The 57,671-nt window shown below is 57.1% G+C and carries 32 protein-coding genes, 1 tRNA gene and 1 pseudogene (2 of these 34 only partly in view); 21 read left to right on the top strand and 13 right to left on the bottom strand.

The window, feature by feature from the left end; translation table 11 throughout:
• The 14 genes and pseudogenes from ACR42C_RS00280 to ACR42C_RS00345 all read left to right on the top strand — a co-directional run.
• Positions 1 to 64, top strand: partial view of an MBL fold metallo-hydrolase gene (locus tag ACR42C_RS00280; RefSeq protein WP_316380378.1) — the end only. 716 nt of this gene lie to the left of the window's left edge; the window shows 64 of its 780 coding nt (coding positions 717–780); its start codon lies beyond the left edge, outside the window; it ends in the stop codon at positions 62 to 64.
• 26 nt (positions 65 to 90) lie between these two features.
• Positions 91 to 1,044 (top strand): GlxA family transcriptional regulator, encoded by a 954-nt coding sequence (locus ACR42C_RS00285; protein WP_479984614.1) that lies wholly within the window; start codon positions 91 to 93, stop codon positions 1,042 to 1,044.
• Between the two features lie 237 nt (positions 1,045 to 1,281).
• A complete protein-coding gene (locus ACR42C_RS00290; RefSeq protein ID WP_166709615.1) occupies positions 1,282 to 2,922 on the top strand; it encodes a ShlB/FhaC/HecB family hemolysin secretion/activation protein in 1,641 nt (546 codons plus the stop codon).
• A 14-nt stretch (positions 2,923 to 2,936) separates the two neighbouring features.
• Positions 2,937 to 15,311, top strand: a complete 12,375-nt coding sequence (locus tag ACR42C_RS00295) for a hemagglutinin repeat-containing protein (RefSeq protein WP_479984615.1) — start codon at positions 2,937 to 2,939, stop codon at positions 15,309 to 15,311.
• Positions 15,312 to 15,324: 13 nt separating this feature from the next.
• A complete protein-coding gene (locus ACR42C_RS00300) occupies positions 15,325 to 15,696 on the top strand; it encodes a DUF6911 family protein (protein WP_395313491.1) in 372 nt (123 codons plus the stop codon).
• 634 nt (positions 15,697 to 16,330) lie between these two features.
• Positions 16,331 to 17,491, top strand: a pseudogene (locus ACR42C_RS00305) (VENN motif pre-toxin domain-containing protein); the annotation flags it as partial.
• A complete protein-coding gene (locus ACR42C_RS00310) occupies positions 17,488 to 17,742 on the top strand; it encodes a hypothetical protein (protein ID WP_479984616.1) in 255 nt (84 codons plus the stop codon). The pseudogene ACR42C_RS00305 and the gene ACR42C_RS00310, both read left to right, overlap by 4 nt.
• 56 nt (positions 17,743 to 17,798) lie before the next feature.
• The gene (locus ACR42C_RS00315; protein WP_479984617.1) at positions 17,799 to 18,116 is read left to right on the top strand and encodes a hypothetical protein; all 318 of its coding nucleotides are present in this window, start codon (positions 17,799 to 17,801) and stop codon (positions 18,114 to 18,116) included.
• A gap of 979 nt (positions 18,117 to 19,095) precedes the next feature.
• Positions 19,096 to 19,587: a hypothetical protein gene (locus tag ACR42C_RS00320; RefSeq protein WP_479984618.1), complete on the top strand. Its 492-nt coding sequence runs from the start codon at positions 19,096 to 19,098 to the stop codon at positions 19,585 to 19,587.
• A gap of 150 nt (positions 19,588 to 19,737) precedes the next feature.
• Positions 19,738 to 19,908 (top strand): hypothetical protein, encoded by a 171-nt coding sequence (locus tag ACR42C_RS00325; protein ID WP_479985222.1) that lies wholly within the window; start codon positions 19,738 to 19,740, stop codon positions 19,906 to 19,908.
• Positions 19,905 to 20,033 carry a colicin immunity domain-containing protein gene (locus tag ACR42C_RS00330; protein ID WP_479984619.1) on the top strand — a complete coding sequence of 43 codons (129 nt, stop codon included), beginning with the start codon at positions 19,905 to 19,907 and terminating at the stop codon, positions 20,031 to 20,033. The genes ACR42C_RS00325 and ACR42C_RS00330 overlap by 4 nt, the downstream gene beginning before the upstream one ends.
• Positions 20,017 to 20,178: a colicin immunity domain-containing protein gene (locus ACR42C_RS00335; RefSeq protein WP_479985223.1), complete on the top strand. Its 162-nt coding sequence runs from the start codon at positions 20,017 to 20,019 to the stop codon at positions 20,176 to 20,178. Before ACR42C_RS00330 ends, ACR42C_RS00335 begins: the two co-directional genes overlap by 17 nt.
• A 669-nt stretch (positions 20,179 to 20,847) precedes the next feature.
• Positions 20,848 to 35,934, top strand: coding sequence for a polymorphic toxin type 25 domain-containing protein (locus ACR42C_RS00340; protein WP_479984620.1), 15,087 nt, complete (start codon positions 20,848 to 20,850; stop codon positions 35,932 to 35,934).
• Between the two features lie 4 nt (positions 35,935 to 35,938).
• Positions 35,939 to 36,394 (top strand): hypothetical protein, encoded by a 456-nt coding sequence (locus tag ACR42C_RS00345; protein ID WP_479984621.1) that lies wholly within the window; start codon positions 35,939 to 35,941, stop codon positions 36,392 to 36,394.
• 38 nt (positions 36,395 to 36,432) lie between these two features.
• Here ACR42C_RS00345 and ACR42C_RS00350 read toward each other — a convergent pair whose 3' ends face one another.
• From ACR42C_RS00350 to ACR42C_RS00365, 4 genes are all read right to left on the bottom strand, one after another.
• A complete protein-coding gene (locus ACR42C_RS00350) occupies positions 36,433 to 37,521 on the bottom strand; it encodes an AAA family ATPase (RefSeq protein ID WP_320720660.1) in 1,089 nt (362 codons plus the stop codon).
• 146 nt (positions 37,522 to 37,667) lie between these two features.
• The gene (locus ACR42C_RS00355; protein ID WP_163330001.1) at positions 37,668 to 38,627 is read right to left on the bottom strand and encodes a YbgA family protein; all 960 of its coding nucleotides are present in this window, start codon (positions 38,625 to 38,627) and stop codon (positions 37,668 to 37,670) included.
• A 102-nt stretch (positions 38,628 to 38,729) separates the two neighbouring features.
• Positions 38,730 to 39,140: a hydroxyisourate hydrolase gene (gene uraH / locus ACR42C_RS00360; protein WP_479984622.1), complete on the bottom strand. Its 411-nt coding sequence runs from the start codon at positions 39,138 to 39,140 to the stop codon at positions 38,730 to 38,732.
• A gap of 99 nt (positions 39,141 to 39,239) precedes the next feature.
• Positions 39,240 to 39,965 (bottom strand): MerR family transcriptional regulator, encoded by a 726-nt coding sequence (locus tag ACR42C_RS00365; RefSeq protein WP_032661978.1) that lies wholly within the window; start codon positions 39,963 to 39,965, stop codon positions 39,240 to 39,242.
• Between the two features lie 117 nt (positions 39,966 to 40,082).
• Here ACR42C_RS00365 and ACR42C_RS00370 point away from each other — a divergent pair, with 117 nt between their 5' ends.
• The 3 genes from ACR42C_RS00370 to ACR42C_RS00380 all read left to right on the top strand — a co-directional run bounded on the left by ACR42C_RS00370 (position 40,083) and on the right by ACR42C_RS00380 (position 42,227).
• Positions 40,083 to 40,607 carry a lipocalin family protein gene (locus ACR42C_RS00370; RefSeq protein WP_008500115.1) on the top strand — a complete coding sequence of 175 codons (525 nt, stop codon included), beginning with the start codon at positions 40,083 to 40,085 and terminating at the stop codon, positions 40,605 to 40,607.
• A 78-nt stretch (positions 40,608 to 40,685) separates the two neighbouring features.
• Positions 40,686 to 41,684, top strand: coding sequence for a class I SAM-dependent methyltransferase (locus ACR42C_RS00375; RefSeq protein WP_116342939.1), 999 nt, complete (start codon positions 40,686 to 40,688; stop codon positions 41,682 to 41,684).
• A gap of 102 nt (positions 41,685 to 41,786) precedes the next feature.
• Positions 41,787 to 42,227 carry an acetyltransferase gene (locus tag ACR42C_RS00380; protein ID WP_479984623.1) on the top strand — a complete coding sequence of 147 codons (441 nt, stop codon included), beginning with the start codon at positions 41,787 to 41,789 and terminating at the stop codon, positions 42,225 to 42,227.
• A gap of 22 nt (positions 42,228 to 42,249) precedes the next feature.
• On the opposite strand, the gene ACR42C_RS00385 is transcribed toward ACR42C_RS00380, so the two are convergent.
• Complete coding sequence (locus tag ACR42C_RS00385; RefSeq protein WP_032661956.1) at positions 42,250 to 42,549, bottom strand: helix-turn-helix domain-containing protein; 300 nt, start codon at positions 42,547 to 42,549, stop codon at positions 42,250 to 42,252.
• Positions 42,546 to 42,896 (bottom strand): type II toxin-antitoxin system RelE/ParE family toxin, encoded by a 351-nt coding sequence (locus ACR42C_RS00390; protein WP_032662102.1) that lies wholly within the window; start codon positions 42,894 to 42,896, stop codon positions 42,546 to 42,548. The genes ACR42C_RS00385 and ACR42C_RS00390 overlap by 4 nt, the downstream gene beginning before the upstream one ends.
• 296 nt (positions 42,897 to 43,192) lie before the next feature.
• Here ACR42C_RS00390 and ACR42C_RS00395 point away from each other — a divergent pair, with 296 nt between their 5' ends.
• Positions 43,193 to 43,375 carry a YlcI/YnfO family protein gene (locus ACR42C_RS00395; protein WP_316380391.1) on the top strand — a complete coding sequence of 61 codons (183 nt, stop codon included), beginning with the start codon at positions 43,193 to 43,195 and terminating at the stop codon, positions 43,373 to 43,375.
• 477 nt (positions 43,376 to 43,852) lie between these two features.
• On the opposite strand, the gene ACR42C_RS00400 is transcribed toward ACR42C_RS00395, so the two are convergent.
• A tRNA-Sec gene (locus ACR42C_RS00400) sits at positions 43,853 to 43,947 on the bottom strand.
• Between the two features lie 288 nt (positions 43,948 to 44,235).
• Between ACR42C_RS00400 and ACR42C_RS00405 the strand changes: the two genes are divergently transcribed.
• The gene (locus ACR42C_RS00405) at positions 44,236 to 45,627 is read left to right on the top strand and encodes a glycoside-pentoside-hexuronide family transporter (protein ID WP_479984624.1); all 1,392 of its coding nucleotides are present in this window, start codon (positions 44,236 to 44,238) and stop codon (positions 45,625 to 45,627) included.
• A 12-nt stretch (positions 45,628 to 45,639) separates the two neighbouring features.
• Positions 45,640 to 47,958 carry an alpha-xylosidase gene (gene yicI / locus ACR42C_RS00410; protein ID WP_479984625.1) on the top strand — a complete coding sequence of 773 codons (2,319 nt, stop codon included), beginning with the start codon at positions 45,640 to 45,642 and terminating at the stop codon, positions 47,956 to 47,958.
• Between the two features lie 59 nt (positions 47,959 to 48,017).
• Here the strand turns inward: yicI and ACR42C_RS00415 are convergent, their stop codons facing one another.
• The gene (locus ACR42C_RS00415; RefSeq protein ID WP_479984626.1) at positions 48,018 to 49,721 is read right to left on the bottom strand and encodes an AsmA family protein; all 1,704 of its coding nucleotides are present in this window, start codon (positions 49,719 to 49,721) and stop codon (positions 48,018 to 48,020) included.
• Positions 49,722 to 49,840: 119 nt separating this feature from the next.
• Positions 49,841 to 51,232: a xanthine/proton symporter XanP gene (xanP, locus tag ACR42C_RS00420; RefSeq protein ID WP_302219412.1), complete on the bottom strand. Its 1,392-nt coding sequence runs from the start codon at positions 51,230 to 51,232 to the stop codon at positions 49,841 to 49,843.
• Between the two features lie 225 nt (positions 51,233 to 51,457).
• Between xanP and gltS the strand changes: the two genes are divergently transcribed.
• Positions 51,458 to 52,660, top strand: a complete 1,203-nt coding sequence (gene gltS, locus ACR42C_RS00425; protein WP_116342955.1) for a sodium/glutamate symporter — start codon at positions 51,458 to 51,460, stop codon at positions 52,658 to 52,660.
• 2 nt (positions 52,661 to 52,662) lie between these two features.
• Here gltS and recG read toward each other — a convergent pair whose 3' ends face one another.
• The 4 genes in view from recG to rpoZ are tightly spaced (at most 19 nt apart) and all read right to left on the bottom strand, a layout consistent with a single transcriptional unit that may run on beyond the window.
• A complete protein-coding gene (recG, locus tag ACR42C_RS00430) occupies positions 52,663 to 54,744 on the bottom strand; it encodes an ATP-dependent DNA helicase RecG (RefSeq protein WP_116342957.1) in 2,082 nt (693 codons plus the stop codon).
• Between the two features lie 3 nt (positions 54,745 to 54,747).
• Positions 54,748 to 55,437: a tRNA (guanosine(18)-2'-O)-methyltransferase TrmH gene (gene trmH, locus ACR42C_RS00435; RefSeq protein WP_116342959.1), complete on the bottom strand. Its 690-nt coding sequence runs from the start codon at positions 55,435 to 55,437 to the stop codon at positions 54,748 to 54,750.
• A gap of 4 nt (positions 55,438 to 55,441) precedes the next feature.
• Positions 55,442 to 57,556, bottom strand: a complete 2,115-nt coding sequence (spoT, locus tag ACR42C_RS00440) for a bifunctional GTP diphosphokinase/guanosine-3',5'-bis pyrophosphate 3'-pyrophosphohydrolase (RefSeq protein ID WP_028015011.1) — start codon at positions 57,554 to 57,556, stop codon at positions 55,442 to 55,444.
• Between the two features lie 19 nt (positions 57,557 to 57,575).
• Positions 57,576 to 57,671, bottom strand: the final stretch of a protein-coding gene (gene rpoZ, locus ACR42C_RS00445) for a DNA-directed RNA polymerase subunit omega (protein WP_000135058.1). Its footprint extends 180 nt past the window's final position; 96 of the gene's 276 nt are visible here — the last part of the coding sequence; its start codon lies beyond the right edge, outside the window; its stop codon occupies positions 57,576 to 57,578.

The following is a 57,671-nucleotide window of genomic DNA, read 5'->3' on the forward strand; positions in this document are numbered from 1 at the left end:
TGAAGCCAACCAGGTGAGCGATGCGGTGAGCATTCCCCAGGATGGCGAAACCGTTATATTCTGAGTGCGTTAACGGGAAAGGAGAGACAGATGTCGCTAGTCAACGTCGCGATTGTCGCGGTAGACGGGTTCAGCCCGTTCCACTACTCCGTTCCCTGCATTCTGTTTGGCGATTCGGTCTCCGGCGAAAAGCGCTTTAATGTGACGATCTGCGCCGAAACGCCGGGGTTTCTTAGCTCAAAAGACGGGTTCGCCCTCAATGCCACGCATGATTACACCGCCATCGGGCAGGCCGATATTGTTGTCGTTCCCTACTGGCAGCACGTTCTTGAACGTCCGCCTCAGACGCTGCTAGACAGCCTGGTACAGGCGAGAGACCGCGGCGCAGAAATCGTCGGGCTATGTCTGGGGTCTTTTGTGCTGGCCTGGGCGGGGATCCTCGACGGTAAACGGGCCGCCACCCACTGGGAATTTGAACGCCAGTTCCAGTCGCTCTTCCCGAACGTCGAGCTGGATATCAATGCCCTCTACGTGGATGACGGCAATATCATCACCTCTGCCGGTACCGCGGCCGCGCTGGACTGCTGCCTGTATATTATTCGCCAGCGCTTTGGCAGCGTGGTCGCCAACCAGATTGCCCGCCGGATGATTGTACCGCCGCACCGCGAGGGCGGGCAGGCGCAGTTCATCGCCCAGCCGGTACCGAAAGATACCCGTGACGCACGCATTAACTGCCTGATCGACTACCTGCAGCAGCACATTACCGAACCGCATAGCCTGGACTCGCTGGCGGAGGTGGTTTCGATGAGCCGCCGCACGCTGACCCGCCATTTTATTAAAGCCACGGGCATGAGCGTCGCCGACTGGCTTACCGCCGAACGCCTGCGGCGCAGCCAGATTTTGCTTGAAGCCGGAAATATGCCCGTTGAGAGCGTGGCGGAGCTGGTGGGATTTAATTCCGCCGTCACCTGGCGGCAGCAGTTTAAGGCACGCTTTGGGGTGAGCCCTGCTGAGTGGCGGAAAACGTTCCGTCTGCATATTTAATGCATTGCAGCTAACTTAAGATTTAAGGGTTAGTTAAACATTTCTTATTTTTTGTTAAGTGACTTCTTACGCTTCTAAAATAATCTTTTTTAAGATGCCATAACTTAAATTAGATATACTCGCCTTAAGAATGCTCTTATATTGTACAAATTATAATTGCGTCTTAATTTTGTGGCATGGATGAACACGTCTAAAATAAAAAATAAAATAATTTCATTTAGAAATTATGCTATTGCTATGTTCCTGGCTGCGCTATTTTCAGCGAGCGCTAACGCTGCACCGCTGTCTCCAGCGGATCGCGATGCTATTCAACAGCAACAGCAGCAGCTTTTACTTCAAAACCAGCAGCAGCGTGACGAGCTGGAGCGGAGTATTCCCCTCCCCGAGCCCGCCAGACCAGGGCCTGTTACCGGCTCCGGGCCCTGTTTCACCATTAACAGCATTACGCTTTCCGGCGCGACCTTAATCTCTCCAAAAAACCAGCATAACCTTGTTGCGCCGTGGCAAGGACAGTGTCTGGATATGGCGAAAATAACGGAGCTTCTGGCCCATATTTCTGACTGGTATATCAGCCGGGGATATATCACCAGCCGCGCCTTTCTTACCGAGCAGGATCTCTCCGGGGGCCAGCTGAATATTGTTGTGCTGGAAGGCCGGCTGGAAGCGATTCGCCTGGAAGGTGAAACGCCGCGGATGCTGAAAATGGCGTTTCCGGGACGGGTGGGGCGCATCCTTAATTTACGCGACATCGAACAGGGCATGGAGCAAATAAACCGTTTGCGCGCCGAGCCGGTTCAGATTGAAATTCTTCCGGGAACCCAGCAAGGATATTCGATTGTTAATCTCACGGCAAAACCGGAATTTCCGTTAAGTGCATCGGTAAGCCTGGATAATAGCGGGCAGAAGAGCACCGGTGAAGAGCAGCTTAATGGCGTGCTCACCGCCAATAATATGCTGGGGCTGGCGGATAAATGGTTCGTCAGCGGCGGGCGCAGCAGCGATTTTGCCAGCGCGTACGATGCGCAGAATTTCCAGGCGGGCGTCAGCGTGCCGTTTGGCTACGGCCTGCTGGACTACAGCTATGCCTGGAGCAACTACCGAACCACCATCAATAACCAGGGGTTCAACTGGCTCTCTACGGGCGATACCAAAACCCACCGCGTCAACGCGTCGTGGGTGGTTTTCCGCAACGGGGATGTGAAAACCGGCATCGCGGCAGGCGTGGTTCAGCGTTCAAGCCGCAACTGGCTCAACGACGCGCCGCTTCAGAGCAGCACGCGCAATCTCTCCAGCCTGATCCTGGGCGTTACCCACACGCAAAAAATGCTGGGCGGCGTCGCGACCTTCAACCCGACCTGGAGCCACGGCATGCCGTGGTTCAATGCCGAAACCGACGAAGATAAATCCGGCGATATGCCGCGGGCTGAATTCCGCAAATGGAGCCTGAACGCCAGCTTCCAGCGTCCGATAGCCCGTAACGCCTGGTGGCTGACCAGCGCCTACGGCCAGTGGTCGCCTGACCGGCTGTACGGCTCCGAGCGTCTGACGCTCGGCGGCGAAAGCTCCGTGCGCGGTTTTAAAGAGCAGTATCTGTCCGGGGATAACGGCGGCTACTGGCGTAACGAGCTGGGATATTCCCTCTTCACCCTCCCGGTGATTGGCGCGGTGAGCGCCACGGTCGCCGTTGACGGCGGCTGGCTGGAGAAAGACAGTCAGGACCGCTTTGCCTCCGGCACGTTGTGGGGTGCCTCTGTGGGCCTGAGCAGCGCCGGGCGCTGGTACAGCAGCCAGGTTTCAGTTGGCACGCCGCTGCACTATCCCGACTGGCTCGGCCCGGATCATGTGAGCGTTAACTGGCGCATTGCCTTTATGCTTTAAGAGACTCTACGACTATGGATACCCGTCACCCTCCCGTTCGCTTCTCGCAGCGTCTGATTAGCTGGATTGTCTGCGGCCTGATGGTCTGGCAACCGATGGCACCTGCCGTCGCGGCGGCGCTCACGCCGACCGGGCAGACCACGGTGGATCGGGCGGGGAACGGGGTTCCGGTCATCAATATCGCCACGCCGAACGGGGCGGGTATTTCGCATAACCAGTTCCAGGATTACAACGTCGGCAAAGAGGGGCTTATCCTCAATAACGGCACGGACCGCTTAACCCAGACCCAGCTGGGCGGGCTTATCCAGAACAACCCCAACCTGCAGGCCGGGCGGGAAGCGAAAGGCATCATCAACGAAGTCACGGGAGCCAGCCGCTCGCAATTGCAGGGCTATACGGAAGTCGCCGGCAAGGCGGCAAACGTCATGGTGGCTAACCCGTACGGTATCACCTGTAACGGATGCGGGTTTATCAACACCCCCAATGCCACGCTGACTACGGGTAAACCGCAGTTTGACGCTAACGGTAACCTGCTGGCGCTGGACGTGACGAAAGGGGCCATCACGGTTGAAGGCCAGGGGCTGGACGCCAGCAGGAGCGACGCGCTGTCGATTATTGCGCGAGCAACGGAAGTGAACGCCGCGATTCACGCGAACGACCTGAAGGTGACGGCGGGGGCGAACCGCGTTGGCGAAGATGGAAGCGTTAAGCCGATTGCCGGTGAGGGGGCCGCACCCGTCGTGGCTGTGGATACCGGCGCGCTCGGCGGGATGTATGCCAACCGTATCCGCCTGGTCTCCAGCGAGGCGGGCGTGGGGGTGAACCTCGGCAACCTCACCGCGCGCCAGGGGGATATTCAGCTTGATGCGGGCGGCAAACTGACGGTCTCGAACAGCCTTGCCAGCGGATCGATCGCCGCCAGCGGCGCGGGGGTGGCCCTCAACGGCAGCCATCAGGCCGGTGGCGCGCTGAACGTGACCAGCTCGCAGGATGTGGAACTCAATAACAGCATGCTCGCCAGCAGCGGCGATATGCGCCTTTCCGGTGAGGGAAAAGTGCAGATGACGGGCGGCGGGACGAACAGCGCGGGCGCGCTGGCGGTCGTGGGCAGGCAGGGGATTGCGCTTTCGGATGCGACGCTGACAGGCCAGGCCGACACCATGCTGTCTACCGACGGCAGCCTGACGCAGCGCGGCGGCAGCATCACCAGTAAAGGCGCGCTCAGCGTGGCGGCCGGAAAGGATATCGCGCTGACCAGTACCCGCGTCGGCAGCGATACCCGCACCACGCTGACCAGCGGCGGCACGCTGTCAGCCACGGGCAGTGCAATCTCGGCAGGGGAGAACCTTGCGCTGAGCGGCGGACAGCTGGTGCTGGACGGCCAGAGCCGGGCCGACGCCTCGGGCGATATCCGCCTGACGGGCAGCACCGTCAGTAACCAGGGTCAGGTGAATGCGGGGCGCGACGCTGCGCTCTCCGGCGACAGGGTGTCAAACGGCGGCCAGCTGGCGGCGAAAGGCCATCTGGATGTGAACGCCGGAGACCTGACGAACGGTGGTGCGGTTCAGGGTAGCGACATCACTTTACGGGGGCAGACGGTTACCAATAGCGGTACTTTGCAGAGCGCGGGAACGCTGGCGTTGAACGCCGGTATCCTGGAGCAGCAGGGCACGCTGAGCGCGAAAGGGGATGCGAACGTCATGGCGCAGCAAACCCTGCGTAACGGCGGCAGCCTGCTGGCTGACGGCGCGATGAACGTGACCGCAGGCACCCTTGAACAGAATGGCACCCTGTCCGGCGCGACGGCGCTGACGGCGCAGGCCGATACCCTGACCAGCGGTCAGGCGTCCCGTACCACCAGCCAGGGCAACGTCCAGCTTACCGCCAACCGTAGCGCCAGCCTGAACGGGCAGACGGACGCGGCGGGGGCATTAACCGTTTCCACCAGCGATCTGATCACCGATCGGGATGCCCGCCTGCAAAGCGGGCAGGCGCTTACCCTTCAGGCGCAGAATGCGACGCTGAACGGCACCCAGGCGGCGAAAGGAGCGTTGTTGGCGACCGCAGGCACGCTGGCGCACGCCGGGAAATCCACCGGTAACACCCTGAATTTTAACGCGACCAACGACCTGACCAGCAGCGGGGAACTTACCGCCGGTACGATCGGCCTCAGCGGACAGAACATCTTCCAGTCCGGCGTCGCAAAAGCGGACCGCATGACCCTGACGGCAGGCGACCGCATCACCACCCGCGGTTCGCTGGTGGCCGATACCCTGTCGCTGGACGGTGCGTCGGTGGAGAACGGCGGCCTGCTGCAGGGAACCAGCCTGCTCAGCCTGAAGACCGGATCGCTCGCGAACCTGACCGGGGGATCGGTCTACAGCGCGCAGGATTTAACGCTGAACATACCCGTGCTGGCTAACAGCGGTCTTATCACCACCGACGGCATGCTGCGCGTCAAAGGCGACACGCTGACAAACCAGGGTGAAATCAACGGCGTCAGTCTGAGCAGCGACTATCTCAACCTGAGCAACAGCGGACGCCTGCTGGCGGACGAGCGGATCACGCTGAACGGCACCACGCTGGTTAACGCGGGCAATATTGCGGCCAGCGACCTGCACGTGACGGCGAACAGCCTGCAAAACCAGGGCACCGTTCAGGGGGAAGATACCCTGACGCTCGGTGTGGCAGACATCAGTAACCGTGGCGCGCTGCGCAGCAGCGGAACGCTGACGCTCAACGGCGACACGCTTGCTAACAGCGGCGAGCTCAGCGCCACTGCGCTGCTGCTGAACCTGACCCGCCAGGCCGCCAACGATGCCGACGGGCGGGTGATTGCCCGGGACGGCCTGACCCTGACTACCGCCAGCCTGACGAACGGCGGGCTGATGGCAGGTACCGACGCACAGTTCAACAGCGCGGCAGTCACTAACGGCGGCACGTTGCAGGGAACCCATTCCCTGACGGCGACGGGGGCGCAGCTCAGCAATCAACAGTCGGGCATGCTGCTCTCCGTTGGCGCGCTCGATCTGCAACACACCACCTTAAACAACGCCGGGCTTTTGCAGGGCAAAACGCTAAACCTGGCCACCGGCGAGTGGATCAACACCGGTAACGCGCTGGGGGAAGCGGGCGTGACGGCGGAGGTGACCGGCGCGCTGACCAACAGCGGCAAGGTTCTCAGCCAGCAGGCGCTGGACGTTCAGGCCGGCAGCACCGATAACCGGGGCCAGCTGCTGGCGAAAGTGCTGACCCTGCGCGGCGATCTGCAGAACAGCGGCCTGCTTCAGGGCAGCAGCACGCTGGCCTGGTCCGGCGATACTTTCGCGAACCAGACCCAGGGGCAGGTGACGGGCGGCGAGACCCTGACCCTGAGCGGAAAAACCCTCAGCAACGCGGGCAGCCTTCAGGGGCGCAGCGCGACGCTTGGCGCAGAGAGCCTGAGCAACCGGGGCAGCGTTCAGGCGCTGGACGCCCTGACGCTTTCCGCCACCGGCAGGCTGGACAACAAGGGGGCTCTGCTCAGCCAGAACCTGTTTACGCTGACGGCGGCGCAGCTGTTTAACGACGGCCAGTTGGCCGGGAAGTCGCTGGCGGTGAACGCCGCGCAGCTGACCAACACCGGCATTCTGCAGGGTAACGACGCGCTGGCGCTGACCACCCACGCGCTGAGTAACAGGAATACCGGACAGCTGGTGAGCGGCATCAACCTGGATTTACACCTCGACACGCTTGATAACGCCGGTCTGCTGCTGGTGGACGGCGGGTTCACCCTCCGGGGAAGTGACCTGACGAACCAGGGGGATATTCAGGCGCAGAGTCTGGATCTTGGCCTGAGCAACACCCTGACAAATACGGGGAACCTCGTTGCCACTGAAAATGCCATCCTTAACGCGACGACGCTGACCAGCAGCGGCACGGTGGCGGGCAAAACGCTGACCGCAGGCGCAGCGGAACTGCGCAACAGCGGCCTGATGCAGGGCAGCAACGCCGTTAACGCCACCGCCGATCGCTTTATCAACGAGCTGAACGGCAAATGGCTCTCCGGCGGCGGCTTCACGCTGAAGGGCGGACAGCTGACGAACGCCGGTACGCTGCAGGGCGCGACGCTGGGCATGACGGGCAGCACCCTAACCAACAGCGGCACGGTGAACGGGCTGACGGGACTCAGCGGCACGCTCAGCGGGGCGTTAACAAATACCGGGCTGCTGCAGAGCGGCGGCGCAACCACCTTCACCGCGGACACCCTGGAGAACCCGGGGCGCATCATGGGCGGCACGCTGTCCCTCAACGCTCGCGATCTCAACAACGGTGGGCTGATGCAGGGAACGAACGGCCTGGCGCTCACCGGCGCCACGCTGACCACGAGCACGAATTCGCGCACGCTTTCCGGCGGCATGCTGACGCTGGATGCCGGCCAGTTGACCACCCAGGGCACGCTGCAGGGGAACGGCGCAGACGTCCGCGCCACCGACTGGTCGCACGGCGGGTCACTGCTCAGCCAGGGAACGCTGACGGCAAATGCAGGCGGCACGCTGACCTCAACCGGCTCGCTGATGAGCCAGGGCGGAGCGGACATCACCGCCCGGACGCTGGATAACCGCGGGCAGCTTCTCAGCGAGGATAACGTCACGCTCGGCGGCAGCACGCTCAAAAACAGCGGCACCGTGCAGGGGAAAAGCCTCACGCTGAGTCAGAGCAGCATTAACAACCAGGGCACCTTAACCGGCCTGCAGAGCCTGACCCTGCAGGGGCAGCAGCGGCTGATGGCGCGCATGGCGATGGCCGCGCCGCAGCAGGAACTCATTAACGGCGCAGGCGGCAAGCTGCTTACTCAGGGCACCCTGACGATGACGTCCGGCGCGGTGACCAACGCCGGAAGCTGGCAGGCACAAAATATCCTGCTCAACGCCCAGTCGCTCACCAACAGCGGCGCGGTGCAGAGCGCAGACGCGCTGCAGATGACGCTGGCCGACACGCTCACTGGCACCGCAGGCAGCAAGATTACCGCGCTGGGCAGCGCGACGCTGCAGGCTGCCACGCTGGCGAACCAGGGGCAATGGGCGGCGAAAAACCTGACGCTGAAAAGTGGCACGCTCAGCAACAGCGGCGCCATCAGCGGCGTGAACGGCCTGACCCTCAGCCAGACCGGCGCGGTGAGCCAGCAGTCATCTGGCACCCTGCTCTCCGGCGGGGCGCTGAACGTCACGGCGGCCAGTGTCACCAGTGACGGGAAGATTCAGGGGAGCACGCTCGGCATCACCACCGGGGCGCTCACCAACGGCGGACGTTTGCAGGGCGATAACGGCGCGACGCTGGCCCTCAGCGGCACGCTGACCAACAACGGCGGGGGCGAAATCGTCAGCCGCGATGGCCTGACGCTGACCACACCCGCGTTGTTTAACTACGGCCTGATCCAGGGCGGCGGCGAGACGCGCGTGACCGCCTCCTCGCAGGCGCGTAATGACGGCAGGCTGCTTTCCGGCGCGCGCCTGACGCTCGGCACGCCGCAGTTCACCGGCACCGGCTGGCTGCAGGCCACTGACCTGATCCTCAATGCGGCGAACGCCACTAACGGCGGCACGTGGGTGGCCGACCGGGCCACCCTGACCGGCACCACGCTTGCCAGCCAGGGCACCACCCAGGCGGGACAGCTGACGGTTAACTACGGCCATCTGAACAACAGCGGCACGCTGCTCGGCAACGCGCAGCTGAATATTAATGCCGACCAGGTGACCCAGAGCGCGGGCGGCAAGCTGCTGAGCGGCGGCAACCTGTGGCTGCAGAGCCGGGGGCTGGACCTCACCGGCCAGCTGGTTTCCCTGGGCGATTTAACGCTGCAGCTGACGAACGCGTTTACCAGCCGGACCGCCGTGGCGGCAGGCCGAACCCTGACCATCAGCAGCGGCGGCGACATCGATAACCGCAGCGTGCTGCAGGGGCAGGCGGTTAACCTCAGCGCGGGCGGGCAGCTCAGCAACAACGGACAAATCACTACCGGCGGCGGTGCCAGTATGCTCTCTGGCAGCAATGTGGCGCTGAACGCCGCGGGCTCGGTGCAGGGCGGGGGCGATATCACCGTGGCCAGCCGGAGCAATATTACCGTCGACGGCTTCACCGGCACGCGCGGCTCGCTGACTCTCAGCGCGCCGGGCGCCATCGTCAACACCGCGCTGCTGTATGCGGCCAATAATCTGGCGCTGTTGGCCGACAGCATCACCAACCAGCGCGGCGACATCATGGCGGGGAACAACCTGTGGATGCAGCGGGATGCAGCGGGGAATGCCAATAGCCAGGTGGTGAATACGTCGGGGAATATTGAGACGCAGGGTGGTGATATTACGATCAAAACAGCATATCTGCGCAATGAAGCAGAGGGGCTGGTCGTTAATCAGCGTGAGCAGCAATATCCGGATGCCATTCCGAAGCAGTCACCTTATTTGCATGGTTCCTATTACGGTAAGCAGAAACCCGATATTGAAATCAGTCTGGAAGAGTGGAAGCACAACGGCACTAACGTGGTGTTTGATGAATATGAAGAATGTCGGGCAGGTGGGGGCAATAACAGCGGGCAGTGTACACGTGGGATTGTATATCGTCTTCTCGGAGAAGATATCAGGCAGTTTATCCTCAGCGAGTCAGTCGTAGAGGCTTCAGCTACAGGAGGTGCGGCTCGTATCACCGCTGGACGTGATATCACTGTTAATGCCGGAACCCTGGATAACCGCGCGAGTAATATTCTGGCGGGGCGTAATATCTCCCTTTCTGGTGGGACATTAAACAATTTCTCAGCCGAAGCCGGTCGGCGTATTACCTACGTGCAGGCAGAGTATCATTGCGAGTGGTTTTTCTCAGATTGTGCTGACCCTAAATGGACACCGTTGTCGTCATACGGTGAAGGTAAATGGTACTGGTGGGATGATGACCAGCGAAAATATCGTAGCTGGGTACCCTATAAACTAGGCGAACAAAAAACGGAATATACTGGTGAAAGTAGTACGTATCGCGCCGTCATTCAGGCAGGCGGTAACGTCACCGCGAACTTCACCAGCAATATCAGCAACACCAATACCACCGCCAACGCGGGCGGCGTCAGCAACGTTATCTCCGCGCCGTCCCTGAACACCCTCAGCAACCAGACCATCGGCAGCGGGGTGCAAAAACAGGGGCTGAGCAATACCGGTACCGTGGCGGTAAACTCGCCGCAGTGGAACGATCAGCTCCAGGGTGCGCTGCAGCAGCTTAACGGCGGCGGGGCGCTGGAAAATGGCGGTGCGTCCGGCACGTCTCTCAGCAACATTGCCACCACGCAGAAAGGCAACGCCAATCTCGGCCAGCTGGGCGCGCTGGCGAACGCCGGGGCCACCACCGCCGATCTCAAAACCGCTCAGGGCGGTGCAGTAGGGCATTATCAGGGCCAGCGCGTCGATACCAGCGCTTACCCGCTGCCGTCGGGCAACAACGGCTATTTTGTCTTCTCCGACAACCCGAAAAGCCAGTACCTGATCAACATTAACCCGAAACTGAACGGTCTCGGGCAGCTTGATCCCGCCCTGTTTGCCGACCTGAACGCGATGCTCGGGATCAAACCGACGTCCACTGCGCCGCAGGAGACGCGGCCGGCGTTTACCGACGAGAAGCAGTTTCTCGGCTCGTCTTATATGCTGGGCCGCCTCAACCTGAATCCGGATTACGACTACCGCTTCCTCGGCGATGCGGCGTTCGATACCCGCTATGTCTCCAACGTGGTGCTCAACCAGACCGGCAACCGCTACCTGAACGGCATCGGCTCCGATCTGGATCAGATGCGCTATCTGATGGACAACGCCGCGGCGGCGCAGCAGTCTCTGGGCCTGCAGTTTGGCGTCTCGCTGACTGCGGATCAGATTGCCGCGCTCGACCACAGCCTTCTGTGGTGGGAGAAAGCCACCGTCAACGGCGAAACGGTGATGGTGCCGAAACTCTACCTGTCGCCGAAGGACGTCACCGTCAATAACGGCAGCGTGATCGCGGGCAACAACGTCACCCTGAAGGGCGGCAGCATCACCAACAGCGGCAGCTCGCTGCTGGCGAATAACAGCCTGACGCTCGACAGCCAGAACAGCATCAGCAACCTCAACAGCGGCCTAATGAAAGCGGGCGGCGACCTGAACCTGAGCGCCATCGGCGACATCAATAACATTAGCTCCACCATCAGCGGTAAAACGGTCGCGCTGGAGAGCCTGGACGGCAGCATCAACAACCTGACCCAGGTTGAACAGATTGATATCAATGCCAAAGGAAAATACAGCAACATCAGCCTGAAAGACACGCTGCTGGGCAACACGGCGTCCATTACCGCGCAGGATGGCCTGTCGCTTGAGGCGGGGAAAAACATCACCGTGACCGGGGCGAACCTGGCCTCCGGCGGCGACATGCTGCTGAACGCGTGGGGCGATATTGCCGTCAACGCGAATCAGATCAACGACGCATACAGCTCCAGCCGGGAGAAAACCAGCCGCTCGTCCGTCACGTATCAGGGCAGCAACGTCACCGCGGGCGGCAACCTGCTGGTGAATGCCGGGCACGACCTTGACGTGACCGCCAGCGACCTGAAGGCGGGCGGCAGCGCGGGGCTGAGCGCGGGCAACGATCTCAACCTGAACGCGGCACAGACCAGCAAAAGCAGCCAGAAAGGGAAAAGCGAATCCCACAGCACCGGGATCGACCGCACCACAATTTCCGCAGGCGATAACCTGGTGCTGAAGGCCGGGCAGGATATCAACGCTCAGGCCGCCGCGCTGGCGGCGGAGAAAAATGTCGGGCTGCAGGCGGGTCGCGACGTGAATCTGGCTGCGGAAAAGACCACGCAGGGCGACAGCTACAGGTCAGGCAAGAAAACCGTTATTAACGAGTCGGTGCGTCAGCAGGGAACGGAGATCGCCAGCGGGGCGAATACGCAGATCCTTGCCGGACGCGATGTCACCACCGAAGCCGCGCAGGTGACGGCGAAGGGCGATATTGGCGTGGCGGCAGGCCGCGACGTCAGCCTCGATACCGCAACTGAAAGCGATTATCACTACAAAGAGCAGACCAAAACTAAGAAAGGTTTCCTCAGCAAGAAAACCACCCACACCATCGAGGAGAACAGCGCGACGCGTGAATCCGGCTCATTGCTGAGCGGCGATAACGTGCAGGTGGTGGCGGGCAATAACCTGCAGGTGTCAGGCTCCGCCGTGGCGGGCGATGGCGACGTGCGGCTTAAGGCAGGTAACAACGTTGATATCGTGGCGGCCACCAACACCGACACCTCCTGGCGCTTTAAGGAAGAGAAAAAATCCGGCCTGATGGGCTCAGGCGGGATTGGCTTCACCATCGGCAGCAGCAAAAGCACGCACGATCTCCGTGAGAAGGGCACCACCCAGAGCCAGAGCTTCAGTACGGTGGGTTCGACGGGCGGCGTCGTTACGATTTCTGCCGGAAACCAGGCCCATGTCGGCGGCGCGGATCTTATCGCCGGGAAGGATTTAAGCCTCAGCGGCGACAGCGTCATCATTGAGCCGGGGCATGACAAGCGCACCCGGGATGAGACCTTCGAGCAGAAGAAAAGCGGGCTTACCGTGGCGCTCTCCGGCACCGTCGGCAGCGCTATTAACAATGCCGTGAGCGCGGCGCAGGAGACCAAAGAGCAGAGTGACGGCCGTCTGAAAGCCCTTCAGGCCACCAAAACGGTGCTGTCCGGCGTGCAGGCCGGGCAGGCAGCGGATATGGCGGCAACCACCGGCGACCCGAACGCAATGGGGGTGAGCCTCTCGCTGACGACCCAGAAGTCGAAATCACAGCAGCATGCTGAGAGTGATGCGGTGGCAGGCAGCACGCTGAACGCAGGCAATAATCTCACCATCACCGCGAACGGCAAAAACAACGGCGTGAACAGCGGTGACATCGTGATTGCGGGCAGCCAGCTGAAAGCCGGGGGCGACACCACGCTGGATGCACAGAACGACATTCTGCTGTCCGGCGCTGCGAACACCCAAAAAACCAGCGGCAAGAACAGCAGCAGCGGTGGCGGTATCGGCGTGAGCATCGGTGCCGGAGGTAGCGGCGCGGGTATCAGCGTGTTTGCCAACGTTAACGCCGCGCACGGCAAGGATAAAGGCAACGGTACCGACTGGACCGAAACCACCATCGACAGCGGCAAAACCGTCACCCTTAAAAGCGGGCACGACACCGTGCTCAACGGGGCCCAGGTTAACGGCGATAAAATCGTGGCAGATGTTGGCCACGATCTGCTGATGCGCAGCCAGCAGGACAACAGCGACTACGACAGCAAGCAGACCAGCGTTGCGGCGGGGGGCAGCTTCACCTTCGGCACCATGTCCGGTTCAGGCTATATCAACGCCAGCCAGGACAAGATGAAGAGCCGCTTTGATTCGGTGGCCGAACAGACCGGGCTGTATGCCGGGGACGGCGGCTTCGACATCACCGTCGGGCATCACACCCAGCTTGATGGCGCGGTTATCGCCTCCACCGCCACGCCGGATAAAAACAGCCTCGACACCGGGACGCTGGGCTTCAGCGATATCCACAACGAGGCGGACTTTAAAACCTCGCACTCCGGTATCAGCCTGAGCGGCGGCGGCAGCTTCGGGGATAAATTCCAGGGCAACCTGCCGGGCGGCATGATCTCCGCTGCGGGTAATAAAGGCCATAAGGAGGGCACTACGCAGGCCGCTGTGGCGGAGGGCTCCCTCACCATCCGCGACAAGGCAAACCAGAAGCAGGACGTGGCCGATCTGAGCCGCGATACCGAACATGCTAACGACAGCATCAGCCCGATCTTCGACAAGGAGAAAGAGCAGAACCGTCTGAACGCAGTTGGGATGATCAGCGATATTGGCAGTCAGGTGGCGGATATTGCCAAAACGCAGGGTGAGTTGAACGCGCTTAAGGCGGCACAGAAAGCATCCGGCGAGACTCTCCCCGCAAATGCGACAGAGGAACAGCGCCAGAACTATCTTGCGAAACTGCGTGATACACCGGAATACAAAGAGACGCAGGAAAAGTATGGTACGGGCAGCAATATGCAGCGCGGCATCCAGGCGGCCACAGCAGCGCTGCAGGGACTGGCGGGCGGCAATATTGCGGGTGCGCTGGCGGGGGCATCAGCGCCGGAGCTGGCGAACATCATCGGCCATCATGCAGGCATTGATGACAACACGGCGGCAAAAGCGATTGCCCATGCCATCCTCGGCGGCGTAACCGCCGCCCTTCAGGGCAACAGTGCGGCTGCGGGCGCAGCAGGGGCGGCATCCGGCGAACTGGTTGCGACAGCGATTGCCAGACAACTCTATCCGGACATAGATCCGTCGAAGCTGACGGAAGACCAGAAGCAAACCGTGAGTACGCTGGCGTCTGTTTCAGCGGGCATAGCTGGCGGGATTGCCGGGGGAAATACGGCTGGTGCGGCGGCTGGAGCCAGTGCAGGGAAGAATACTGTGGAGAATAACTATCTTAGCGTGTCTGAAAAGACAGAGCTTGAGCTGGCGAAACAGACTCTCCAGAACAGCAAAGACCCAAAAGAGCGTGAGTTAGCGAAACAGAAATATGACGCTCTGCGCGAGAAAGACATTACCAGTGATAAAGACGTTATTGATGCCTGCGGAAATGGTAATGCGGGTAGCTCAGCGTGTGCAGGTGCAAGACTAAAAGTCATTGCGACAAAAGAGGGGTATGAAGATGGCCCGTATAACTCGAAATATAGCCAACAGTACTCTGATGCGTATGGGCAGATAGTCAATCTCCTTGATATCACTAGTGTTGATGCACAGAATCAGCAGCAGGTGAAAGATGCCATGATTAACTATTTCATGGTCACCAAAGGGGTTGATCGTCAGACCGCAGAAAGCTACACCGAAACGAAGCAGGGTCTGGAGATCATTGCGACTTCAGTAACACCAATTTTGGGTTATGCTGCAGCAAAACAATTAAGTAAAATCGTTGATGCTAGTCTTAAGGTCGTGGCAAAAGGTAATGTTGATGGAGCTAAGTTCACTGATACTAATCAGGGGGCAAGACCTTCTAACTTAGCAGATGTGAATAAGCCAACACTCATTGATGGACGAATCCAAGCTAAAATAGATAAGCAAAACAAGCCTCTTCCTAACGGCAATATGGCTACAGCTCATGCAGAAGTAGGTGTTATACAGCAAGCTTTTGAAAAAGGGATGTCTCAAGGGCGTGAGATGACAATGAGTGTATCTAAAGAGCCTGTATGTGGTTATTGCCGCGGTGATATAGCAGCTATGGCTGATAAAGCGGGGCTAAAATCTTTAACAATTTATGAAGAGGCTACAGGATCAGTCCTCTTCTGGCAGCCTGGCATGAAATCTCTCAAGGTTAGGGATTAAAATGAATTTTAAAATGAGTTGGACACTGGACGAAATTGGTGGCAATAAACAGATCCAAAATTTGGATATGGTATTAAATCAGTTTGCACAAATTCAGGGAAAAAAAGGAACCCTTACTCTTGATATACTGAATAGTAGCGATGATAGCGCTGAAATGCTTCAGATTAGAACGGAGAATGGTTATTATTTGATAACATTAGGTGAAATTGTTGAGGATGAATACCAAGTAAGAACGTACTGGGATTCATCTAAACCTGATACAGGAATAGTGATTCTTGGAGATTACTGGCCAGAGTCTCAGCTTACAAAAGACTCTGAATTTATTGTAAAGATCTTAAAAGAGTTTTTTGATACTGGCAACGTATCAAAGGAACTTCTTAGTTGAAATATAAATCCAAGATTTCAGCATCCTAATTGATGCTGAAGTTTGCTTATATGATGGTGCCGCGATAGACCTTGTGTCACGGCTGGGCGGTAGCGTCTCCGGGCCAGGAAAGCGCGTCGGGATAAAAAGTTGGCAGGGTCAAAATGTTTAAGCAACATGGTCTGTAACCATCTGACTTAAAAAAAGGAAAAAGACTTTCATTCTCAATAAGTGCATCGGAGCGAGTTATTGTCGAGAATAATGCGTTGGGAGATAAGGACAAAAACTTCCTGTATATAGCTCTCCGTCCGGGCTGGCTGAAACCGGGAGTTGTGGATGCTGATGGTGACATTCAAGGGAATGGAATGTTGAAAGCTTCAATTGTTAAAGTACCCCCAAAAACTACAGACTTTTACAAACCCTGCTCAGGGATCTGTTATCACGCTGAGTTGAGTTAGTAAGCTTGGTAGAACACCTGGAAGTACAATTTACTATCCATCAAATACTGACCCAAGCAGTCAAGGAAGCTCATATATCAGAGTGGTGCCGCCAGGATCGACTCTTTTCCTGGATTAGAAAATGGCTTCTGGATATCGGTTAAAAAAATGGCCAGCCAACAAAGCCTGCTACAGATGGCATTGATACTCGTGTGAAACTTGCGAAACTGCGTGATACACCGGAATACAAAGAGACGCAGGAAAAGTATGGTACGGGCAGCAATATGCAGCGCGGCATCCAGGCGGCCACAGCAGCGCTGCAGGGACTGGCGGGCGGCAATATTGCGGGTGCGCTGGCGGGGGCATCAGCGCCGGAGCTGGCGAACATCATCGGCCATCATGCAGGCATTGATGACAACACGGCGGCAAAAGCGATTGCCCATGCCATCCTCGGCGGCGTAACCGCCGCCCTTCAGGGCAACAGTGCGGCTGCGGGCGCAGCAGGGGCGGCATCCGGCGAACTGGTTGCGACAGCGATTGCCAGACAACTCTATCCGGACATAGATCCGTCGAAGCTGACGGAAGACCAGAAGCAAACCGTGAGTACGTTGGCGTCTGTTTCAGCGGGTATGGCTGGCGGGATTGCCGGGGGGAATACGGCTGGTGCGGCGGCTGGAGCCAGTGCAGGGAAGAATAGTGCTGAGAATAATCTGCTCGGAACTGAAATCGATCAGGTTAAAGCTGCGCAGGCACATGGTGCCGATGTGCTGTCTTGTGCCGATAATCCTTCCGGCGAAGCCTGTAAGCGAGGCGAAGCAGTTAATAAAGCTTATGCCGGGGCATTAGCGACAGGTACTGTTGCTTTGCTGCCTGGTGGCGCTCAGGCCATGTGGGGACTCGGTGCTAGTGCGAATGCGGGGATCAATTATCTGGCAGATGGTACCATTGATCCGACAAATGCCGTGGTTGCTGGCTGGACTAATGTTATTACGATGGGAAGCGGATTCTGGTCATCTGTTGGCTGGAATGCTGCAGGTGGAGCGACTGCAAACTGGATAAATGGTGACAATCCTGTTTCTGGCGCAATTACAAATGGTATTGGTGCTGGGTTTGGTTATGTCGTTGGTTCAGGGATTTCTTTGGCTACAGGCAAGGTCACAAATGCTGTCGGTAAATGGGTCACAGATGGATGGGATCCCAAATATGATCCAACATGGATAAAATATACAGAAGTAAACCGAAATAGTATTATTCGAGAAGAGTTAAAACCAAGTAATATTCCTAGCTCTGCCGGTGACGTTGGAGGTTCTATTGGTTCAGAAATTGGGGGCAAAGTGACGGAGAAAGGACTTGATTTACTAGAGGATCAGAAGAAATGAAATATTCATCAAGAGTCTTAATTGGTCACATTGCTATATCTACGTGTGTTTTTTTATTCAGCATTATTGGGTTTGCTATTGCATCTTTTGCAATGAAATTCATATTTTCATTTTTAGTGTGGTTGTCAGATGGTAAATTTCAGTTACCTTTGTATGAGATTTTACGTAGCATTAAAATTGGTTCTGTCGGCGGAGGAGTGTTAGGTATCGGTATAGTCTTGTTCCGTTTATTTAAAGTAAAAGGATTTTAGTAATCTCTGTCTTTATTGAGGATGTTATCAACTCTCAAGGATTGCCGTGAGGGTCAATGATTCAGGCTGGAGCTTCTTCTGATGAAATTACGGCGGCCTTAGTGAAAAATGCCCAAGAACAGACGCCGGAAGGACAAAATCCTGTTGTAGGCTTACTTTCTGCATGGAGGGACTTTTTCGGGGTTCCGTTAGATGTTGTTCTCTCAAATGAGCAAATGACGCCTCAAAAAGCTGCTGAGATAATATACAATGGAGTTCCAACCAGCGAAGCAAAATTAATGCAAACAGAATATAACTTTTTAAAGGATGCAAAAATTAGCAGCCAAAAGAATTTGCAAAAGATCCAAAGAATGCTAAAGGGATGGAAGTGTTAAAAAAATCCATAATGTTTAGCGTTCTCAAGATATGGTTCGTATATTATATTAAGCAGGTATAGTGAATAGTGCCAGTAATAACAGCATGATAATGGATAAGTTATTGGACTCAGCACAAGGTGCTACGTCTACAAATAGACAGACATCTGTTGTATCAGGGTCTATGATAAATATGAATAATGCAGAAAATGATATTGAAGGTTTAAATAGTTACCTGGGCAATAGTCTTACTACACTTCATTGGATACACTCATAAACGGAAATTACAGTCGAACAAGTATATTCCAGAACCTGCAGGTATCACCGCATCCTGAATTCGGATATCGGCCGCAAATGGGGGTTTATGAGGTACTCAATGATATTACAATTTCATCAGGTATTGTGAAAGAAAACCCATTACTTGGCCCGGGAGGCGCAACGCAATATTTTATCAAGGATTACCGAGATAATTTACAATTGATCGATAAGATAGATCTGGAGCATTAAGAATGATTATGTCCCCTTACATCGAACATGCCGTAGCGCTGGCTTTATCAGTTGGGCATCACGTTGAGAACGTGTCTACTGGATGGTCAAAGATGAATCAGGTAATTGAGATGTCTGGAAGATTGACCCCTGAATTACGTCAATCAATTGAAGACAACATACCGAATCTTCGCTATTGGTCAACAAAGGGTACGCCTCATGATAAGCCACAAGAGGGATTTACGTGTGATGAGGACCAAGTGTCAATGTTTTTTAGGTGTTTATAACTAAATGAAAAATAATATATCTCCTCGAGTTTGTTAAAATGTAGCGTCAGGCTCATCCAATGTGCGAATCAAGGCTGAAGACCAGTAGCAAATCGTGATTACGCTGGCGTCTGTTTCAGTGGGCATTCCTGAAGACGCAGCCCGGATATCAGAATACCGAATACGGTCTGGGGAGTGACTTCTGGACGAAGGACAGCGCAGCGGCGGGATTACTGGCGGGCGCTGCGGTGACGGATGGCAGTGTCTCCATGGCGGCGATGGCGTCGGAAACGGCGAAGGTGGAGGTTGAGAATAACTCGCTGGCCGGGGATGAAGGCCGGAAGTCAGTTAAAGAGAGCGCTGAGTGGTGGAAAGCACAGGTTAGAGACAAGGTAGGTGAAGGCCCATTATCTGCAACGACCAATGCCGTCATCAACGCCCTTGCTGATACCGGAGATATTGCAATAGGTTCTGCAGGTTATGCTGCTGATGGCGCAATGGCTCTGACAGCCTGTGCGATAGGTGACAGTTACTGCGATAAAGCTCTTAGCGACCTGGAAGGTAAGCATCAGGGTGTTGCAAATACCATAAAAAACCTGATGAAAACTGAAACATGGTCAGCTATTGGTGAGATGGCAACTCAAGCCTGGGAGGGGAATCAACTTGCAGCGGAAAGGTTTGGAGCGCTGGCTGCATCGGTACTTCTGCCAGGCAAGAAAATACCTAATGCAAGTAGTTGAATTATATCTGAAAGTATCGCTTTTAGTGCAAAGCAGTTGGATAAGAAATTTAAACATGCTGCAGATTTTGGTGTAACAACAACTAAGAAAAATGGCGATACTATTGCAGAATATTAAACTGCTATAAAATCTCATCTGGATAACAAAGTAATATATGAACATGGAACTTATTTATTAGTTCCTGAATCAAAAGTATTTTTTAATCCTAAGACGAATAATGTTGTAGTAGTAGATAAATCAGGAAATTATGTGAGCGGATGGAAGCTTGATCCAAACACAAAACAATATGAAAACTTCATGAGCAACGGGGTGTTAAGATGAGTCTTTATCTTAAAAATTACATTGATAGTTTTCTTGTAAAAGAAATAACAGCGGATGAATTTGCTGATAATTATATATCCAAATGGAGACAGGAACGAGATAATTCCCATCCTTGGAAAGGATGAAGACAAATTAAGCGAACTATTATCGAGTACATTTTGTGCAGTTGATATGTATAACCCGGATGATGATCGTGAACAATATGAGTTTGATGAAAATAAATTACGAGATGAAGTCAATAAACTTATGTGCGCTTATTTAGCTAAATAATTAATAGTCTCAGCCAGAACGATCCCGACTCTTACGCCGGGATCGGTCTGCCAGCCGTCAGCCTTACCCAAAATGCCCGTTCCCGCGCTTGTACACCGGCAGATCGCCGATGTCATTCAGCGCCCCCGGAAACCCTTCCAGCCACAGCTTCATCTTCTACCGGTTGACGTAAGCGACGTTCAGCCCTTCGGCGCAGCCGTACAGCTCGCGGGTGTTCTGGGCGATGATAACGATGCATATCAAAAATTAGAGCAGACACCCCCCCATCTCTATTTAAATAGCGAAGTAAGACGAGCTGAATAATGCCAGTTCCAGCGCTGATGCTCATCGATATCACATATTTTTAATTATTTTTACCCCTAACCTAAATATCACTACCAATTATGGTAGTGCTCCCTTTGGGACTATTCCTATTTATGGTAGGGGTGGCATACTGAAGAAAACTAAAAAAATTCTCTCTGCTTATGCGTAATTACAGTCCGGCTATCTTTTGTTGTTCGTTATTGTATTGCTGCCTCGGCAATACCGCATCTCTTTCTCCTGACTGAACCTGATATTCGCCGCCTGCTTAATATCGGGCAGGGCGCCTGGCTTTATTATTCGGGCGATTTGGCACCTGAGCACCTCGACATTTATTACCGTATTGGGTTGATGATTTAAGGTAAAGGCATGGATAAGCATCCCGTTGGATTAGCGAAGCGTCTGATTAGTTATCTGGTCATGTTTCTTGTGGCAGGGCAGCCAGTCTTTCCCGCAGTTGCTGCATCCATCAACCCGGTGACGCCAGGTACCCGGATGGACCAGGCTGGGAACGGAGTGCCGGTCATCAACATCGCCACGCCAAATCAGGCAGGGATCTCTCATAACCAGTTCCAGGATTACAACGTCGGCAAAGAGGGGCTTATCCTCAACAACGGCACGGACCGTTTAACCCAGACCCAGCTGGGCGGGCTTATCCAGAACAACCCCAACCTGCAGGCCGGGCGGGAAGCGAAAGGCATCATCAACGAAGTCACGGGAGCCAGCCGCTCGCAATTGCAGGGCTATACGGAAGTCGCCGGTAAGGCGGCAAACGTCATGGTGGCCAACCCGTACGGTATCACCTGTAACGGATGCGGGTTTATCAACACCCCCAACGCCACGCTGACCACGGGTAAACCGCAGTTTGACGCTAACGGTAACCTGCTGGCGCTGGACGTGACGAAAGGCGCCATCACGGTTGAAGGCCAGGGGCTGGACGCCAGCAGGAGCGACGCGCTGTCGATTATTGCGCGCGCAACGGAAGTGAACGCCGCGATTCACGCGAAAGATCTCACTGTGACCGTGGGCGCCAACCGGGTTGCCACCGACGGCAGCGTCACGCCTGTCGCAGGGGAAGGTGCGGCTCCTCAGGTTTCTGTGGACACTGGCGCGCTCGGCGGGATGTACGCCAACCGTATCCATCTTGTTTCCAGTGAAAAAGGCGTCGGGGTTAACCTCGGGGATCTTAACGCTCGACAGGGCGATATTACGCTGGATACCAACGGTAAGCTGATGGTGAATAACAGCCTTGCAAGCGGTAGCCTGACGGCGAAGGCGGATAGCGTTGTCCTCAGCGGCGAACATAAAAGTACGGGAGCAATGCTGATCAACAGCCGTTCAGACGTGGCGGTAACGAACGGCAAACTGGTTAGCGACGGGGATATTACGCTTGCCGGGAATGGAAAGCTGAGCGTCGCTAACGGTACGTTAACGGCGGGTAAAGACATTAACCTGAGCTCTGGTTCGCTTACCGCAGATACCACGAGTGAGGTTAATGCGGCTGGCGCAATTCAGGCTAACGTCGCCGGTGCTGCAAACCATGCGGGTAAGATGACAGCAGGCAGCGGTATCTCTCTTTCCGCAGGCCAGCTCGCTAACAGCGGAAAAATGACCGCGAACGGCGATCTAAACGTGAAGGCGGGAGGTTTTACCAATAGCGGTGCGGTACAGGCGCAGAAAAATACCCGGCTTGATCTGGGCACGTTGAACCACACTGGTCAGCTGCTGACCGGTGGTGTGCTGGGGATTTCAACGGGGGATGCCAGGATTGACGGCATGCTCAGCAGCGATAGCGATCTGAGCGTTAGCGGTACCGGCGCGCTGAATATCGGGCAAAACGGGCAATTGTTATCCGCCGGCAGGCTCGGACTGCAGTCTGACAGCGTCATAAACAACGGGCTGGTCAGTGGGAAACAGAATCTCGCGCTCACCAGCCGTCAATTCAGCGCTGTTCAGGGGAGCACGCTGACCAGCGGGGGCAGCCTGCAGCTCAATGCGGGTGATGCGCAGATCGCCGGGGAGGTTCTGGCCCAGGGCGGCCTGTCCTTCAGCGGCGACCGGATCACGACGCTTTCGAGCGGACAGCTTCAGTCGCAGGGCGATATGCTGTTGCAGGCGAATAACGCCGCCGGGCTGAACGGTGTCCAGGCTGCAAAAGGCAACCTGACGCTCGCTACCGGCAGCTTAACGCATCGCGGTACGAGCCGCGGCAGCAACGTTTCTCTGCAGGCTAACCAGATTGACACCAGCGGCACCCTGCAGGCGGATAATGCCATGGCGTTGAGCGCCGAAACCATTGTTCAGCAGGCCGGAGGGGCGCTGCTGGCGCAGAAAGCGCTGCAGATTAATGCCAGCCAGTTGACCAACGGTGGCTCTCTGGATAGCGATGCCTTAACGATTGCCATTAACGGGCATACCGATAACCACGCCAGCGGCAAAATGACGGCCCGCAACGGACTCACGCTGACGGGAAATACCTTCACCAACGACGGTCAGTTGGCTGCCAGCACGCTGGCGCTGACGCTAAATAACGCCTTTACCAACACGGCCTCCGGCAGCGTGCTCGCAGAAAATACTCTCGACCTGACCGCTCCGGTGTTCAATAACGCCGGAAGAGTGGCCTCATCCGCTCTGAACCTGAGCGCGAATACCCTCGACAATAGCGGCCTGCTGCAGGGCGGGCAAACGTTGCGGCTCGCTTCCGAAAGGCTGGCTAACCAGAGCGGCGGGAAAATCATCAGCGGTAGCGGGCTGACGCTGAACATCCCACAGCTGGTAAATGCCGGGCTGATTTCGGTGAAGCAGGGGCTCACCATTGAAAGCCTGATGCTGACGAACAGCGGCAATCTTGAAGCCCAGTCGATGGCGCTGAAAGCGGGTCAGAAATTAAGTAATCAGCAAGGCGGCGTACTGCTGGCGGAAGCGTCGCTGGCGCTGACCACCCCGGCGTTTGATAACGCGGGCAGCGTTCAGGGCAAAACGCTGACGATTGACGCCGGGGAGTGGAGCAACGGGGGTCAGGCTTCGGGGCTGGACGATCTGTCGGTCAATGTCCGCGATACGTTTACTAACCTCGCCGACGGGCGGCTTGTCAGCCAGCAGAGCGGCAGCGTAAACGCCGGGCAGTTTGCTAATTTCGGCGGCGTCACGGCAGACAATCTGCGCATTAGCGGCAACAGCCTGACTAACGACGGCTGGTTGCAAAGCGGCGGGGCGCTGGATCTGAATGTCGGCGCGCTGGCTAACCGGCTTTCCGGCACTCTTCAGGCAGGCAGCGGCCTGACCGTTACCGTACAGCAGCTGGTTAATGCTGGCGCGATCTCCGCTCAGCAAGGCGCTGCCATTGATGCGTTAACGCTGGATAACAACGGGCGGATTGAAGCTCAGGATCTGCAGCTGACGCTGCGCGAAAAGCTGAATAACCTGGCTGAGGGGATCGTTCTGGCCCAGCGCAGCCTGAAGCTCGTGACGCCGCTGTTCAATAACGACGGACGACTGATGTCGGAAAGCGCGACGCTGAACGCGAAGACGCTCGTCAATAAGGGTTTGCTGCAGGGGAGCGCGGTACTTGTCGCTGACGGTGAACAGTTTAACAATGCCTCCGAAGGTGAAGTCGTCAGCGGCGGTACGCTGACGTTCAATGAGTCCCAAAGGTTCAGCAACGCCGGTAAGGTGCAGGGCGAGACTATTGGTCTGAATACCAGAAAGGCGGATAACAGTGGCCAGATGCTGGGATTATCTGCGCTTAGCCTGAGCGGAACCGAAAGCCTCACCAATAGCGGTAATTTGCTCAGCAAAGGCAAACTGGGCCTTACGAGCGAGCAGCTGGATAACCAGGGGCAGATCGCGGCGTCCGAGCTGAACATCAACACCCGGCAGATGACCAATAACGGTTTGCTTCAGGGTGACCAGCTGTTTGGTTTTACCGCCTCCTCACTCCATAACCAGAAGCAGGGCAGCATTATCAGCGGCAGCGGGCTAAGACTTGCCATTCCCGATCTGGTTAACGCCGGTTTGATTTCGGTCACCCAGGGGCTGGCTATCGAGGCCGCGACGCTGGACAACGCCGGGAACATCGAGGCGAAGGATTTACAGCTGACGCTGCGCCAGCAGCTGAATAACCAGGCGAAAGGTGTACTGCTGGCAGATGATACGCTTCATCTGTCGACGCCTGTGTTCACCAACCAGGGGCAACTGATTAGCCGCTCAGGCACGATAATCGCCGATACCCTGTCAAATGCAGGATTACTGCAGGGAAACCAGGGGCTTTCGGTCAGCAGCCAGACGCTGGATAACCTTTCAGGAGGTCAACTCCTGAGCGGCGGCGCGCTTACCCTGAATTCCGTGCTGGGAAAAAACGCCGGTCGCCTGCAGGGGGATACGGTTCAGGTCAGTGTGGGGAGGCTGGATAACAGCGGCCAGGTGCTTGCTGTCAACGGCCTGTCGCTCACCGCCGGGGAATTGAATAATACTGCTGGCGCAGAAATGAGCGGCAGCGGGGGCAGTTTACATGTTGATCAGCTGGTCAACGCCGGACTGATTTCGGTCAGCCAGGGGCTGGCTATCGACGCGCTGACGCTAACAAATGGCGGCAATATTGAAGCGGGCAATCTGGCGTTAACGTCGGTACAGACGCTGAATAACCTGACCAGTGGCGTACTGCTGGCAGACGATACCCTCTCGATTGACGCCGCCAGCGGTGATAACGCCGGGAAGCTTATCAGCAGCAACGCGCGTCTTGCGGTTAGCAGCTTAACAAACAGCGGGCTGATTCAGGGCAACCAGTCCCTCAGCCTGCAGGGCAGCCAGTTGAACAACATGGCCAGCGGCCAATTGCTGAGCGATGGTGATGTGGGACTTAACGTTGCCCGCCTGGATAACGCTGGCCGGGTGCAGGGGAAAAGCCTGACGCTCGCGGGTGGACAGTCTGGCGGCGTTAACCGCGGACAAATGCTGGGCCGCGAGGCGCTGAATATTCTGTTCGCCGGGGCCTTCAACAACGACGGGCGCCTTATCAGCCAGAATTCCCTCAGCCTGAAAAGCGGGGCGCTTTCTAATACCGGGGTAATTGCTGCTGCAACCGTTAACATCGACAGCGCAGTGGGGCAGGCAAATAACAGCGGATTAATTCAGGCCGACGGCAAGCTCAGCTTCTCCGCCGCCTCATTGTCCAATCAAAAGAGCGGTTCGCTGGTAGCAGGCGATGATATAGCGCTGACGGTACCTGCGCTGGTCAATGACGGGCTGATGTCGACGGGGAAAAACCTGCGCCTGGACGGGACTTCTCTTGATAACCGCGGTGGTCTGGAAGCACTGAATGTGCAGCTGAATTTGTCCGGTCAGGTAAACAACCAGCCTGAGGGGCATCTGTTTGCAGACGATCTGCTGACGCTTAACGCCGGAAGCTGGCGTAACGACGGGCAGCTTATCGGCAACAACGTCATTATTTCGTCCGGCCATGGGCAAAATAGCGGCCTGCTGCAGGGGGATACCGGCCTTAAACTTGCCGTTACCGGCCTCGATAACGATCGAGCAGGCAAGATAGTAAGCGGCGGGCTGCTGGATATCACCGGCCAGCAGCTGAATAACAATGGCCTGATGCAGGGGCAGAACGCCCTTCTACACGGCGTGGATTTCACTAATGCGGGTTCGCTGACAGGTAAAGGCGATCTGACGCTGAATGTGGATAATACCGCGACCATCAGCGGGCAAATGCTGAGCCAGGGCAAGCTGCAGCTTGACGCCAGTCAGCTCGTGAATAGCGGTATTCTGGCAGCAAATACGGTTAGCGTGAGCACCGGAGAGCTGAACAATACCGGGACGCTGCAAAGCAATGGTGCTTTGAATCTCGTTGCAGACGCGTTCAGCAACGTTGGTACGCTTCTGGCCAAACAGGCGTTAAATTTCACGAGCGCAATGCTGACTAACAGCGGTGTGATTCAGGCCGACACGCTGACCCTCGCGGTAAAAAACGCGCTGACCAACCTGGACACGGGCAAAGTGCTTGCCACCCAGGCGCTGGCTTTTGACGGCAATACGTTAACCAACAGCGGCACGCTGGCGGCAGATAATGCGCGCCTGGCTCTCGGGATCCTGAACAATAGCGGCCTGGTGCAGGGTAACAGTGGGCTGGCGATCCAGGGGCAAGCGGCACAGACCTCGGGCCTGAGAAGTGTTGACGCCGCGCAGACGCCTGCTGCCAAAGTGATTAATAACCTGATCGGCGGACAGCTGTTAAGCGGCGGCGATTTGACGATTGCCGGGGATAAGGGCGATAACGCCGGCACGCTACAGGGCCGGACGCTGAACGTTAAGGCCGGAAGCTGGAATAACGAGGGGACGCTGCTTGGCCAGCAAGGCGCGAGCCTGAACGTCAGCAGCACGCTGACAAACAGCGGAACGTTACTCAGCGAGGCCGGGTTTGATATTCGCGCAGGCGCTGTAGATAACCGCGGGCAGTTGGCGGCGGGTACGCTTAACCTGCAATCGGACAGCATCAGCAACAGGGGTTTATTGCAGGGTAGCGCTGCGTTGACGTTCGATACCCGGGCCCTGGATAACCTTACCGGTGGACAAATTCTGTCCGGCGGCTCGCTTAATCTCGATCTGCCGCAGTTTACCAACGGCGGGCTCGTTCAGGCGAGTCAGGATATGACGCTGACGACCGGCAGCTTTGACAACCTGGGCACATTGTCTGCCGGAGCGTTAAATCTTAACGTCGCGCAACAGCTGAATAACCAGAGCGGGGGCAAGCTGCTGGCGACCCGTCAACTTAGCAGCCAGAGCGCCAGCCTGACGAATAACGGTGTGCTTGCCGCAATGAGTGTCGAGCTTACCAGCGGTCAGATCGACAACAACGGCATCCTGCAGGGAGACAGCGCGCTGGCGCTGCACACGCCGCGGCTCAACAATCTGACGAACGGGCAAATTGTTAGCGGCAGCTCGCTGAATCTCTCTATCCCGCAGATGGTCAACCTGGGACTGATGTCAGTAAAAGAGGCGCTGGTCCTTTCCGGAGCCACCCTGGATAACCAGGGAACGTTACAAGGGAGCCGCGTGGGGCTAAGCTTCACCGGCGACGTCGTGAACCGCGACAATGCACGCCTGGTGGCACAAAAAGATCTGACCCTGAGCGCCGCCAGCCTTAACAACCAGGGCACGTTAGCGGGAGATTCGGTGAATATCATCACCAATCTGCTGACCAACGTCGGCTTGCTGCAGGGCAACAGCGCGCTGGCGCTGAACTCCCTGACGCCATCAACTCTGGTACTTAACAATAAGACCGGCGGGCAAATTATCACCGGCGGGGCGCTGACGCTTTCCCTGCCGCAGCTGACCAACCAGGGGCTGCTGCTTTCGCAGCAGGGGCTCACGCTTAATCTCGATAATCTCGACAACCAGGGCATCGTGCAGGCGCGCGATCTGGGCCTGAATATCGGCAACCAGCTGACGAACCAACAAAGTGGACGGCTGCTTGCTCAGCAGGGGCTGCACCTGACGGCCGCAAGGCTGGATAACGCAGGTCAGCTGGCGGCGAGTAATGCCACGCTGGCGGTCAATATACTGAATAACCGCGGCGTGCTTCAGGGCGACGGCGGGCTGTCGATTACCGGCCCGACGCTGAACAACCTGACGGGCGGTAAACTGCTTACCGGCGGACAGCTGACGTTTAAGGCCGGTCAGCTTGTGAATGCCGGGATAATGCAGGGGCAACGGCTGGGCGTGAACGCGAGTGGCTGGAACAACAGCGGCAGCGCGCTCGGTACCGACGGACTGACCGCTCAGGTTGATAACCAGTTGACCAACACGGGTCGCCTGCTTGGCCAGGGGAGTACGCGCGTCGCTGCGGGGGCGCTGAATAACCAGGGCTCTCTGCTGGTTGACGGTGACCTGATAGTGGACGGCGGCAGCCTGTCAAACGGGGGCAGCCTTCAGGGCAGTACCCTGACGGTAAATAGTGGTACGGTCGATAACGCCGGTTCCGTGATTGGTCTGAACGCCCTGACGCTTCAACCTCTTCAGGGGCTGACCAACCGGGCCGGTGCATCAATGAAAACGCAGGGAACGCTGCTGGCGGGTGGGCAGAGCATCACGAATGATGGTCTGTGGCAGTCGCAGTACCTGAAGGTTAACGCCCGGCAGTTACAGAACAACGGCACGCTGCAAAGCGCGGGAAATATGGATCTCGCGCTGACCTCCTCCATGGTCAATACGGGCTCAATGGTGGCGAACGGGACGGCCACGCTCGGGGCGCCAACGCTGAAGAATCAGGGGCAAATGCTGGCGAAGAAGATGTCGCTGTCGGGCGGTTCGCTCAGTAACAGCGGCAGCATCAGCGGTGCCGATGGCCTTGGCGTCACGCTCAGCGGCGATCTTGACCAGCAGGCGGGTGCGAAGCTGTTAAGCAACGGCCTGCTCAGCATGGGCGCCAATATCCTGACCAACCTCGGTCATATCCAGGGGAGCACCCTGACGCTGAATGCCGGTAGCCTGAATAACCAGGGCCGCATGGAGGCGAATACCGCGCTCAACGCCACGCTGCGCGGTAACGTCGATAACGGACGCAATGCCGTGATGCTGAGCCAGGGCACTTTCCAGCTGGGCGCACAGACGCTGAATAATGACGGTACGCTACAGGGGAACGGTAATACACAGCTTGACCTGCGCGATCGCGGCAGTAATCAGGGGCAGTTACTCAGTGGTGCAACGCTAACGCTGAATACGCCGGGGCTGACCAACAGCGGCTGGGTGCAGGGCTTTGCGCTGTGGCTCAACGCCGGTTCGCTGAACAACAGCGGTACGGTGCTGGCACAGCAGCAGGGAACGCTCGGTGGTAATTATATTGTAAACAACGGCATGCTGCAGGGCGCGAACCTGACGGTTAATCCGGGCCAGCTCGATAATAACGGTACGGTATACGCCACCCAAAATCTGGGGATTGCCGCCTCGCAGGTCAATAACGCTGCTGCTGCCCGGATGCTTAGCCAGGGTAACCTGGCGATTAACGCCACTAATACCGGCCTTCAGGGGCAGGTTGTGGCGCTGGGGGACCTCTCCCTCGCGAGTAAGGCTTCTTATAATCAGCTGACTACGCTGGCTGCGGGGAATACGCTGTCCGTCACCAGCCAGGGCGATATCACGACCAATGGCCTGATGCAGGGCAAGGGGATACAGCTTTCCGCTGCGGGTACGCTGAATAATAACGGCCAGCTGCGGGCGGGCTATGGCGAAAGCCAGCTTAGCGCAGGACAGCTAAACCTGAATGGTACAGGCAGCGTCGAGGCGGGCGGTACGCTGCGCCTGAGCAGCCTGAATGGTATTAATAACGCAGGGTTTGTCGGAACTGCAGGCGATTTGATCGCCAGCGCCGGAAGCACGCTGCTGAATAGCGCTCTGCTGTACGCGGGCAATAATATGAGCCTGCTGGCGAACAGTATCCGTAACGCGCGCGGCGATATTCTGGCCGGCAACAGCCTGTGGATGCAGCGCGACAGCGCAGGTAACGCTAGCGCGGAGGTCGTGAATACCTCAGGCAGTATTGAAACCCAGCGTGGCGACATTTCAATCCTGACCGGGCATTTAGTAAACGAGCGGGATGGGCTCAATGCAGTCCAGAGCGAAACGAATATTGCACCGTCCTGGGTTAAGGGTGGAACGGCGGATATTCCTGTGGACTGGATTTCCTCTTCCGGTACCGGTAAATACGGTATTTATGTGACGGAAGGACAGCGTTATCACGGCCACGGTGACGACTGGAGCGAAATGCTTGGCAACTATGCGCCTTATGAAGACGCGGATGTTCAAAAAGTTGCCGTTAAAACCGTTTCGGTTTCCGTGAGCGCGAAGGGGCAGCAGTCCCGCATTGCGTCCGGCCGAGACATCATCGCCCGGTCTGATAACGTTGAAAATATGGCGTCGTCGATTCTGGCGAACAGAAATATTCAGCTTTCAGGAAGTACCTTAAATAACCAGTCATGGCTAAACGGCACGTCGACGGTTTATAACGTTTATCGCTATGGGGTAGGCGATAAATATGCTCGCAGACCTGATGAGACCACGCGAAGCTATGACAAGCTGGTATCGAAGTCGATTAGCTATGTTCTTGACAGTGTGACCACTGAAGGGGCCAGCGGAGACGTTTATCGCGCCGTTATCCAGGCTGGCGGCGCGGTAGTCGCCAGCTTCAGCAACAATATCAGCAATACCTCCACCACGGCGAACGCCCCGGGCTATAAGCCTGGCCTCAGTGCCCCCGGGCTGAACCTGTCTGGCGGTCCGACCGTTGCGTCTGGCGCTAAGGCCACCGGGCTCGGCGCGGCAAGCAGCCAAAGCGTTGCCGCACCGCAGGCGACCATTAACCTGCCCGGCGGTGGGAGTGGCATAGGCAATGCGGAAGCGCTCACCAGCCGCAATGCCGGTAATAACGGTCTGGCATCGATTGATAACCGTCCCCAGAGCATCGGCGATTTTGGCCAGGCTGGCGGCAAGCTGGCTGACGTTCACCTGCAGGCTGCAGGCTTAACCTCCCAGAACGGTGCGAACGGTACGCCGGTTGATTTGACCGGGACCGGTGCAGCCCTGGTGGTTCCCGGCAGCACGGGTGGCAAGCATACGACTATTGCCAGCGATGCCGTAGCGCTGGCGGGGCAGAAGCAGTCGGGAACAAGCGGAACGTCCGCGCTGGCTTCCCGCGATAAGATCGGTGAAATCGCTGCGGTAACGGCTCAGATCATTTCGCTTTCCAGCGGCGGGAAAACGCCTCCGCCACCGGGTTATAACTACCGTCCTGTTTCGCTTACCGATATCTCGTCGGTTGCCCCAGCGCTGACCAGCAATGGTTCGCCGATTAAGCTGAGCGACTATCCGCTACCGGCCAACAATAACGGCTATTTTGTGGCAAACCGCGATCCGAAAAGCCCGTATCTCATTGTTACCAACCCGAAACTGGCGGGTTTAGGGCAACTGGATAGCAGCCTGTTTAATGATTTGTACAAGCTGGCCGGGACAACGCCGCCTTCGGCGCCGCAGGAAAACCGTACAACCTATACCGATACCACGCAGTTCCTGGGGTCGGATTATTTCCTGGCGCGTCTGAATCTGCGTCCGGAATATGATTACCGTTTCCTGGGCGATGCGGCCTTCGACACCCGCTACGTCAGCAATCAGATCCTGAACGAGACCGGTAGCCGCTACGTTAACGGCGTGGGCTCCGACCTTGAGCAGATGCAGTATCTGATCGATCGCGCCGCTCAGGCCCGTGACAAGCTGGGGTTACAGCTCGGCGTCAGCCTGTCGGAAGAGCAGGTTGCCTCGCTGGATTCCAGTATCCTGTGGTGGGAAAACACGGTGATTGAGGGACAAAATGTCCTCGTGCCAAGGCTGTACCTGTCGGCGAAGGACGTGGCGTTTAACAAAGGGAGCATTATCGCCGGGAACCAGGTGATCCTTAATGCTGGCAGCATCACGAATGACGGCAGTACGCTGCAGGGTAAAAGCCTGCTGGCTGCCAGCAGCCAGAGCACAATCAACAACATCAATGGCGGCCTGATCGGTTCCAGCGGAAGCCTGCAGCTTAGCGCCCTGGGCAATATCAATAACGTGGGGTCCACCATCAGCGGGCAGACGGTTAGCCTTGAGAGCGTGGGGGGGAGCATTATTAACCAGACGCTGACCAACCAGTGGAATATCTCGGGCGCTACGAACGGATGGAACAGCCAGGCCGTCTCGCTGACGCAAACCGACCTGGGCGCACTTGCTTCCATCAAAGCGACGGACAGCCTGACCCTGAGCGCCGGGAAAGATATCATCAATACTGGCGCTAACCTCAGTGCTGGCGGCGATATGTTGCTAAAAGCGCTGGATGATATCTCTGTTACAGGGAATCAACTGGTGACGCGCGACCGTTATGGCCGCAATCTCAATGAGACCGTCACCAACCAGGGCAGTACGGTCACCAGCGGAGGCAATCTTGGCCTGCAGGCAGGTCACGATCTGAACGTTACGGGCAGTAATCTGACGGCCGGAGGCAGCGCTGCGCTTTGGGCGGGGAACGATCTGGTGCTGGATGTGGCGCAGAATAGCCGCCACAGCCAGACCGCGAAAACGGATTCCCTGAAGACGGATAATACGCGTACGGTCATTAGCGCTGGCGACGATCTGACGCTGGCCGCAGGCCGCGATCTGCGCAGTAACGCCGCGGCGCTTGCCGCACAGGATCGCGTGGGGCTGCAGGCCGGACGGGATATCGATCTGCTGGCGGCAGAGACCACAACCAGCGACAAATACAGCGCGAAGAAAAAGGTCGAGATCAACCAGTCCGTGCGCCAGCAGGGAACGGAGATCGCCAGCGGCAGCAGCACCACAATCATTGCGAACCGTGATGTTAATGCCCAGGCGGCGCAGGTCACAGCACACGGGGATATTGGCGTGGGCGCAGGGCGGGACATAAATCTCGCCACCGCTACCGACAGCGATTACCACTACAAAGAGCAGACCAAAACTAAGAAAGGTTTCCTGAGCAAGAAAACCACCCACACCATCGAGGAGAACAGCGCGACGCGTGAATCCGGCTCATTGCTGAGCGGCGATAACGTGCAGGTGGTGGCGGGCAATAACCTGCGGGTGTCAGGCTCCGCCGTGGCGGGCGATGGCGACGTGCGGCTTAAGGCAGGTAACAACGTTGATATCGTTGCAGCTACCAACACCGACACCTCCTGGCGCTTTAAGGAAGAGAAAAAATCCGGCCTGATGGGCTCGGGCGGGATTGGCTTCACCATCGGCAGCAGCAAAAGTACCCAGGATCTCCGTGAGAAGGGCACCACCCAGAGCCAGAGCTTCAGTACGGTGGGCTCGACAGGGGGAAGCGTGGATATCGCTGCCGGTAATCAGCTTCATGTCGGCGGTGCGGACCTGGTGGCGGGCAAGGACATGGCGCTCACCGGTGACAGCGTGGCGATCGAACCGGGTCATGACAGGCTTACCAGCGATCAAACCTTCAAGCAGAAAAGCAGCGGCCTGACGATTGCCCTCTCCGGCGCCGTGGGTGACGCAGTGAACGCTGCCGCCAGCACGGCAATGGCGGTAAAAGAGCAGAGCGATGGTCGTCTCGCAGCGTTACAGGCGACCAAAGCTGCGCTTTCGGGTGCCCAGGCCGTGCAGGCCAACCGTCTCGCAGAAGTAACCCACGGCAGCGACCCCACCAGGAATGGTGCGTTCGGCGTGATGGCCTCGATTGGCGGGCAGTCTTCTAAATCCACTTCACATTCGGAGCAGGATAAGACCACCGGCAGCACGCTGAATGCTGGTAATAACCTCGCCATCACGGCGACAGGTCAGGGACATGCTGCCAACAGCGGTGATATTACCGTTGCGGGCAGCCAACTGAAGGCGGGCAAAGATCTGACGCTTAATGCAGCCCAGGATATCAGCCTGGCGGGCGCAGCCGATACCAACAAGCTGACGGGCAGCAACTCCAGCAAAGGTGGCTCGGTCGGCATCGGTATCACCGCCGGTCCGAAAGGTGCGGGTATCACCCTCTCTGCCAGCGTAAACGCTGCAAAAGGTAAAGAAAAAGGTAATGGAACCTCCTGGAACGAAACGACGCTGGATGCCGGGCAGACTGTCAGCCTCACGAGCGGCCGCGACACGGTGCTGAAAGGCGCACAGGTCAATGGCGATAAAATCACGGCGGATGTCGGGCGCGACCTGACCCTCAGCAGCCTGCAGGATAGCGACAAATACAACAGCAAACAGCAGAGCATGAATGCTGGCGCAAGCTACACCTGGGGTGCGGGCGGCGGTAGCGGTAGCTTTAGCATCAGCCGCGATAAGATGAAGAGTAATTATGACTCGGTGCAGGAGCAGACCGGGATCTTTGCAGGCAAAGGCGGCTTTGATATTAACGTCGGCAACCATACGCAGCTGGACGGTGCGGTGATTGCCAGCCGTGCTGACGCAGACAAAAACCGCCTGGAGACGGCGACGCTAGGCTTCGCGGACATCAACAATAAAGCGGAGTATAAGGTTGAGCATCAGGGCGTGGGCTTCAGTACCGGCGTCGGGGTTGCAGGTAATCTGGTTGGCAATATGGCCAACACCCTGCTGGCAGGGATGGGGAGCAGCGGCAATGCGGAAGGGACCACGCAGTCAGCGGTGGCCGACGGCGCTATCATCGTTCGCGACCAGTCTAATCAGAAGCAGGATGTCAGCACGCTCAGCCGTGACACTGACCATGCCAACGGCAGTATCGACCCGATCTTTAACAAAGAGAAAGAGTTGAATCGCCTTAAAGCGGTCGGGCTTATCAGTGATATCGGCAGCCAGGCGGCGCATATCGCACAGACGCAGGGAGAGATAGCGGCACGGAATGCCATGACCGATCCGGCAGCGCTGAAGGCGGCCAAAGAGAAGCTGAAATCGGAAGGTAATGCTAACCCAAGTGATAAGCAAATCGTGAATCAGGCTGGCCAGACGGCAATGGAGAAGTACGGTACAGGCAGCGATATTCAGCGCGGTATTCAGGCGGCAACGGCAGCGCTGCAGGGACTGGCGGGTGGTAATATTGCGGGTGCGTTGGCGGGCGCGTCGGCACCTGAGCTGGCGCATCTGCTTAAATCAACCGAAGGCGATCCGACCGTCAATATCGTTGCTCACGCTATTCTGGGCGGCGCGGTTGCGGCTCTCCAGGGTAACAGTGCCGCAGCGGGAGCTGCGGGTGCGGCAACGGGCGAGCTGGCTGCGCACGCTATAGCCGGGCTGCTTTATCCGGATGTGAAAGACCTGTCGAAACTGAGTGAAGATCAAAAGCAGACGGTCATTACGCTGGCATCAGTATCGGCGGGGATGGCTGGTGGGTTGGCGGGAGGAAGTACGGCTTCGGCATCTTCTGGGGCGCAAGGTGGGAAGAACGCGGCAGAGAATAATGCTACCTCAAACTGGGGTGGATTAGTGCCTCCAGCAACGCAACAGGATGCTTCACTGGCTTTCGATCTCGGCGGTAAAGGTGTATCTCCCGACAAAATTAACAAGGCTATTAAAGACTCTCATATTGGTCCATCAGTAGGGGATACGGCAAAAATCCATGGTGATGTAAAAGGTCAGGTGGCTGTTGGTTATGTCGGCGGGGGCTATCTGGAGGGGGTCCTTTCAGAAGATAAATTCGCAATTAATGGCGGGATAACAAAGGTGTTTGGCTGGCGCGCGGATGCGTCCGCTGGATTAACTTTCGGGCCTTATCCAATTAAGGATTTCAATCCGGCTTATGATTATTCCGGCTCCATATCCGCTGGTATTTTTTCAATTGAAGGATCTGTAGGTAAAGATGGTGTTGGTGGTGCTTTCAGAATTGGCGGAGGTATTGGCGCTAGTATCCGACAAAGTGAAAATCATAACAACCTGCCGGAGATCGACGGCGCTGGCAGTACCGAACTCATATCCTGGCCCTTCAAAAAGGATTAATTAAATGATTTATCTGCTATTAGGAATTGCGCTGTTCGCATTTTTCGTCGGAACGGTCGTTTTTTTCCGTTTTAGTAAAGCGACGGGAAGAAGCGTCCAGTCACCGTTTACCCCGATGTTTTTCTTTGACGCACTCTTTTTTGGTCTGGGTAGTAAGCGAGACATGAACATCGCAGCATGTTCATTTATCGTCTTTTTAGTCAGTATCTGGGGATTAACTTATTTAAAATCAAGCACTCATTTTTGGGGCGGTCGCGAAAGTTATTTTGGTTTTGTGATCGCCGGAATTTTGTTTCTGATTATGCATTGTCGCTATTGTGCAAAAAATGTCGTTATAAAAAATGATGGCCTGGCCCCCATGAGAGAGTTGATTAATCTCCGGCGGTCCGGCCTCATCAGTCCTTTTTTATGGTTAAGCAGGGCCGGGTATCTGGGGTTCTTTATTGGCATGCTTCACTGAAGCGAGATGCGAAAAAACAGTCTCCGTGCCCCTTGAGACTACCCCAGCCTCTCCACCCTCGTCTCCCCCTCAACCATCGACAGTTGATACAGCGAAAACGACCGCTGCTTCTCAATCAGCTTCGCCAGCTCCGGCGAGTGGCTGGTGAGCCAAATCTGCGAGTAGCGGCTGGCCTCGGCGATTAAGCTCGCCAGCGCGGGCAGCATCTGTGGGTGCAGGCTGTTTTCCGGTTCGTTCAACGCGATAAATGCCGGTGGACGCGGGCTTAACAACGCCACCGCCAGGCACAGAAAGCGCAGGGTGCCGTCGGAGAACTCCGCCGGTTCCAGCGGTCTGCTCAGCCCCTCGCGCTGCATCATCATGCGAAAACGTCCGCCGGTGTTGTCGCTGTAAAACACGCAGCCGGGGAAGGCCTGGTCGAGGATGCGCATCAGCAGCAGCTCGTCGCCAATCTCCACAATGGTCTGAAACGCCGCCGCGAGATTAGCGCCGTCGCTGGCCAGCACCGGCGAGCGAAAGCCGACCTGCGGGGCGCGCATCGCCGAGCCGATTGATACAGAAAACTCATGATAAAAGCGCCAGTTACGCAGGGACTCGCGCATCTGCGACACTTCCGGGTAAAGGTGCGGTTCGCCGAGCTGTCCGAATACCGATTCGTTCTCGTACAGCGTGCCGCTGTGGGTCACCTTCTCGTGATGCACGTTGTTCAGAAACACGGCCTGATTCCTGCGCTTCATCAGCTGGGACGAGGGGCGTCGATGCTGGCCGCTCAGCCAGAGAGATTCTTCCTTGATCACCGGGTCGAGCTGAAACTGCGAGGGGTAGGGTAGCTTCTCCACAAACCCGACCTGCAGCTCGTATTCATAGGTCTCTGTTTCCACCGCGAGGTTCATCCGCCGCAGCTGGTCGCTACGGGTTTTACCTGCCCAGAACACCTTCAGAATGCCGCCCTCGTTCGCCAGCGCCTGGGAAAACTGCCCCTGGGCGGCGCTGTGCATCAGGTATATCGCCTTGTAAATATTGGATTTCCCGGTGCCGTTTGGCCCAAAGACGATATTGAGCTGCTCCAGCTCCAGCGACATCTCGCGGATGGAGCGGTAGTTTTGAATATGCAGGGTGTTGATCACAGGCAGGCCCCTTTTTGCAGAATAAGCCTGTATATAATCACAGTCTTTGAGGTGAAATGCAAAAAAGAGACGACAGTGAGGATGTCGTCTAAACGGGGTACTGCTTTGGGCCTCTAAGGGTCAATGGGGCCTTCGCATTTTTATGATCACTTGACTGCCAGACGCAGACCCAAATCATCAGGATAGGGATCAAAATAGTTTTGCGTCATCAGATACCGGTCGGGGTATTCGGCCAGGTAGTGCTTCAGCAGCGTGATCGGCGCGAGGATAGGCAACTGTCCGTTGCGATAGTGCAGGATCACGTCGCGCAGCTCGCCGCGCTGGCGGCTGTTCAGCTGGTTACGGAAATACCCCTGAATGTGCATCAGCACGTTGGTGTGATTCTTCCGCGAGGCGGGTTTTTTCAGGATGGTCATCAGCTTTTCCCGGTACGCCACGAAGAAGGCGTCCAGGTCTTCCCACTCGTGCAGCGAGGCAACGAACGGGCCGATTTCACGGTAGCCCGCCTGATGGTGCGCCAGCAGCTGGAGCTTATAGCGGCTGTGGAAGTCCAGCAGCGCGCGGCGCGTGAGGCCATTTTTACGCAGCGTGTTCAGTTCGTGCAGCGCAAAAACGCGCTCGACGAAGTTTTCCCGCAGCACCGGGTCGTGCAGGCGTCCGTCCTCTTCCACGGGTAGCCACGGCCAGGTTTCAAGAAGGGCGGCGGTGAACAGCCCGACGCCCTCCTTGCGGCCCCGGTTGCCGTTTTCATCATACAGCCGCACGCGTTCCAGGCCGCAGCTTGGGGATTTAGCACAGACGATAAATCCTGACAGATCGCCGATTTTCGGCAGGTAGTCCGCCGTGAAGTCGGCCATTTTCTGCGTGAGGTCATCATGAGGAGGCTTGCTGAAACGGAGCTGCGTTTCGCCGCTGTCCGTCAGCGTCAGGCGTATGGCCGGGCGAGGCGTAGGCAGGCCGATGGCCATTTCCGGGCAGACGGGCCTGAAATTCACCCACTGGGCCAGCTCATCCATGACGAAGCCCATGCGTTTGTGTCCGCCGTCAAAGCGAACGGCGGATCCGGTCAAACATCCGCTAATACCGAGCACAGGTTTCGTTGTCATGGTGAAGTCCTCCCGTTCATATAACTAAAACTTACACAACATGACTAATTTGTCCAAGTATTCGCGGAACTATTTTTTATAATCCTTTAAAATCAATGCGTCTTAGCTGCCCTTGTAGGTCGAATAACCGTACTGGCTCAGCAGAAGCGGAATGTGCAGTTTCTCGTTGGTGCGGGTCACGGTAAACAGCACCGGGATCTCCGGGAAGAAGGTGTCCAGCTTTTTGCCGTGGAAGTACTCTGCGGTTTTGAAAGTCACTTTATACACGCCAGGCTGCATGTCCTGATCCTGCGGATAGAGCGATTTGATACGGCCGTCATGGTCGGTTTTACCGCTGGCAATCTGGGTCCATTTGTCCTGCTGCTGCTTTTCGAGAGTCACAGTCACATCCGACGGCGGCATCCCGGTTTGCTGGTCGAGAATGTGGACGCTCAGCGTGCCGGCAGGGGCGCTAAAGGCGGCAGGGGCAAAGGCCATCGAGGCCAGGATCAGCAGAGGGGCAGTTTTTTTCATGGTGTATTCCTGTGGAGTTATTCGTCACAGGAAAACGTTAGCATCTGCGGCGCGGGAAAATATTCAACTTTTCGTGAAGATTCCCGCAGGAGAAAATTATCAGAGGATAATCACTTCAAGCGATACCTGCTGCTGCCACTGCTCCACCTGCTTTTTCCGCCCGGCGGTGAGTTTGCCGCTGGTGACCAGAAGCCATTTTCGCTCCGGGAAAATTTCCGGTGCCAGCGCGTCAGGCGGAACCGGCAGGATGTCGATGCGGTGGCCCTGCCCGGTGCGCGTCAGGGCTTCGAGCCAGATCTCGCACGGGTCATTCAGGTGCCAGCCGCTGAGCAGAATGTTATCGCCCGGCGCTTTTTTATCGCCTTCGAGGCAAAACGAGGTGTAGGCGATAATGATGCCGTCGAGGATCGCGCGCAGGGTCATGGCGGCGGCGACGTTGGCCGAAACCTGGCTGCGCAGAGGGCGCAGCACGTTCGCGACCAGCTCCGGCCTTGGGTATTCGCGTCCGGCGTCGTAAATCATCTGGCGCAGGGACTCGACTTTGCCGTCCTGCAGGCGCTGCAGCATGTTCTGCTGCAGGGTTTGCCAGTTGTTGGTCCGACCCGGCATCGGGCGTTCCAGCAGCGGTTTGACCTGGCCGATCGGGACGCCTTTTTTTACCCAGTCGAGGATTTTGAGCGCCTGCTGGACGTCCTCATCGCTGTACTGGCGGTGGCCGCCTTCCGTGCGCTGTGGCTTGAGTAAACCATAGCGACGCTGCCACGCCCGCAGGGTGGTGGCGGTGATGCCGCTGAGTCGGGCGAATTCGCCGATGGAGTAAGCCATGTCCGTGTCCAGAGTGGAGGAATACTCTCAATATACTACGAATTTTCCCGAACGGGATGAAGCGCCGAAACGGTGCACTACACTTAATATCCAACCGCGCAAATGAAAGGAATTCTCATGAAGCTATGGCCTGTTGTGACCGGTGTTGCCATTGCGCTGACGCTGGTCGCCTGTAAATCCCCCACGCCGCCGAAGGGCGTGCAGCCTATTACCAACTTTGAAGCCAGCCGCTATCTCGGAAAATGGTACGAGGTCGCCCGTCTGGAAAACCGCTTTGAACGCGGGCTGGAGCAGGTAACCGCCACCTACGGCAAACGCAGCGACGGCGGCATCAGCGTGCTTAACCGGGGCTACGATCCGGTGAAGAACAAGTGGAACGAGAGCGAAGGGAAAGCGTACTTTACCGGCGAACCGACCACCGCCGCGCTCAAGGTGTCGTTCTTCGGCCCGTTCTACGGCGGCTATAACGTGATCAGGCTGGACGATAAGTACCAGTACGCGCTGGTGAGCGGCCCGAACCGCGATTACCTGTGGATCCTGTCGCGCACGCCAACCATTCCGGATGCGGTGAAGCAGGATTACCTGAACACCGCGCGCAGTCTGGGCTTCCGGGTTGATCAGCTGGTGTGGGTGAAGCAATAAAAATCGTGCTTTCTTCCTGGGGCATTACTGGCTCGCCTGGATAGACTTCCGTTAAAAGCCTAACGGAGGGACGACAACATGAACTGGCAGCCTTTTCGCGGCGATGCACCGGAAAATATGACCATTTTCAGCGCGTCCTTTCCCGACGTCAGCGACCAGTGGCCGATGAAAGACGATGCTGCCCGTAAGATCGCCTCCCTTGACCGCGCCCTGAAAGCCGAACCGGTGCTCCGGCCACCGAGGGTGGAATACGACGAAGGGGGGCAGGCCGTGCTGGTTCCTCAGAACCGCTATTCCGAACAGGCCTTCCGCAACCGTCCGGCGCTCGCCGCGTGGCGCACCCGGCTGGTGCCCTCCGCGCTGGCGCTGTTTGTGGTGCAAAATCCGCTGGAGGACCGCCTGCCCGACGGCACAAAAATGGACAGCGACAGCCGCCAGTGGTTTATCCACGCCAACGATGCCATCGGCGTGCGCTCCCGCGCCCGGGTGCTGGCCGCGCTGGTGGATAAGTACATTCATAATGAAAGCGAGAACAACTGGGTCAGCCTCGCGAGCGGCGCCGCCATTCCGGTGCTGGAGGCGCTGCGCGAAGCAAAGCTCGACGGCCAGCAGGTCTATCTCACGCTGGTGGACAAAGACCCGGTAGCGCTCAGCTGGGCCGAAACTATGGCGGCGCAGGAAGGCATTGTGGTGGGCGAACAGCTGACACTGCTCAGGCGCAACCTGCTCCATACGCTGGTGCGTAACGAGGACCTGCTGCTGGAGCTGGGCGAGCATCAGGCCGAACTGGTCGACGCGCTGGGGATCTTCGAATACTTCAACGATACCGATGCGGTGATTTTTCTCCAGCGCGCCCTGCGGCTGGTCAAACCCGGCGGCGCGGTGATTGTGTCGAACATGCTCACCAGCAGCCCGCAAATTGACTTTGTGCTGCGGGGTATCGGCTGGGAAGATATTTACCCGAGATCGTTACAGCAGCTGCAGGATATTCACCTCGCGGCGGGCGTGCCGGTGGAAAACGTCACCGTGGTTGTGCCGAAGGATGGGGTGTACGCGGTGATGGAGATTAAGGTTTAGCTCGATCTGTTCCCTCTCCCTGAGGGAGAGGGTTAGGGTGAGGGTGGAACAGACCGCAAAGCGTGGCTTGAAATAGCTCGGTTTTCCAATCATGATCCCCCAATGAAAATAGAAACCGCACTCCCCTCACACTTCGAACGTCTGGTCGCGATCTGGGAATCCTCCGTCCGTGCCACCCATCACTTTTTACAGGAAAGCGATATTGCGGCGCTGTGCCCGCTATTGCTCAACGCCTACCTGCCTAACCTCAAGGTTGTGATCGCTCGCGATGACGCAGGCGTTATTCACGGTTTTTTAGGCGTGGATGAAAACCGCATTGAAATGCTGTTTGTGGATGACGCGAGCCGGGGAAAGGGCGTCGGGAAATTGCTGCTCCAGCACGCCATCGAAGAGTTTGGCGCGAACGAAGTGGACGTGAATGAGCAGAACCCGCAGGGCGTGGGATTTTATCGCCATATGGGGTTTGAGCAGGTCGGACGCTCGGAACTGGACGGGCAGGGGAATCCGTTTCCGTTGCTGCATATGCGGTTGGGTGAATGCTAACTTAACGCAAATATCACGCTTGTTAGATATGAAATGCAACGCGTTTTCCTGTGGGAAGTTCAACGTCGATACAGAGTTTTCCACCCATTGCTTCGATGTAACGCTTAAGCGTGGCAATTTTTAGTTCATTTCCACGTTGCTCAAGCTGCGTTACTGCGGGTTGGCTCACCCCCATCAGATCGGCAACATTTTTTTGCGAAAGCCTCAGCTCTTCACGTAAAAGTTGTAGACCCGTCTCGAGGATCATTTCATCTGCCATCTCTTTAATACGTTGTTGGCTTTCCGGTGAACGTGACGCAATCACTTCATTTAAGGTTTTCACTTGGTTGCCTCCAGGCTTGTCAGATGAAAGGAAAATTCGGCATCTGCGATGCGAATCATTTTTTCATAAAAGGCTTTGTCATTACTCTTATCGCCCGCGCAAAGCACAATGGCTTGACGGATAGGATCAAATGCGAAGAAAGCACGTATCGGACGACCAGCATATTGAATACGTAATTCCTTCATATGGTTATACCGTGAGCCTTTAACCGTATCTGCATAGGGGCGAGGAAGACGTGGCCCATAGTTTTGCAGATTTAACAGGTCTGCCAGTACCTTATCCTGTAATCCTTCTTCCTGCTCAAGCAGCCATTGCTCGAATACCTTTCCGAACAGAACCGTCCACATGCTTTCGTCCATGATAAGCTGTAGCTTATAAATAGAATATAAGCTGTAGTTAATAAATGCAATGGCTGTCATCGACAGCCAGGCTGTTAGTGGCAAGAGTATGACAAAGAAGGGAAATCAAGCGGATCGCGCAATTAAAAAATTGCGAGGCGCTTTCCAGCGTATTTTCTATTCATGCTGGCTAGTGAACTATCCGGGATAACCGGTTAGTTGAATGTTAATCAACTTTGCGACCAGAAAATTTTTTCATGAGATACCCATTAATAGTTCGAACATCTTTACCTTACAGATCGGCCATGGCTGCCGGAGATTGGATTACGTCTCAAGAAAAAGAAACCAATTTTGACCGCACAAAGAGCACGATGAAGAACATCCGGTTCGAGGATGAGCTTTTGGAACAGATTGAAAAGGCTGCGGGTAAGGGGAATTTTAATAAGTGGGTGAAAGAGGCTTGTAGGCTTAGGCTTTTGAGTGAGTAGTCATCAAAGCTTTATAGGTAGTGTTAACGATAAAATAGATGATAAGTTCGGAATATATGTTCCAAACTTATCATTGATGATGATTTTATAATTATCATTTATATAATTAAAATGTATCAGTCGATTTTAACCGAATCTGCTTTTAAATTTTTGCGAACTGATTCGTCGTTACATTTTACCATTACAATTGGGACATAAATGTTGTTTCTTCCCTTCAATTTCCCATGTGTAGTATTTCTTCTTAAAGGGATTATGACAGATATCACACTGTCTGGGCTTCAATATAGCACCAATAATGACCATTAAAACTACAGCACCTATAATCCATTCCATTACGGATTCCCTTGGTGATAATTTTGAAAAGGGGGAGAGAATAACACTCAATATTTAAATGAATAAGTGATCATGTTCACATAAGGTGACTGGAATGGGCGAATCTATTTATTAATAAAGTTTTTATTAAAGCGGATGGCATTTTGGCGGAAGATCACAGGAGTCGAACCTGCCCGGGAACGCTGGCGTCCCCAACTGGATTTGAAGTCCAGCCACCTCACCGGAGATGACGATCTTCCGCGCCTCGATTGCTACATGGAGGCGGGGCGCATTATAGCTACTTTCAGGCATTTACCACATACCCCCACACACTTTTTTCACCTCTCTTTTGACCTGTACACCCCTGTTTCAGTTAATTCTTAAGAAAATCCTCAGGTTAGCTTTTCGTGCTGCCAACATTTACCGCGATCACAAAAAACAAGAAACGTAATTTGCTAACCAGAAAACGCAATACCCGCCTTTGAAACAATGGTTTAAAACCAATGCAACCGGTCTCAGCGCCCCCTACAGCGTGAAGGATAAAAAAGATGAGCGAAGTATTGTCAGTAAAAGAGAAGATTGGCTACGGCATGGGAGACGCCGCCAGCCACATCATTTTTGATAACGTCATGTTGTACATGATGTTTTTCTACACCGATATTTTCGGCATTCCCGCCGGTTTTGTCGGCACCATGTTCCTGCTGGCCCGCGCGCTGGATGCGATCTCCGACCCGTGCATGGGGCTGATTGCCGACCGCACCCGCAGCCGCTGGGGCAAGTTCCGCCCGTGGATTTTGTTCGGTGCGATACCGTTCGGTATCGTCTGCGTGCTGGCCTACACCACGCCGGACCTCAGCCTCAACGGTAAAATGGTCTACGCCGCCGTGACTTACACGCTGCTGACCCTGCTCTATACCGTGGTCAACATCCCCTACTGCGCGCTGGGCGGCGTGATCACCAACGACCCGACGCAGCGTATCTCCCTTCAGTCCTGGCGCTTCGTGCTGGCGACCGCGGGCGGCATGCTCTCCACGGTGCTCATGATGCCGCTGGTGAACCTCATTGGCGGCGACGATAAGGCGTTCGGCTTCCAGGGCGGCATCGCCGTGCTGTCGGTTGTCGCTTTCCTGATGCTGGCGTTCTGCTTCTTCACCACCAAAGAGCGCATTCAGGTGCCGCCGAGCACCACCTCCATGCGGGAAGACCTGCGCGACATCTGGCACAACGACCAGTGGCGCATCGTTGGCGTACTCACCATCCTCAACATCCTCGCCGTCTGCGTGCGCGGCGGGGCGATGATGTACTACTGCACCTGGATCATGGGTTCGCCGGAGGTGTTCGTCGCGTTCCTCACTACCTACTGCGTCGGCAACCTGATCGGCTCCGCGCTGGCGAAACCGCTCACCGACTGGAAATGCAAGGTCAGCATCTTCTGGTGGACCAACGCCGCGCTGTCGGTGGTCAGCGTGGCGATGTTCTTCGTCCCGATGCACGCCACCGTGCTGATGTTCGGCTTCATCTTCGTCATCGGCGTGCTGCACCAGCTGGTGACGCCGATTCAGTGGGTGATGATGTCCGATACCGTCGACTACGGCGAATGGACCAACGGCAAGCGCCTGACCGGCATCAGCTTTGCGGGCACGCTGTTCGTGTTGAAGCTCGGCCTGGCGCTGGGCGGGGCGATGATCGGCTGGATGCTGGCAGGCGGTGGCTACGACGCGGCAGCAAAAACCCAGAACAGCGCGACCATCAGCATCATTATCGGCCTGTTCACCCTGGCCCCGGCGGTCTGCTACGTGCTGAGCGCCATTATCGCCAAACGCTACTACACGCTGAAAACCCCCTTCCTGACCAAAATCCTGGGCGAGCTGGCGCAGGGCGCGCGCCGCAATCAGCAGGAGTTTGAAAACCTGCCGGCCAGCAAAGAATTGCAGAACTAAGAGGACGAGAGCATGAAAATCAGTGATGGAAACTGGCTTATTCAACCGGGCCTGAACGTGACGTATCCGGTGCAGGTGTTCGACGTGGAGCAGCAGGGCAATGACCTGGTGGTGTTTGTTGCGCCGCGCGACGTGCGCGAACGCACCTGGCAGCTCGACACGTTGATGTTCACGGTGCGTCTGTTCGCCCCCCATGAAGGGATTGTCGGGGTGCGTATCGAGCACTTCCAGGGCGCGCTGAATAACGGCCCGCACTATCCGCTGAACGTTCTGAAAGACGTGAAGGTAGAGATTGAAAACAACGCCGATTTTGCCGAGTTGAAAAGCGGCAGCGTCAGCGTGCGAGTCACCAAAGGCGAGTTCTGGGCGTTGGATTTCCTGCGCAACGGCCAGCGCATTACCGGCAGCCAGCTGAAAAACAACGGCTACGTGCAGGACAGCAACACCGACCGCAATTACGTGTTCGAACGTCTGGATCTGGACGTGGGGGAAACGGTCTACGGTCTGGGCGAGCGCTTTACCGCGCTGGTGCGCAACGGCCAGACGGTCGAAACCTGGAACCGCGACGGCGGCACCAGCACCGAGCAGTCCTACAAAAATATCCCGTTCTACCTGACCAACCGCGGCTACGGCGTGCTGGTGAATCATCCGGAAAACGTCTCGTTTGAAGTCGGCTCCGAGAAGGTCTCCAAAGTGCAGTTCAGCGTGGAAGGGGAATATCTTGAGTACTTCGTGATCGACGGCCCGACGCCGAAAGAGGTGCTGAACCGCTATACGCAGTTTACCGGGCGTCCGGCGCTGCCGCCTGCGTGGTCGTTCGGCCTGTGGCTCACCACCTCGTTCACCACCAACTACGACGAAGCGACGGTAAACAGCTTTATCGACGGCATGGCCGAGCGCGACCTGCCGCTGCACGTCTTCCACTTCGACTGCTTCTGGATGAAGGCCTTCCAGTGGTGCGACTTCGAGTGGGACCCGGTGACCTTCCCGGATCCGGAAGGGATGATCCGCCGCCTGAAAGAGAAAGGGCTGAAGGTCTGCGTGTGGATTAACCCGTACATCGGCCAGAAATCCCCGATCTTCCGGGAGCTGAAAGAAAAGGGCTACCTGCTCAGGCGCCCGGACGGCTCCCTGTGGCAGTGGGACAAATGGCAGCCGGGGCTGGCGATTTATGACTTCACCAACCCGGAAGCGTGCCGGTGGTATGCCGACAAGCTGAAAGGCCTGGTGGATATCGGCGTCGACTGCTTCAAGACCGACTTTGGCGAGCGTATCCCGACGGACGTGCAGTGGTTCGACGGGTCCGATCCGCAGAAGATGCATAACCACTACGCCTACATTTACAACGAACTGGTGTGGAACGTGCTGAAAGAGACGGTGGGGGAGGAAGAAGCGGTGCTGTTTGCCCGTTCGGCGTCCGTCGGTGCGCAGCAGTTCCCGGTGCACTGGGGCGGCGACTGCTACGCCAACTACGAATCGATGGCTGAAAGCCTGCGCGGCGGGCTGTCGATTGGCCTGTCCGGCTTCGGGTTCTGGAGCCACGATATCGGCGGGTTCGAAAACACCGCCCCGGCGCACGTCTACAAGCGCTGGTGCGCGTTCGGGCTGTTCTCCAGCCACAGCCGCCTGCATGGCAGCAAATCCTACCGCGTGCCGTGGGCGTACGATGACGAGTCCTGCGACGTGGTGCGTCACTTCACCCAGATCAAATGTCAGCTGATGCCGTATCTGTATCGCCAGGCGGCGCTGGCGCGTGAGTTCGGCACGCCGATGCTGCGGGCGATGATGCTGGAGTTCCCGGACGATCCGGCGTGCGATTACCTTGACCGTCAGTACATGCTGGGGGATTCAGTGATGGTCGCGCCGGTGTTCTCTGAGGCGGGCGACGTACAGTTCTACCTGCCGGAAGGCCGCTGGACGCACCTGTGGCACAACGACGAACTTCAGGGCAGCCGCTGGCATAAGCAGCAGCACGATTTTATGAGCCTGCCGGTCTACGTGCGCGACAATACCCTGCTGGCGCTGGGTAACAACAACCAGAAGCCGGACTACGCGTGGAATGAGGGAACGGCCTTCCAGCTGTTTAACCTGGACGATGGCGCAACAGCGGTAAGCGAGGTGCCTGCGGCGGACGGTTCAGTGGCGTTTACGCTGAAGGCGTCACGTCGGGGAGACATTGTGACCTTTACCGGCGCGGGAGACGCGCAAAACTGGTCGGTGTGCTTGCGCAACGTGCAGAAGGTGAGCGGCGTGAAGGGCGGTTCACATGCGGGCAGCGAGTGGGGCGTGGTGGTGAAAGCGGAGGGGGAAGTGGTGGTGGTTCACCTTTAATTCCCCTCACCCTAACCCTCTCCCCAAAGGGGCGAGGGAAGGTTTGCTCCCTCTCCCTTTCAGGGAGAGGGCTGGGGTGAGTGTGGTGTCGACACCACACCGCCCGTCATCGTCTGCTGCACCTGCTGTTTATCCATATTCACCGCGTTCAGCTTGCCGTTCACCGTTGGCTTCAGCGGGGCATTCGCCTGCACGCTGCCGCTGGCGGTCATCTGAATATTGCCGTCACCCGTAATCGGCAGCGCAGGCCAGCCCCACTGCTGCAGCACGTTGAGCGGCACGCCGCGCCCGTTCAGGCTCACCGTGGTCTGCCGCTGTGGCAGCTGTGAAACCGTCGCCGTGGCTTCCAGAATGCCTTTCTCGGTAAACGCGCTCAGGTCGGTAATGTTCACCGTGGCGGCGTTGGCATTCAGCGCCAGCGACGGACGGCGTACGTCGACGCGGTTAAAGGTCGCCGCCGCGCCGTTCAATGTTGCGCTGCCGCCCCAGACGCCCCACTGGCGATCTTTCACCAGCTGCAGGTTTGCGCCATAGCCGTCCAGAGAGGTGATCTGCCACGGGAAGGCGGGATCGATGTCGATCACCAGGTTGCGGCTCAGGCCGAATTTTTGCAGCGTGACGCTGTTCAGCCATTCCGGCAGCGGCTCCATCCACAGCGTTTTCCAGTTCTGCGGCAGGGTGTACTCCAGCCCGGCGATGGCGACATCGTCCAGCACCAGCGCTTTGCCGTCGCGCAGCCAGTTACCGGACGTGCGCACCATGCCGCCTTCCCAGCGGGAGGTGAACTGGCGCAGCGCCATGCCCTGCGGGGAAAACTCCGCATTCAGGATCGGGTCGAAAAGGTGCAGCGAGCCGTAGATAAACTCGCTGGCATTCATGGACAGGCGGCCTTCCTGGCTCTGCCAGTCGCCTTTGCTGAGAGTCAGGTTGCGCAGGCTTAAGTCGAGATCGGTCACCGCCCAGTCCGGACCCTGAAGCCTGGCGTCGGTCACGTCCAGACGGCCAATCTGTAAAGAGGGAATGGTGGCCAGCGGTGCGAAGAACGCGGTCAGCGTTTTGTCGCTCTGCAGGCGGATCTCGTTCAGGCGCATCGTGTCGATAATCCAGCTCCCGTCGGTGTTGCGCAGGGCGGAGCCGGTGAGCGAACCACGGGCCATGTCGGCACCAATCGTTTTCAGCACCACCTCCTTGCCGTTCAGCTGCCCCTCGATCAGCACGTTGGTGGCCGGTACGCCGTTCAGGGTCAGCGAGCCCGCGCTCATCTGGATCTGCGCGTTATTCCCCAGCACGTTGCCGGCTTCCGGCTGCCATGGGCTGACGCCGCCCGTGACCTTTTGCGCGCTCAGGTCCCATTCGGTATTCGGGCTGTTAAAGGCCATGTTATTCAGCTGCAGACGATCGGCCTGGAAGGGCAGCGGTGCTGTTTGAGGCGAGAGATTCAGCGTACCGTCGAACAGGGTGATGGTGCCCATGTGCAGCGGATCGGTGATCTGGCGGCTGCTCAGGCCAATATCGACTTTTTTGGCAACTAATGTGGCAGGTTTACCATCCCGCCCAAAGGTGACGTTTTCCAGAATGATGTGGGAAGGCGACGAAAAGCGGTGATTCATTTTATCGAAACTGAGTTCGTAGTCGGTATTCACCGTAATCCAGCTGCTGACCTGAGCCGCGCCCCAGCGGGTCTGGAGCAAAATATAGAACGCCAGCAGCACAATAAGCAGGGCTATCAGAAGATAGACGAGTAGCTTTCCAATAAATTTCATGGTCTTCCATCCCGCAAAACGAACATAAAGGAGTTATGCACGATTTATACGCAATGCTCAAGGCGGGAATGGTGTAATTAGATGTCACGGCAGGCATTGACTGCCTGCCGTGAGGGAGATCAGTTCTTCTCAGGCGGGAAAACGAGGTTCAGCACGATAGCGGTGATACCACCCGCGGCAATGCCGGAAGAGAGCAGGTTTTTCACCCAGTCCGGGGCAAACTGCAGGATCAGCGGCTGCTGGGAAACACCCAGGCCAACGGCCAGCGACAGCGCGATAATCATGATCGCGCGGCGGTTCAGCGGCTCGCGGGAGACGATACGCACGCCGGAAGCCGCGATAGTCCCGAACATCACCAGCGTTGCGCCGCCGAGCACCGGCTCAGGAATGTGCTGCACAAAGCCGCTCACCGCCGGGAACAGGCCGAGGACGATTAGCATGAGCGCCACCACAAAACCAACGTAGCGGCTGGCCACGCCGGTCAGCTGGATCACGCCGTTGTTCTGGCCGAAGCAGGAGTTCGGGAAGGTGTTGAATACCGCAGAGACAAACGAGTTCAGGCCGTTCGCCAGCACGCCGCCTTTCAGACGCTTCATGTACAGCGGGCCGGACACCGGCTGCTCGGAGACGTCGGAGGTGGCGGTGATATCGCCGATGGTCTCCAGAGAGGTGATCATAAAGACCAGCATCAGCGGCAGGAGCAGGCCCCAGTCAATGCCCAGTCCGTAGTACAGCGGCGTGGGGACAGTGATCAACGCGCTGTTGGTTGGCGCGGTGTTTTCCGGCAGCATGCCCAGCGCCCACGCCAGCAGATAACCCGCCGCCATGGCGATCACCAGCGACGCGACGCGCAGGTAAGGGTTACGCTGACGGTTAAGCAGAATAATGATCGCCAGCACGACACCCGCCAGCAGCAGGTTTTTCGGCGCGCCGAAGGTGTGATCGCTCATTGCGGCATAGCCGCCGCCGATGGAGGTGAGGCCCACCTGGATCAGCGACAGGCCGATAATCATCACCACCACGCCGGAGACCAGCGGGGTAATGACGCGGCGAGCCAGATGCAGCACGCGGGAGATGACCATCTCCGTGCAGCTGGCCAGCATCAGGGTGCCGAACAGCGCCGCCATCATGGTTGGGACATCCGCACCGCCGGTTTTCAGCGCCGTACCGCCCATGATCAACGGTGCCACGAAGTTAAAGCTGGTGCCCTGAATCGACAATAATCCAGAGCCCACCGGACCCCACGCTTTAATTTGAATAATGGAGGCCACGCCGGAAGCGAACAGAGACATACTGATGATGTGCTGCGTATCCTGCGCCGGTAAGCCAAGTGCCTGGCAGATCAGCAGCGCCGGAGTGATCACGGCAACAAACATCGCCAGAAGATGCTGGCAGGCGGCGAAAAGCGTCTGCGGAAGCGGCGGGCGGTCTTCAAGGCGGTAAATCAGTTCGCTATTATGCTTCTGCGCAATCGGTTGCGCATCAGGCGACTCTATGGTGTTAACGGACATCGGCGGCAATCCCACGGTGGAAAAGCGGGCATTTTATCTGACCACCTGGTAAAAGCAAACGATTGCCAGCAAAAAAAGGGAAGAAAATCTGCCGCTGTGAGCAGGTTTTCTACAACGCATCGGGAAAAAAAATTACACTTTTTGCGCCGGGGGCTCATGAAGAGCGCAAACCGGCCCAGGATAACGCCGCGTGTGTATGGAACACGCGCAAAACAGGAGCCTTTTATGATTCATCTCGATACGTTGTCGACCCTTGTTGCCGCAACGCTGGTCTTACTGCTTGGCCGTAAGCTGGTACATAGCGTTTCCTTTCTGAAAAAGTACACTATCCCTGAACCCGTCGCCGGCGGTCTGCTGGTGGCGCTGGCCCTGCTGATACTGAAAAAAAGCATGGGCTGGGAAATTGATTTTGATATGTCCCTGAAAGACCCGCTGATGCTGGCCTTCTTTGCCACTATCGGCCTGAACGCCAACCTGGCGAGCCTGCGCTCGGGCGGTAAGGTGCTCGGCGTATTCCTGATTGTGGTGGTGGGGCTGCTGCTGATGCAAAACGCCATTGGCATCGGTATGGCGACGCTGCTGGGGCTGGATCCGCTGATGGGTCTGCTGGCGGGGTCGATTACCCTTTCGGGCGGCCACGGCACCGGCGCCGCGTGGAGCAAGCTGTTCATCGAACGCTACGGGTTTGAAAACGCAACGGAAGTGGCGATGGCCTGCGCGACCTTTGGCCTGGTGCTGGGTGGCCTGATTGGTGGCCCGGTGGCGCGTTATCTGGTGAAGCACTCCACCACGCCGAACGGCAGACCTGACGATGAAATGGTGCCGACCGCGTTCGAAAAGCCGGACGTTGGACGCAGCATCACCTCACTGGTGATGATTGAAACTATCGCGATGATTGCCATCTGCCTGACCGTGGGCAAAGTGGTTGCGCAATGGCTGGCGGGTACCGCGTTTGAGCTGCCGACCTTTGTCTGCGTGCTGTTTATCGGGGTGATCCTGAGCAACGGTCTGGCGCTGATGGGCTTCTACCGCGTGTTTGAACGGGCGGTATCGGTGCTCGGCAACGTCTGCCTGTCGCTGTTCCTGGCGATGGCGCTGATGAGCCTCAAGCTGTGGGAACTGGCCTCGCTGGCGCTGCCGATGGTGGCGATTCTGGCGGTGCAGGCGCTGTTTATGGCGCTGTACGCCATGTTCGTGACCTGGCGCATGATGGGCAAAAACTACGATGCGGCGGTGCTGGCGGCGGGTCACTGCGGGTTTGGTCTGGGGGCAACCCCAACGGCTATCGCCAACATGCAGGCGATCACCGAACGGTTCGGGCCATCGCATATGGCGTTTCTGGTGGTCCCGATGGTTGGCGCATTCTTCATTGATATCGTTAACGCGCTGGTGATCAAGCTGTACCTGATGCTGCCGATGTTTGCCTGAGATCAGGCGTTGGAATAGCGTTCGGTTTCCGGCATCCAGCGTTCAATTAACGCTGCCGCCTGTTCGGGGTAGCGTTCATGAATATGTCGCGCAAGGCGCTGAACTTCGGGGATCATGGCCTGATCGCGCAGTAAATCCGCTACTTTGAATTCTGCGTTACCCGTCTGGCGCGTGCCCAACAGTTCACCCGGGCCGCGGATCTCCAGGTCTTTTTGCGCAATCACAAAACCGTCGTTGCTGTCGCGCAGCACCTGCAACCGCATCTGGGCTGTTTTTGAGAGCGGGGCTTTGTAGAGCAGTACGCAGTGGGACGCTACCGCGCCACGGCCAACGCGCCCGCGCAGCTGGTGGAGCTGAGCAAGGCCCAGACGCTCCGGGTTTTCGATGATCATCAGGCTGGAGTTGGGTACGTCAACGCCCACTTCAATGACCGTCGTCGCAACCAGCAAATGCAGATCTCCCTGTTTGAAGGACTGCATCACCGCCTGCTTCTCGGCAGGCTTCATGCGGCCGTGAACCAGGCCAACGTTCAGCTCGGGTAGTGCCAGCTTGAGTTCTTCCCACGTCGCTTCGGCGGCCTGCGCTTCCAGCAGTTCAGACTCTTCAATCAGGGTACAGACCCAGTAGGCCTGACGCCCTTCGTGGGTGCAGGCGTTGCGCACGCGGTCAATGATATCGCTGCGGCGCGTGTCAGGAATGGCGACCGTCGTGACCGGGGTACGGCCCGGCGGCAGTTCGTCGATGGTGGAGGTATCCAGATCGGCATAGGCGGTCATCGCCAGGGTGCGCGGGATCGGCGTGGCGGTCATGATCAGCTGATGCGGGTGGAAGCCCTGCTGCAGCCCTTTTTCCCACAGCGCCAGACGCTGATGCACGCCAAAGCGGTGCTGCTCGTCGATAATCACCAGCGCAAGGCCGTTAAACTGCACCTGCTCCTGGAAGATGGCGTGCGTGCCGACAATCATCTGCACCTGGCCGCTGGCGATGGCTTCCTGCTGCGCAAGACGCGCTTTACCTTTTTGCTTCCCGGCAAGCCAGCCCACTTCAATCCCGAGCGGCGCGAACCATGTGCGGAAATTGTTGGCGTGCTGCTCGGCCAGCAGCTCTGTCGGTGCCATCAGTGCGACCTGCTTGCCATGGGCGATGGCGCGTAACGCGGCCAGGGCGGCAACCAGCGTTTTACCGGACCCGACGTCGCCCTGCACCAGGCGCATCATCGGCACGTCGAGCGCCATATCGCGTTCGATCTCGGCGGTGACCCGCGCCTGCGCGCCGGTGGGCTTAAAGGGCAGCGAGGCCAGCAGCTTATCTTTGAGCGCATCATTCTGGCTTAACGGCTGAGCGTGGAAACGCTGCGCGCCCGCGCGAAGCGCCAGCATGCTCAGGTTATGCGCCAGTAATTCCTCAAGGATAAGACGCCGTTGGGCGGGATGTTTGCCGCTTTCTAAATCGCTGAGCTGCAGCGTTGGCGGCGGGCGGTGCAGGGTGCGCAGCGCCTCTGGCAGGCTCATCATGCCCTGAGCCAGTTCTGGCGGCAGCAGCTCGGTAATGGCGCAGGTATCCAGCAGCTCCAGCGCCTGATCGGTGAGCTTACGCAGCGTTGCCTGCTTGATGCCTTCCGTCGTCGGGTAAACCGGGGTGAGCGTCTCCTGCAGCTCCGGCGTGCTGAGATCGCCCTGCACGCGGTACTCCGGGTGGATCATCTCTGCGCCGTATTTCCCGCGTTTAGCTTCGCCATAGGCCAGCACCCTGCGGCCCGTCGCCAGGCTGTTTTTCATCGCCGCGCTGAAGTTGAAGAAACGCATGGTGAGGATGCCGGTGCCGTCGCTGATCTGGCAGGTCATCATCCGGCGTCCGCCGAAAGTGATGTTGCAGTTCAGGACTTCGCCTTCAACGGTGGCGTAAATGGCGGGAAGCAGATCGCCAATCTTGTAGAGTTGAGTGCGGTCTTCGTAACGCAGGGGGAGGTGAAGCAGGAGATCCTGCACAGTGTGCAGGCCAATTTTTGCCAGCTTATTGCTTTGCGCCGCGCCCACGCCCGTCAGGCTGTTGAGCGGGATAGCATCCAGCAGGCGGCCTTTCATCGGTTACCCGGCGTACTGCATGGTGGCCCACCACTCGGCATCGGCTTCAATTTCGCCCTGCGCGTTGACGTGGGGGTAAGGCAATTTTTTCTGCTTCGCAACGCGGGCCAGCACCGGATAGCCACCTTCAAACAGCAGGCGCTGCTGTTCCTCTTCCGGCAGCATGCTGTTGCTGCGCTCGTACATCCCGGCGTTCTGACGCTGGCGCTGCGCTTCATACAGAATGAGCGCGGACGCTACGGAGACGTTAAGGGACTGGACCATGCCGATCATCGGAATGATGATGTCCCGATCCGCCAGATCCAGCGCTTCCCGGGAGATCCCGGTTTTTTCCTGGCCCATCAAAATGCAGGTCGGGCGGGTATAGTCGATCTCGCGGAAATCCACGGCTTTAGCGGAGAGGTTTGTCGCAAGAACCTGCATCCCGAGGCCTTTCAGGTGCGATACGGCTTCGCTAATGGTTTGATGGTTTTTGACCGAGACCCAGCTGTTACTGCCTGCGGCAGCGGAGACCATGTTGCGCATGCGGTTGCCTGGCCAGACGGCGTGCACTTCATGCACGCCTACGGCGTCAGCGGTACGGACGATAGCAGCAACGTTATGTGGTTTATGGACCTGCTCCATGCAGACCGTCAGGTCAGGCTGACGCCTGGCGAGCATTTCGCAGATACGGGCATAACGTTGTGAATTCATAAACCTAGTTTCGGTTTCGGGTGACTTTAATCACGTCCGGCATGACGCGGATCTTGCGCATAATGTTCGCCAGATGCACGCGGTCGCGAGCGGTCAGACGAATAAAGGCGCTGTACACGCGGCCGTCTTTTTCTTCCGTATTCAGGCTCTGAATGTTGGACGAGGCCGTGTTGATTGCTGCCGTCAGGTTCGCCAGAGCACCCTGGTGATTGAACATATCCACCTTAATTTCGGTGATAAATTCCTGCGCGGTCTCTTTATCCCACTCGACCGCCATAAACTTCTCGGCTTCTTTCTGGTAGCCGCGAATGTTACGACAGGATTCATGGTGGATAACCAGCCCTTTGCCCGGGCTGACGTGCGCGATAATCGGGTCGCCAGGGATTGGGCGGCAGCATTTTGCGAAGGTGATCAGCACCCCGTCCGCGCCTTTAATCGGCAGATGAGCATGGCCGGATGCGCCTGGAGCAGAAGGCGTCGCTTCGCCCTGCTGCAGGTTTTTCGCCACCACGACGCTCATGGCGTTGCCCAGACCAATTTCCGCCAGCAGATCGTCCAGAGACGTGAGCTTCATACGGTCGAGTTCACGCTGGATATGCTCCGGCGGGATCTCAGCCAGCTTGCGGCTGCCGCCTAACGCGTGGTTGAGCAGACGACGCCCCAGGCTGACGGAGTCGTCGCGCTTGAGGTTTTTCAGCAGCTGACGGATTTTTGCGCGCGCTTTGGAGCTCACGACAAAGTTCAGCCAGGCCGCGTTCGGACGTGCGCCCGGCGCGGTAATAATTTCCACCGTCTGGCCGCTGGAGAGCGGCTGAGACAGCGGGTAAGGCTGTCTGTCGACGCGCGCGCCGACGCAGGCGTGCCCGATATCGGTATGCACGGCGTAGGCGAAGTCGACCGGCGTTGCGCCCGCAGGTAGTTCGACAATGCGGCCTTCTGGGGTGAAAACGTAAATCTCATCCGGGAAAAGATCGGATTTAACGCTCTCGATAAATTCAAACGAGCTACCCGCACTCTGCTGAAGCTCCAGCAGGCTCTGCATCCAGCGCTGGGCGCGGATTTGTGCGGTCGTGCTGCTTTCGCCACCGTGCTCCTTGTACGCCCAGTGTGCGGCAACACCCATCTCTGCCATCTGGTCCATGTCTTCGGTGCGGATCTGCACTTCAACAGGCACGCCGTGCGGACCGATCATCGAGGTATGCAGAGATTGATAGCCGTTCGCTTTTGGAATGGCAATGTAATCTTTCATGCGCCCCGGACGCGGTTTGTAGAGGCTGTGCATCTGCCCCAGCACGCGATAGCAGGTGTCCGAATCGTGGACGATTACGCGGAACGCGTAGATATCCATGATCGAGTGAAAACGCTGCTCTTTGAGCACCATTTTGCAGTAGATGGAGTACAGATGTTTCTCGCGACCGCTGACGCGGCACGGAATTCCCGCTTCCTGTAAGCGCCCTTCAATTTCAGAGAGGATCTTTTGAATCATCTCTTTACGGTTACCGCGGGCGGCTTTCACCACCTCTTTGATTACGCGATAGCGGTTCGGGTACAACGCTTCAAAACCCAGCTCTTCCAGCTCGGTTTTGATATGGTGAATACCTAAACGGTGCGCCAGCGGACTGTAGATTTCGAGGGTTTCACGGGCAATGCGGCGACGTTTATCCGGGCGAAGTGAGCCCAGCGTGCGCATGTTGTGGGTACGGTCAGCGAGTTTGATGAGAATGACGCGGATATCCTGCACCATCGCCATAATCATCTTGCGGAAGTTTTCGGCTTGCGCCTCTTTCTTGTCGCGGAATTTCAGCTTATCAAGCTTAGAGACCCCTTCCACCAGCTCGGCAACGCTTTTGCCAAACAGCTGTTCCATATCCTGGTAGGTGGCAGGGGTATCTTCGATCACGTCATGCAGCAGGGCGGCCATCAGCGTTTCGTAGTCGAGTTTCATCTCGGCCAGAATACAGGCTACCGCAACCGGGTGCGTGATGTAAGGTTCACCGCTTGAACGTGTCTGGCCCTCGTGAGCGTCACGTGCAACGAGATACGCCTGCTGAAGACGCTTAATCTGGTCTTCAGGCAGGTAGGTTTGAATCAGTTGATTCAGGCTTTCAAACAGATACAAGGGCGACCCGCAGGTTTAATTAACGACGACCTTCAGCAATGGCGGTTACGGCCTGCAGTTCTGCGGCTTCCTGCTCTTGCTGCTCCTGGCGCTCACGTACGTCGAGGATCTGGTT

The sequence above is a fragment of the Enterobacter sp. MG-EB028 genome, from assembly GCF_056673305.1.

Coding starts and splice junctions, on each gene's coding strand:
- ACR42C_RS00395 (WP_316380391.1), top strand. CDS start 43,193: ATGGCTGCCGGAGATTGGATTACGTCTCAAGAAAAAGAAACCAATTTT.
- ACR42C_RS00285 (WP_479984614.1), top strand. CDS start 91: ATGTCGCTAGTCAACGTCGCGATTGTCGCGGTAGACGGGTTCAGCCCG.
- ACR42C_RS00370 (WP_008500115.1), top strand. CDS start 40,083: ATGAAGCTATGGCCTGTTGTGACCGGTGTTGCCATTGCGCTGACGCTG.
- ACR42C_RS00295 (WP_479984615.1), top strand. CDS start 2,937: ATGGATACCCGTCACCCTCCCGTTCGCTTCTCGCAGCGTCTGATTAGC.
- ACR42C_RS00330 (WP_479984619.1), top strand. CDS start 19,905: ATGAGTCTTTATCTTAAAAATTACATTGATAGTTTTCTTGTAAAAGAA.
- ACR42C_RS00405 (WP_479984624.1), top strand. CDS start 44,236: ATGAGCGAAGTATTGTCAGTAAAAGAGAAGATTGGCTACGGCATGGGA.
- ACR42C_RS00390 (WP_032662102.1), bottom strand. CDS start 42,896: ATGTGGACGGTTCTGTTCGGAAAGGTATTCGAGCAATGGCTGCTTGAG.
- ACR42C_RS00375 (WP_116342939.1), top strand. CDS start 40,686: ATGAACTGGCAGCCTTTTCGCGGCGATGCACCGGAAAATATGACCATT.
- ACR42C_RS00300 (WP_395313491.1), top strand. CDS start 15,325: ATGAGTTGGACACTGGACGAAATTGGTGGCAATAAACAGATCCAAAAT.
- xanP (WP_302219412.1), bottom strand. CDS start 51,232: ATGTCCGTTAACACCATAGAGTCGCCTGATGCGCAACCGATTGCGCAG.
- uraH (WP_479984622.1), bottom strand. CDS start 39,140: ATGAAAAAAACTGCCCCTCTGCTGATCCTGGCCTCGATGGCCTTTGCC.
- ACR42C_RS00365 (WP_032661978.1), bottom strand. CDS start 39,965: ATGGCTTACTCCATCGGCGAATTCGCCCGACTCAGCGGCATCACCGCC.
- ACR42C_RS00380 (WP_479984623.1), top strand. CDS start 41,787: ATGAAAATAGAAACCGCACTCCCCTCACACTTCGAACGTCTGGTCGCG.
- ACR42C_RS00415 (WP_479984626.1), bottom strand. CDS start 49,721: ATGAAATTTATTGGAAAGCTACTCGTCTATCTTCTGATAGCCCTGCTT.
- gltS (WP_116342955.1), top strand. CDS start 51,458: ATGATTCATCTCGATACGTTGTCGACCCTTGTTGCCGCAACGCTGGTC.
- trmH (WP_116342959.1), bottom strand. CDS start 55,437: ATGAATTCACAACGTTATGCCCGTATCTGCGAAATGCTCGCCAGGCGT.
- ACR42C_RS00310 (WP_479984616.1), top strand. CDS start 17,488: ATGAAATATTCATCAAGAGTCTTAATTGGTCACATTGCTATATCTACG.
- ACR42C_RS00355 (WP_163330001.1), bottom strand. CDS start 38,627: ATGACAACGAAACCTGTGCTCGGTATTAGCGGATGTTTGACCGGATCC.
- yicI (WP_479984625.1), top strand. CDS start 45,640: ATGAAAATCAGTGATGGAAACTGGCTTATTCAACCGGGCCTGAACGTG.
- ACR42C_RS00345 (WP_479984621.1), top strand. CDS start 35,939: ATGATTTATCTGCTATTAGGAATTGCGCTGTTCGCATTTTTCGTCGGA.
- ACR42C_RS00290 (WP_166709615.1), top strand. CDS start 1,282: ATGTTCCTGGCTGCGCTATTTTCAGCGAGCGCTAACGCTGCACCGCTG.
- recG (WP_116342957.1), bottom strand. CDS start 54,744: ATGAAAGGCCGCCTGCTGGATGCTATCCCGCTCAACAGCCTGACGGGC.
- ACR42C_RS00340 (WP_479984620.1), top strand. CDS start 20,848: ATGGATAAGCATCCCGTTGGATTAGCGAAGCGTCTGATTAGTTATCTG.
- ACR42C_RS00315 (WP_479984617.1), top strand. CDS start 17,799: ATGATTCAGGCTGGAGCTTCTTCTGATGAAATTACGGCGGCCTTAGTG.